The 56028-nt window shown below is 67.5% G+C and carries 52 protein-coding genes (2 of these 52 running past the window's edge); 9 read left to right on the forward strand and 43 right to left on the reverse strand.

The window, feature by feature from the left end; genetic code table 11:
• From ACX9GQ_RS16695 to ACX9GQ_RS16830, 28 genes are all read right to left on the reverse strand, one after another.
• A protein-coding gene (locus ACX9GQ_RS16695) for a hypothetical protein (protein ID WP_459630699.1) crosses the window boundary here: on the reverse strand, positions 1-995 show its 5' portion. It extends 49 nt beyond the left edge of the window; 995 of the gene's 1044 nt are visible here — the first part of the coding sequence; it begins with the start codon at positions 993-995; the stop codon falls past the left edge of the window.
• A gap of 8 nt (positions 996-1003) precedes the next feature.
• Positions 1004-2449: a lipopolysaccharide biosynthesis protein gene (locus ACX9GQ_RS16700; RefSeq protein WP_459630700.1), complete on the reverse strand. Its 1446-nt coding sequence runs from the start codon at positions 2447-2449 to the stop codon at positions 1004-1006.
• Complete coding sequence (locus ACX9GQ_RS16705; protein WP_459630701.1) at positions 2446-3381, reverse strand: NAD-dependent epimerase/dehydratase family protein; 936 nt, start codon at positions 3379-3381, stop codon at positions 2446-2448. Before ACX9GQ_RS16705 ends, ACX9GQ_RS16700 begins: the two co-directional genes overlap by 4 nt.
• A gap of 22 nt (positions 3382-3403) precedes the next feature.
• On the reverse strand, positions 3404-4339 hold the full coding sequence (locus tag ACX9GQ_RS16710) for an NAD-dependent epimerase/dehydratase family protein (RefSeq protein WP_459630702.1): 936 nt from the start codon (positions 4337-4339) through the stop codon (positions 3404-3406).
• 34 nt (positions 4340-4373) lie between these two features.
• Complete coding sequence (asnB, locus tag ACX9GQ_RS16715; protein ID WP_459630703.1) at positions 4374-6287, reverse strand: asparagine synthase (glutamine-hydrolyzing); 1914 nt, start codon at positions 6285-6287, stop codon at positions 4374-4376.
• 27 nt (positions 6288-6314) lie between these two features.
• Complete coding sequence (locus ACX9GQ_RS16720) at positions 6315-7643, reverse strand: hypothetical protein (protein WP_459630704.1); 1329 nt, start codon at positions 7641-7643, stop codon at positions 6315-6317.
• 115 nt (positions 7644-7758) lie between these two features.
• Positions 7759-9075, reverse strand: a complete 1317-nt coding sequence (locus tag ACX9GQ_RS16725; RefSeq protein ID WP_459630705.1) for a glycosyltransferase — start codon at positions 9073-9075, stop codon at positions 7759-7761.
• A gap of 5 nt (positions 9076-9080) precedes the next feature.
• Positions 9081-9884, reverse strand: a complete 804-nt coding sequence (locus ACX9GQ_RS16730; protein WP_459630706.1) for an AglZ/HisF2 family acetamidino modification protein — start codon at positions 9882-9884, stop codon at positions 9081-9083.
• On the reverse strand, positions 9881-10495 hold the full coding sequence (gene hisH / locus ACX9GQ_RS16735; RefSeq protein WP_459630707.1) for an imidazole glycerol phosphate synthase subunit HisH: 615 nt from the start codon (positions 10493-10495) through the stop codon (positions 9881-9883). The genes ACX9GQ_RS16730 and hisH (ACX9GQ_RS16735) overlap by 4 nt, the downstream gene beginning before the upstream one ends.
• Positions 10492-11709: an N-acetyl sugar amidotransferase gene (locus ACX9GQ_RS16740; RefSeq protein WP_459630708.1), complete on the reverse strand. Its 1218-nt coding sequence runs from the start codon at positions 11707-11709 to the stop codon at positions 10492-10494. The genes hisH (ACX9GQ_RS16735) and ACX9GQ_RS16740 overlap by 4 nt, the downstream gene beginning before the upstream one ends.
• A complete protein-coding gene (locus tag ACX9GQ_RS16745; protein ID WP_459630709.1) occupies positions 11702-13108 on the reverse strand; it encodes a hypothetical protein in 1407 nt (468 codons plus the stop codon). The genes ACX9GQ_RS16740 and ACX9GQ_RS16745 overlap by 8 nt, the downstream gene beginning before the upstream one ends.
• Positions 13105-14379 (reverse strand): ABC transporter ATP-binding protein, encoded by a 1275-nt coding sequence (locus ACX9GQ_RS16750; protein WP_459630710.1) that lies wholly within the window; start codon positions 14377-14379, stop codon positions 13105-13107. Before ACX9GQ_RS16750 ends, ACX9GQ_RS16745 begins: the two co-directional genes overlap by 4 nt.
• Positions 14380-14398: 19 nt before the next feature.
• Positions 14399-15274 (reverse strand): ABC transporter permease, encoded by an 876-nt coding sequence (locus tag ACX9GQ_RS16755; RefSeq protein WP_459630711.1) that lies wholly within the window; start codon positions 15272-15274, stop codon positions 14399-14401.
• Positions 15271-16350: a pseudaminic acid synthase gene (gene pseI, locus ACX9GQ_RS16760; RefSeq protein ID WP_459630712.1), complete on the reverse strand. Its 1080-nt coding sequence runs from the start codon at positions 16348-16350 to the stop codon at positions 15271-15273. Before pseI ends, ACX9GQ_RS16755 begins: the two co-directional genes overlap by 4 nt.
• Positions 16347-17798 carry a UDP-2,4-diacetamido-2,4,6-trideoxy-beta-L-altropyranose hydrolase gene (gene pseG, locus ACX9GQ_RS16765; RefSeq protein WP_459630713.1) on the reverse strand — a complete coding sequence of 484 codons (1452 nt, stop codon included), beginning with the start codon at positions 17796-17798 and terminating at the stop codon, positions 16347-16349. Before pseG ends, pseI begins: the two co-directional genes overlap by 4 nt.
• Entirely contained in the window at positions 17777-18403 is a 627-nt protein-coding gene (locus ACX9GQ_RS16770; RefSeq protein ID WP_459630714.1) for a pseudaminic acid biosynthesis-associated methylase, read from the reverse strand. Before ACX9GQ_RS16770 ends, pseG begins: the two co-directional genes overlap by 22 nt.
• Positions 18400-19146, reverse strand: a complete 747-nt coding sequence (locus tag ACX9GQ_RS16775) for a hypothetical protein (protein ID WP_459630715.1) — start codon at positions 19144-19146, stop codon at positions 18400-18402. Before ACX9GQ_RS16775 ends, ACX9GQ_RS16770 begins: the two co-directional genes overlap by 4 nt.
• A complete protein-coding gene (locus tag ACX9GQ_RS16780) occupies positions 19147-19917 on the reverse strand; it encodes a cytidylyltransferase domain-containing protein (RefSeq protein ID WP_459630716.1) in 771 nt (256 codons plus the stop codon).
• A complete protein-coding gene (locus ACX9GQ_RS16785; protein ID WP_459630717.1) occupies positions 19914-20906 on the reverse strand; it encodes an N-acetylneuraminate synthase family protein in 993 nt (330 codons plus the stop codon). Before ACX9GQ_RS16785 ends, ACX9GQ_RS16780 begins: the two co-directional genes overlap by 4 nt.
• A 35-nt stretch (positions 20907-20941) precedes the next feature.
• Entirely contained in the window at positions 20942-21697 is a 756-nt protein-coding gene (gene hisF, locus ACX9GQ_RS16790) for an imidazole glycerol phosphate synthase subunit HisF (protein ID WP_459630718.1), read from the reverse strand.
• 64 nt (positions 21698-21761) lie between these two features.
• Positions 21762-22385 (reverse strand): imidazole glycerol phosphate synthase subunit HisH, encoded by a 624-nt coding sequence (gene hisH / locus ACX9GQ_RS16795; protein ID WP_459630719.1) that lies wholly within the window; start codon positions 22383-22385, stop codon positions 21762-21764.
• Complete coding sequence (locus ACX9GQ_RS16800; RefSeq protein ID WP_459630720.1) at positions 22385-23533, reverse strand: N-acetyl sugar amidotransferase; 1149 nt, start codon at positions 23531-23533, stop codon at positions 22385-22387. The genes hisH (ACX9GQ_RS16795) and ACX9GQ_RS16800 overlap by 1 nt, the downstream gene beginning before the upstream one ends.
• A gap of 17 nt (positions 23534-23550) precedes the next feature.
• A complete protein-coding gene (gene pseC / locus ACX9GQ_RS16805) occupies positions 23551-24732 on the reverse strand; it encodes a UDP-4-amino-4,6-dideoxy-N-acetyl-beta-L-altrosamine transaminase (protein WP_459630721.1) in 1182 nt (393 codons plus the stop codon).
• Positions 24729-25772, reverse strand: coding sequence for a UDP-N-acetylglucosamine 4,6-dehydratase (inverting) (gene pseB, locus ACX9GQ_RS16810; protein WP_459630722.1), 1044 nt, complete (start codon positions 25770-25772; stop codon positions 24729-24731). The genes pseC and pseB overlap by 4 nt, the downstream gene beginning before the upstream one ends.
• A gap of 9 nt (positions 25773-25781) precedes the next feature.
• A complete protein-coding gene (locus ACX9GQ_RS16815) occupies positions 25782-26381 on the reverse strand; it encodes an acyltransferase (protein WP_459630723.1) in 600 nt (199 codons plus the stop codon).
• A gap of 52 nt (positions 26382-26433) precedes the next feature.
• Positions 26434-27375: a Gfo/Idh/MocA family oxidoreductase gene (locus tag ACX9GQ_RS16820; RefSeq protein WP_459630724.1), complete on the reverse strand. Its 942-nt coding sequence runs from the start codon at positions 27373-27375 to the stop codon at positions 26434-26436.
• A 132-nt stretch (positions 27376-27507) separates the two neighbouring features.
• Complete coding sequence (gene nusG, locus ACX9GQ_RS16825; RefSeq protein WP_459630725.1) at positions 27508-28026, reverse strand: transcription termination/antitermination protein NusG; 519 nt, start codon at positions 28024-28026, stop codon at positions 27508-27510.
• Complete coding sequence (locus tag ACX9GQ_RS16830; RefSeq protein ID WP_459630726.1) at positions 28019-28612, reverse strand: winged helix-turn-helix transcriptional regulator; 594 nt, start codon at positions 28610-28612, stop codon at positions 28019-28021. Before ACX9GQ_RS16830 ends, nusG begins: the two co-directional genes overlap by 8 nt.
• A gap of 246 nt (positions 28613-28858) precedes the next feature.
• Here ACX9GQ_RS16830 and asnB (ACX9GQ_RS16835) point away from each other — a divergent pair, with 246 nt between their 5' ends.
• Positions 28859-30793 (forward strand): asparagine synthase (glutamine-hydrolyzing), encoded by a 1935-nt coding sequence (gene asnB / locus ACX9GQ_RS16835; protein ID WP_459630727.1) that lies wholly within the window; start codon positions 28859-28861, stop codon positions 30791-30793.
• 64 nt (positions 30794-30857) lie between these two features.
• On the opposite strand, the gene rfbF is transcribed toward asnB (ACX9GQ_RS16835), so the two are convergent.
• Both rfbF and ACX9GQ_RS16845 read right to left on the reverse strand, forming a co-directional pair.
• Complete coding sequence (gene rfbF, locus ACX9GQ_RS16840; protein WP_459630728.1) at positions 30858-31628, reverse strand: glucose-1-phosphate cytidylyltransferase; 771 nt, start codon at positions 31626-31628, stop codon at positions 30858-30860.
• Positions 31629-31733: 105 nt separating this feature from the next.
• On the reverse strand, positions 31734-32969 hold the full coding sequence (locus tag ACX9GQ_RS16845) for a class I SAM-dependent methyltransferase (RefSeq protein WP_459630729.1): 1236 nt from the start codon (positions 32967-32969) through the stop codon (positions 31734-31736).
• 151 nt (positions 32970-33120) lie between these two features.
• On the opposite strand from ACX9GQ_RS16845, the gene ACX9GQ_RS16850 reads away from it, so the two are divergent.
• Together ACX9GQ_RS16850 and ACX9GQ_RS16855 are read left to right on the forward strand one after the other, a co-directional pair.
• A complete protein-coding gene (locus ACX9GQ_RS16850; protein WP_459630730.1) occupies positions 33121-34266 on the forward strand; it encodes a glycosyltransferase family 4 protein in 1146 nt (381 codons plus the stop codon).
• A 24-nt stretch (positions 34267-34290) separates the two neighbouring features.
• A complete protein-coding gene (locus ACX9GQ_RS16855) occupies positions 34291-35574 on the forward strand; it encodes a nucleotide sugar dehydrogenase (RefSeq protein ID WP_459630731.1) in 1284 nt (427 codons plus the stop codon).
• Here the strand turns inward: ACX9GQ_RS16855 and ACX9GQ_RS16860 are convergent.
• Together ACX9GQ_RS16860 and ACX9GQ_RS16865 are read right to left on the reverse strand one after the other, a co-directional pair.
• Complete coding sequence (locus ACX9GQ_RS16860) at positions 35555-36775, reverse strand: O-antigen ligase family protein (RefSeq protein WP_459630732.1); 1221 nt, start codon at positions 36773-36775, stop codon at positions 35555-35557. The two genes, ACX9GQ_RS16855 and ACX9GQ_RS16860, sit on opposite strands and share 20 nt — an antisense overlap.
• 37 nt (positions 36776-36812) lie before the next feature.
• Positions 36813-37547: an MBL fold metallo-hydrolase gene (locus ACX9GQ_RS16865; RefSeq protein ID WP_459630733.1), complete on the reverse strand. Its 735-nt coding sequence runs from the start codon at positions 37545-37547 to the stop codon at positions 36813-36815.
• A 68-nt stretch (positions 37548-37615) separates the two neighbouring features.
• Here ACX9GQ_RS16865 and ACX9GQ_RS16870 point away from each other — a divergent pair, with 68 nt between their 5' ends.
• Positions 37616-38746, forward strand: coding sequence for a D-alanine--D-alanine ligase family protein (locus ACX9GQ_RS16870; protein ID WP_459630734.1), 1131 nt, complete (start codon positions 37616-37618; stop codon positions 38744-38746).
• Between the two features lie 133 nt (positions 38747-38879).
• Positions 38880-39602, forward strand: coding sequence for a gamma-glutamylcyclotransferase (locus tag ACX9GQ_RS16875; protein ID WP_459630735.1), 723 nt, complete (start codon positions 38880-38882; stop codon positions 39600-39602).
• 82 nt (positions 39603-39684) lie between these two features.
• On the opposite strand, the gene ACX9GQ_RS16880 is transcribed toward ACX9GQ_RS16875, so the two are convergent.
• The 8 genes from ACX9GQ_RS16880 to ACX9GQ_RS16915 form a co-directional block, all read right to left on the reverse strand.
• On the reverse strand, positions 39685-40215 hold the full coding sequence (locus ACX9GQ_RS16880) for an ureidoglycolate lyase (protein ID WP_459630736.1): 531 nt from the start codon (positions 40213-40215) through the stop codon (positions 39685-39687).
• Positions 40202-40417: a DNA gyrase inhibitor YacG gene (locus ACX9GQ_RS16885; RefSeq protein WP_459630737.1), complete on the reverse strand. Its 216-nt coding sequence runs from the start codon at positions 40415-40417 to the stop codon at positions 40202-40204. Before ACX9GQ_RS16885 ends, ACX9GQ_RS16880 begins: the two co-directional genes overlap by 14 nt.
• 119 nt (positions 40418-40536) lie before the next feature.
• Positions 40537-41862 (reverse strand): porin, encoded by a 1326-nt coding sequence (locus tag ACX9GQ_RS16890; protein ID WP_459630738.1) that lies wholly within the window; start codon positions 41860-41862, stop codon positions 40537-40539.
• A 483-nt stretch (positions 41863-42345) separates the two neighbouring features.
• Entirely contained in the window at positions 42346-44166 is a 1821-nt protein-coding gene (locus tag ACX9GQ_RS16895) for a glycoside hydrolase family 15 protein (RefSeq protein ID WP_459630739.1), read from the reverse strand.
• Between the two features lie 10 nt (positions 44167-44176).
• Complete coding sequence (gene otsB / locus ACX9GQ_RS16900) at positions 44177-44929, reverse strand: trehalose-phosphatase (protein WP_459630740.1); 753 nt, start codon at positions 44927-44929, stop codon at positions 44177-44179.
• Between the two features lie 21 nt (positions 44930-44950).
• Positions 44951-47203, reverse strand: a complete 2253-nt coding sequence (locus tag ACX9GQ_RS16905; protein ID WP_459630741.1) for an alpha,alpha-trehalose-phosphate synthase (UDP-forming) — start codon at positions 47201-47203, stop codon at positions 44951-44953.
• 159 nt (positions 47204-47362) lie between these two features.
• Positions 47363-48076, reverse strand: coding sequence for a LuxR C-terminal-related transcriptional regulator (locus ACX9GQ_RS16910; RefSeq protein WP_459630742.1), 714 nt, complete (start codon positions 48074-48076; stop codon positions 47363-47365).
• A 17-nt stretch (positions 48077-48093) separates the two neighbouring features.
• Positions 48094-49074 (reverse strand): helix-turn-helix domain-containing protein, encoded by a 981-nt coding sequence (locus ACX9GQ_RS16915; protein WP_459630743.1) that lies wholly within the window; start codon positions 49072-49074, stop codon positions 48094-48096.
• 132 nt (positions 49075-49206) lie between these two features.
• On the opposite strand from ACX9GQ_RS16915, the gene pobA reads away from it, so the two are divergent.
• Entirely contained in the window at positions 49207-50385 is a 1179-nt protein-coding gene (gene pobA, locus ACX9GQ_RS16920) for a 4-hydroxybenzoate 3-monooxygenase (protein WP_459630744.1), read from the forward strand.
• A gap of 88 nt (positions 50386-50473) precedes the next feature.
• Positions 50474-51112, forward strand: a complete 639-nt coding sequence (locus ACX9GQ_RS16925; protein ID WP_459630745.1) for a Crp/Fnr family transcriptional regulator — start codon at positions 50474-50476, stop codon at positions 51110-51112.
• A 3-nt stretch (positions 51113-51115) separates the two neighbouring features.
• Here the strand turns inward: ACX9GQ_RS16925 and ACX9GQ_RS16930 are convergent, their stop codons facing one another.
• Positions 51116-53638: a heavy metal translocating P-type ATPase gene (locus tag ACX9GQ_RS16930; protein WP_459630746.1), complete on the reverse strand. Its 2523-nt coding sequence runs from the start codon at positions 53636-53638 to the stop codon at positions 51116-51118.
• A gap of 149 nt (positions 53639-53787) precedes the next feature.
• Here ACX9GQ_RS16930 and cueR point away from each other — a divergent pair, with 149 nt between their 5' ends.
• Entirely contained in the window at positions 53788-54177 is a 390-nt protein-coding gene (gene cueR, locus ACX9GQ_RS16935) for a Cu(I)-responsive transcriptional regulator (RefSeq protein WP_459630747.1), read from the forward strand.
• A gap of 103 nt (positions 54178-54280) precedes the next feature.
• Positions 54281-54778, forward strand: coding sequence for a hypothetical protein (locus ACX9GQ_RS16940; RefSeq protein WP_459630748.1), 498 nt, complete (start codon positions 54281-54283; stop codon positions 54776-54778).
• A gap of 41 nt (positions 54779-54819) precedes the next feature.
• Here ACX9GQ_RS16940 and rpe read toward each other — a convergent pair whose 3' ends face one another.
• Entirely contained in the window at positions 54820-55491 is a 672-nt protein-coding gene (gene rpe, locus ACX9GQ_RS16945) for a ribulose-phosphate 3-epimerase (RefSeq protein WP_459630749.1), read from the reverse strand.
• A gap of 136 nt (positions 55492-55627) precedes the next feature.
• On the reverse strand, positions 55628-56028 hold the 3' portion of the coding sequence (locus tag ACX9GQ_RS16950; protein ID WP_459630750.1) for an EF-hand domain-containing protein. It continues 268 nt past the right edge of the window; only the last 401 of its 669 coding nucleotides appear in the window; the start codon falls outside the window, past its right edge — the gene reads right to left on this strand; the stop codon is at positions 55628-55630.

Consider the following 56028-nt stretch of genomic DNA (forward strand, 5'->3'; position numbering starts at 1 on the left):
CCCGCGATCGCGGCGGAGAAGGCCGCATTGTAGTGGACGTTGTCAACATAGAGGTTGCCGGTGGCCTCCTTCTGCAACCCGGCGAGCCACAGGACATCATCGCCGAGCTCGCCGGCCGCACGCCGCCGTGCCATCGCGTCATAGCCCGCTGCCGTGGGACAGAAGGGACCGAAGCCCTCCAGGGTCTTGATGAAGCCGTGGTGTCGCAGATCATACGCGTGGAGCGGGACGGGCTGCCAGACGAACAGGGGTTTCGTCCCGGTGACCGACGCCACGACCTCGATGAAGCGACGGTTGCGCATCCATCGATCGATGACACGATCGGCGACATCCTCGCGCGGCGCCGCTGCCGACGCCATGGCATCCGCCGCCGGCCTCACGCCGGCGCGCCGCTTCACCGTCCGGACGAACCATCGAAGCATCGACACGAGGCCCCTGGCCGGATCGACCATGGCCTGGTGTCGCGTGCTCACCATGTTGCGCAGGGCACCCGTCCACTGCGGCTCGTCGTCGGGGTAGACGAACTCGTTCAACCCGTCGAAGAAGATCGCGATATGCGGCACGCGGCCGTGCAGCAGGTGCTGCTCGAAGAGGACGCGCTCCTGCGTCGCGTAGAAGTAGCTGCGGCCGAAATTGTAGACGGCGACCCGCCCATCCACCCGGCGCAGCAGTTCCTGAAGCCGCGAGGGAATGGTCTCGCCATCGGGCAGCCCCGAGCCGAGGGCGTTCGAGCCTCCATAGAAGAAGATGTTGATGGCCTCCGGGCGTGGCGGCCATGGAGCCTGGTCGGCGCCATGCCGGAAGCCCGCCGGGTGGATCGTCACGAACCGCCCCGCCCGCGCCCGGATCCGCAGCTGGGAGAAGGCCTCGAAGTCGTAGATCCAGCTCGATTCCTCGAGCAGCTGGCGGAGATCGTCCTCCGACCAACCGGAATAGGCCGCGCGCAGGGCTTCCCAGCCTCGCTCCCGCACGACGGTAGGCTCACGACGAAACATGGAACGCGTCACTTTCTCCAGCGTGCTCCAAGGGCAACGCTCGCGAGGATCAGAAGGCCCAGGGCGAGGACGGTGCCTGCGGAAAACGCCACGACGGGGGCGGCCGTTGCGGCAACGGCCCGCGCGGCGAACGCAGCGATCAGCGCGGCCACCGCAAGTGTGCCGTGGGACAGGTCTGCGAAGGTCCCGGCCGCAGTTCCGATCCGTCGGTTCACGATCAGTTGCGCGACTGTCATCACGCCTGCGCCCACGACGCCGCCGAGCGCGGCGACCCCCGCTCCGACCATGCCGACGAGGACCGGTGTCGAAGCGACGGTCGCCACGGCACCGAGGCCCTGGACAGCGCTCGCGATCCAGATCCTGTCCCTGAAATACAGCACCGGCACGAGCACGCCCCAGATCCCGATCATGGCCTGCAGCAGCGCGACATCGCCGACGTAGCTGACGGCGCCCGCATACCGAGGGTCATCGATGACGAGAAAGGCGAGTGGCGCCGCTGCGTAGAACAGGACGGCCGCCGCGCCGAATGCGCCGATGCAGGCCGTGAGAATCTTCGAGAAGGCTGGACCTGCCTCGTCCGGCCGCGAGGCATAGGACTGGAAATAGGGAAACCACGCCGATGCGAAGCCCGTCGTCGCCAGCGACATGATCATCCCGAGACCATAGCCTGCGTTGAAGACGCCGGCCGTCTCGATCCCCGCCATTCGGGCAAGCACGAACGGGGCGGCCCCCTGGATGACCGCCATGAAGGCCGCCCCCGGCACGAAAGGCCAGCCCAGGCGGACGAGCCGGGCGGCGACGTCCTTGTTCCACGCCACAGACCGCTTGCCTGCGACGATCGCTGACAGAATGACCCCAAGGACGCCCGCGACGACCCCGGCCTCGAGCCAGCCAAGGACGCCACGACCTGCGACCGCCACCATCCCCAGGGTCAAGCCGACGCCGGCGACAGCGCTCGCCGCCGTGACCATGAGGTGGGCCAAGGGGCGCCGATCGAACTGCAGCGCCATCGTGTAGGGCTGCGCGAGCAATTGCAGGGCAACCCCCGCGAAGGCCAGCAGGGCCAGTCGCGGAGACGCGTCCGGGGCAATGGCGGAGACGAGGGGCGCGGCTGCCGCGCAGAGCAGCAGACCCGCAGCGGACCCGGCGGCGATGATCAGCGCCGTGACGCCGATGACGGCATCGCGTTCGGCCTCCGGCACCTGGAAGTAGACGGCGCCAGCCGACGTGGTGAGGCCGAGACCGAGGACGGTCCGGCCGATCAGTGCCGCGAAGGTGAGGAGGGCGACCGTCCCCATCTCGGCCGGCGCGATCCATGCCGCGAGAACGGGCGGCATGGCGTAGGACACCGCGCGGCTGAGCCCGTTTCCCAGGGCGAACAGCGCGCTGGCGCCGATGAGGCTGCGATGCGAGGGAGGCCTGTCCTGCGGCGACAGAGCGGCGGGGCCGCTCATCCCGTCTTGGGCGCCGTCAGGTGGCTGTAGACGTCACTGACGCCATGAGCGTCGTACCAGGCCAGCATCCGCCGCATCGCCTCGGCGAAGGGCACGCGGGCCTTCCAGCCGAGAACGCGCGTCGTTTCGCTCGGGTCGGGCACCACCGCCGGGACGTCGTCGTCGCCGACGGGGACCACCCGGACATCCGAATCCGGCGCGAGGCCGAGGTGCGAACGCACCGCGTCGTAGACGTCGCGGATCGTCCGTCCCTCCCCGCTCGACACGTTGAACACCCCCGACGGCGCATCATCGGCCATGACGAGATCCATGGCCGAGAAGAAGTCCTCCATGTCGAGGAAATCGCGGGTCGCGTCGGAACAGAAGCAGCCCTGGCCCGCCTTCAGCCGCTTGTAGAAGGTCGGGATGGGACCGATCGCAAGGCGCGGCCCGACGACCGAGGCGAGGCGCAGCGAGGCGAAGGGCAGCCCGCTCATGGCGAGGTACTGCTCCCCGGCCACCTTCGAGATGCCGTAGCTGGTGAAGGGCCGCAGGGGATGGCTGACCGGAATCGGCACGCTATCGGGACGGCCGTAGCACAGCACCGTCTGGAAGTTCACGATGCGCCGGACGCCGGCCGCACGCGCCGCCTCGACCACGTGAACCGTGCCCATGACGTTCGTGGCCACGTCCTCGCGCCAGTCGTTCGGGTCCTTGTAGGCCGCCGCGCTGTGCACGACATGCGTGGGGGCGAAGTCGGCGAAGGCCCGGTCGACCAGGGCCTTGTCGGCAACAGAGCCCTCGATGACGGACAGACCGGGGACCGGCGGGACGACCTCCCGCTTCCCCGTGGCGAAGTTGTCGATCACGAGAATCCGGTGGCCCTGCGGCAGCCAGCGCTCGATGAGATTGGAGCCGAGGCAGCCGGCCCCGCCGGTGATGAGGATGCGCATGGCGGATTTCCTCGCGGAGCCGTCAGCCCCGGGCGTCCTTGAGGTGCGTGTAGCCGCCCTGCACGCCCTCCTGCTGCCAGCGCGTGACGGCGAGTTCGGCGATGCGCGTCAGCGGCGTGAACTCGACGTTGCCGAAGTCGCCGAACGTCCGGGACGGATCGAGCAGGATCGAGGCGGCGTCATCCGGCCCGAGCGGCCGGACCTCCGGCTCCGGATAGTCGTTGAGCTTCATGGCCGCGACGACCGCGTCGTAGAGTTCGCGGATGGCCACGTCCTTGCCCGACGAGAAGTGGTAGGTGCCCCTGCCCTCGCCGTTGGCGGCCCGGACCACCACCTTCGCCAGGTCGCCGGCGTAGCAGAAGTCACGACGGGCTGGCGTGACGAAGCACTTCTTTCCCTGCGACAGCCGCTCGTAGAAGATCGGCAGCGGGCCCGACACGTTGCGCTCGCCGATGACGTTGGCGAGGCGGAAGGTCACCCAGTCCACGCCCGAGAACTGCACGTAGTGCTCGCCGGCCGTCTTGGAGATGGCGTAGCTCGAGTTGACCGGGTTGATCGGGTGGTCGAGCTGGATCGGCGACTGGAGAGGCTTCGTGCCGTAGCACAGGGCCGTCTGGAAATAGACGAGGCGGGAGACGCCGTGCGTCTTGGAAACCTTGGCGATGTTGGCCGTTCCCACGGCGTTGACGAGCGCGTCGGTCCCCCAGTCCTCCGGGTCCTTGTAGGAAGCCGCGGTGTGGACGACGACCTCGGGCTTGAAGTCGGAGAAGAGGCCGTCGACGACCTTCGCGTCCGCGATCGTGTCCTCGACGAGGGTGAGGCGATCGTGGGCCTTGAGGTTGTCGCGCCGGCCCGTCGCGAAGTTGTCGATGGCCACCACGGTGTCGCCGCGCTCGAGCAGCATGTCGATCACGGTCGAGCCCACCTGGCCCGCCCCGCCCGTCACGAAAACCTTCATCTCGTCACCCTTGCTGGTTTCGGCGCCGCCTTTATCACGCCTTGGCCATGGCGCGATACTCCGCCGCCCGGTCATGGAAGCGCTGGTGCCACAGTTCGAGGCTCAGCAGTCCCCACGTCTTGCGCGAGAAACGCGAGGCCTGGCCGAAGCTCGACAGGATCACGTCGGCGTTGAGGTAGGGCCGATGCTTGTGTCGCTGCTCGGCAAAAATGTCGACGACGAAGCTCTTGAGCGGTCCCTCGAACCATTCCTTCAGGGGGACAGGGAAGCCCATCTTGTCGCGCCGCTCGACGATCGAGGACGGGAGCACGTCCTTGTAGACGGTCTTCATCAGCTGCTTCATCTGGCCGCCCTTGAACTTCACGTCCGCGGGGACCGTCGCCAGGAACTCGACGAGCGGGTGATCGAGGAAGGGGACGCGGCTCTCGAGGCCATGGGCCATGCTCATGCGGTCCTCGACATGCAGCAGCGCCGGCAGGAGGCACTTGAAGTCGAAGTGGGTCATCTTGTCGAAGTAGGCTTCCTTGCGCACGTTGTCCCGGTTGTTGAAGATCGTGCGGAAAGCCTCGAACACACGCGCCTTGTCGAGCGCGGCCCAGTCCACTTCACCGACCATGTCCGTGGAGCGGTCGACGAGGCGGAAGTAGCGCCTGTCGAGTTCGTCGAAGAGGCCCTCCCGCCAGAACTCCTTGATCATGGGCTTGTATTCGCGCAGCAGGCCCAGGTTCGGCACCACCGACTCGATGGTGACGAGGAAGTTCCCGCTCTTGTATGTGCCGTCGATCGCCGCCTTGATGCTTTGCTCGAAGTACGCGACGAGATAGCGGGCATAGCCGCCGAGCAACTCGTCGCCCCCCTGCCCTCCCAGCACCACCTTGAGGTGCCTGGCAGCGAGGGCCGAGACCATGAACTGGGGGAAGGACCCCGGACCGGCGACGGGGAAGTCGAGGTGGTAGATGACGTCGGCTGCGTGACGGCGGAAGTCCTCGGCCGTGATGTCGGCCACATGGAGATCCATCCCCGCCTTGTCCGCGGCCGTCCGGGCGTGAGCGCTTTCGTCATAGCCCGGGTATTCGAGAAAGCGCCCGTGGAACGCGTGGCGGTTCGCGCTGTCCGCCTGCGCGGCGAGGATGGCGACGAGGCTCGAGTCGAGGCCACCCGACACATAGCCGCCGATCGGCACATCGGCTCGAAGATGCATGGCCATGCTGTCGGCGACGAGTTCGCGGAAGCGTTTCTCGAAGTACCGCGGGCTGTGGTCCCAGTCGACCTCGTACTGGACGTCCCAGTACCGCTGGATGGCGAGGGATCCATTCTCGACGACGAGCAGATGCCCCGGCAGAAGACCGTGGATCCCCTTGAAGAGGGTCTTCTCGCCGATCGTGTACTGGAACGTCAGGTACTCGGCGAGCGCGTCCTCGTCCGTCGAGATGTCGGGCAGGAACGGCAGCAGCGCCTTCGCCTCGGAGGCGAAATAGAGGACGCCCTCGGTTTCGGCCCAGTAGAAGGGCTTGATGCCGAACCGGTCCCGTGCCGCAAGGAGCCGCCGGCGACGCCCGTCCCACAAGGCGAAGGCGAACATGCCGCGCAGGTGGCTGACGCAGTCGTCGCCCCACTTCTCGTACGCGGCGAGGATGACCTCGGTGTCGGAGGATGACCGGAAGTGCCAGGAACCTTCCAGGTCCTGCCGCAACTCCAGATAGTTGTAGATCTCGCCATTGAAGCTGATGACCGTGCCGTTTCCGCCCTGCATCGGCTGCGCGCCGCCGGGCGAAAGGTCGATGATCGCGAGCCGGCGATGGGCAAGGCCAACACCCCCGTCGTCGGACACCCACGTGCCCGCGCCGTCCGGTCCACGGTGGGCGATGAGGTTCGACATGACGTTCAGGACGCGCGTTCCAGAAGTCGGTCGCCCCGCGAGGCCATGGTATCCGGCGATGCCACACATGTTCGGATGTCCCGGTTTCTTGTTCGATCAGGCGCGCAGTCGCCGCCGGACCACCTGGAGGGGATAGATCAGCTTCCGGATCCACCATTGCACGCGTTCACGTGTCTCCGGAGACGCTCCCCCGAGAAGGTCCCTGTAGAGGAAGCGATGCGCATTCTCGATCAGGCGCCGCGTGACGAGACGACGCCGCGTGCGCCAACTGGGATTGGACACGGCGGCGAAGGTCCGATCGTCGAGAGGTGCCCTCGATGCTGCCATGGCGGGTTGGAATTCCTCGCTGAGCACTGCGTCGAACTCAGCCACGAATGCCCGAAAGGTGTTGGCAGGATTGCAGGCCACCTCTTCATAGGCCTGCCGGATGATCAGTTCGGCGCGCTCGACGTCCTTGATCGCCGCAACCACCTCGGCATGGTTCGAATGGTCCTTCCGAAGCGGCACGTAGTGGCGCCATGCAACGAGGCGCCCGGAGTAGTCCCCCTCGTACATGACCATCAGCGTGCGAAGCGCGGCCGACTCGAAACAGCGCGGCGAAATCTGGTTCAGACGGATCCGCCCTTCTTCCTCGGCGAAGTAAAGGGACTTCAGCGTCTCGTAGTCCACCGTTGGATCGCGGCGCACGTGGCCATCCACATCGGCCTGGATCCTCCCGGTGAAGTCGAAGACGGACGCGCCGCTCTCCACGCCCAGCATGGCCTTGCAGCGGGTCACGAAGGTGATCCAGTCGTCGCCGTAAAGCCGGTCCTCTTCCCGGTACGAGACGTCGAGGGCCAGGCCGTCCCCTCGTGCGTCGTCGGCAAAACGCAAGCCGATCCGGTACTTCTCCTGGCCCAGGTCGCCCAGCCAGGCCGGAACCTTCCGGGCCCGGTATCCCACGTCGATCGATCGATCGGCATAGGCTGGAACGGATTTCCCCAGCAGATGCTCGGGGACGTAGCCCGTGAGGACGTTGACCATCTTCACGCCCGGCAGGCGTTCCGGCGAATAGACCTTGTGGATCTCCTCGGTGGGAACGCACGTGAAGAGGACGTGGATGCCGATCTGACGCATGGCATCGATCGACGCATCGACGAAGCGGTACTCGTCCTGGATGAAGATGGCCTTCAGACCGGCAAATTGACCGAGACGCTGCCGCGAGGCTTCGCTGAGATAGGTGTTGTGGCAGGCAACCAGCGAATAGTGGACGACAATGGCATCGAAACAATCAAGCTCAAGATTGGGGGGCAGATCGCCGAGAATCGAGAGCTTCCTGACGTGATGCCGCGACATGCCACAAAGCGCATCGATATGTTCGCGGACTGTGGCGGCAATGTCCGTCCGATAATCGCAAAGCAGAAGTACTTCCAATTTACGGTCCATCTCGAGGATCCAATAGCTCCCAGAAACCCGCGGGCTCGTCCTGCTCCAGGAGATCGGACCGACAAGCCTTGCGCTTGCTGCGATACGCGACTCGAGGATGTCTGGACATCCTGGCCTACGCTCCCCTTGCTGGCCGGGAAGCCTTGCCTAACGCCTGCTCGGCAATGTCGAGCAGTTTTCCTTCCTCCGACTGCCAGGAGAGTGCTTTGGCGGCACGGGCAAGGCCTTCGCGGAGCGCCGGGGATCCGGCTTCCTGACCGAGCCGCGAAAGGCCCGCGAGCAGCGATTGCGAACTGAGGGGATCGAACTCCACGCCGAAGTTGAAAGCCGTTGCGATCTCCCGAAGTCGCGGGAGGGGAGGATAGAGAAGAGGCAATCTGGCACTGATCGACTGAAAGAATCGATTTGGCAGTGCCTGCTCGTAATTTTCCGTCTCTGCAAAATACAAGACAACGGCCATATCCGCGGATTCGACGAATGGAACGACCTCGTCCGCAGGGATTCTGCCGCAGAAGTGCACACGAGATTCAACGCCGAGCGCCGCAACGAGGGGGGCGAATTCGCCGAACCCGCCTCCGACAAACGCCACGTGCGTGCTGGCGGGCAGGTGACTCATGCACCGGATGAGCCCTTCGATCGCCGCCCCTCGCTTGGCGTTGCCGATCGCAACCACGAGGGTATCGCCCGGCGGGATGGAGCATCGCTCGCGGACCGTCTGAGGAAGGGGCCGGCGGTCGAGCCGCTCGTCGTGAACGTTTCGAAGGACCATCGGGCGACGACCGGACCATCGTTCATAGAGATCGGCCACGCCGTCCGAGACGGTCAGGAAGGCGGAGGCCGCCTTGATCGCCCGGCGATCCATGAAGGCATAGAAGGGAACCAACCAACCGCGCTCGAACGGCGTGAGCTTCGCCGTCGCATCCATGTCGGAATAAAAGTCATGTGCGTCGTAAATGATGGGTGCGCCATGGCGCCACTTCGCGACGACAGCGGCAGGAAGAAAGTGGAACGAATGTAATATGATCAGGTCTGCCGGAGGCATCATTCGATAGGCTGGCCACCATTGCTTCGTGAGCAGCGCCCACAATGTGATGGCAAATACAACGGGGTGCTTCAGCCAGTCTGGCAGGCGGCGAGAATTCTTGGGGGCCGATGCGCTGACATTGGCCGGCCCCGCCGACGCACCCGCGCTCCCTTCCGAGCCGATCGAACGGACCTCCAAGCCCAATCGGCCGAAGTCCTGGCCACTGGGACGGCCCTCGATCACGACGGACCGGGCGCCGAGCCGCGCGAAGGTGACGGCCTGCTTCAGGGTGCGGCTGTCGGACGTCAGGGAGTTGGGGGTCAAGGAGACGACGGTTCGCCCGGTCCAGCGCGAAGCCGGTTGCTCTCTGTCCTTTGCGGAGCGGGTCGGAGCGGCCTGGGCGTCCACGAATGTCACACGATCGCCGGCTGTGCCGCCCGAAGCCGGGCCGTGAATTCGTCCTGGCTGGGCGGATTGATCAGGACGGCCCGGTGCGGACCGTAGAAGACGAAGAGGGCTCCCGCCGCCGCGGCCGACACACCGTCCTCTGCGACCGCGCGGACGAGGTCGTCGAGGTCCCTCGCACCACCGCACGCGACGAGTGGCACGCCCACGGCTGATGCGACGGACTTCAGCAGGTCGTGGTCGTAGCCCGCCATCGTCCCGTCGCGGTCTACGTCCTGCAGCATGATTTCACCGGCCCCCGCTTCGACGAGGCGACGGGCCCACGCCTCGGGAGACGCCGTCTGCTTCCGGCGTGCGCTCCGGGAGACGACGTGGCGCTTGCCGAAGGGGGATCGACGGACGTCGATGGACGCGCACACGGCCTGCGATCCGAAGAGGTCGGCCACCTCATGCACGAGTTCCACACGCTCGTGCAGCGCTGAATTGATGATGACCTTGTCAGCCCCGCTTCGCAGAAGCCGAGCAGCGTGCTCACGGTTGGTGATCCCGCCGCCGTAGGAGACCGGCATGAAGGCCTCCTCGCAGATCGCCGCGATCAGGTCGAAGTCCGGTCCACGGCCGGCCGGAGTGGCCGATATGTCGAGGATCGTGATCTCGTCCACGGCCTTCGCATTGAAGATCCTGACGGCGTTGATGGGGTCGCCCAGATAGACGGGATTGCGAAACCGCGTGGTCTTCACGAGGCGGCCGTCCGCGATCAGCAGGACCGGGACGAGCCGCGCGTTCGCCTGATCCGTCTCGGACCGCGTCATGTCCGGGCGAACCGCTGGAACAAATCGACGCCGAAGAGATGGCTCTTCTCGGGATGGAACTGGACCCCGGTGATCGCCCCCCTGCCGATCACGGCCGCAAAGTCCTGCCCGTGGCGCGAGGTGGCCACCACGTCGTCCTGGAACTCCGGCTCCAGGCGATAGCTGTGCATGAAATAGAAGCGCAGCTTCGCATGGCGTTCGAAGAGATCATGGTCCCGAAGCGGAACGACCTCCCTCCAGCCTACGTTCGGAACTTTCAGATTCGCGCTCTCCTGAAGCCGAACGACGCGACCGGGGATGAGCGCGAGCCCCTCCGCTTCGCCTTCCTCTCCCCACGACAGGAGCATCTGGGCTCCGACGCACAGCCCCAGCAGCGGGCGACCTCGCGCGATCACGGCCTCCTTGAGAGGCTCCTCGAGGCCTGCGGCGCGGAAACGCTCGACGGCACGGCCGAAATGACCGACGCCCGGAAGGATGAGCCTCGCAGCTCCCGCGACGACGGCATGGTCGCCGGAGATGTCCGCGCGCATGCCGACGTGCTCGGCCATCTTCTGGATCGACCGCAGGTTGCCGACGCCATAGTCCACGATGACCACGGAGGGCAACGTCACGATGCCGTCCTCGCCGGCCGCTTCAGGCGGTCAAGCCGCTTCCTGACGACCCTCGCCACGGTGGCTGGCGTCATCTCGCGCACCAGCATCGCCATCTTCATGGAACGGGCGATCCGACGCTCGCCGGTCGGATAGTCGGTGTGCGGATGGGTGGGACCGTTCATGATCGCGTCCCACTCGACCGTGCTCAGCCTCAACTTCCGCCGCACGAACTCGATGTCCCGGTCGATCCGCTCCTCATCGAAGGGAGGCTTCTGAAGCTCGCGCAAGGCCTGGTCGCGACTGACCGCGCCGGCCAAGACGAGGCTGGCGAGATGCGCTCGCCGCTTGTCGAAACCAAATCGACGAGGGAGGTAGTAGCTCTGGAAGAACTTCGTCCAGTGCGACTCCCAGTGCTTCTCTCCGTAGTCCCTCCACCCGAAGTTTTCAGCCAGCACGACACGCGCCTGTTTCGGATCGTACTCCATGAAGTTGAGGAGATCGACGATCTCGATGCGTGGACGCGTGGGAATTCCTGCAAAGTAGTCGACATACTCGGCAGTCGACATCACGCGATAATGCTTGAGTGGACGTGTCCCGAACCGTGCGTGGATCGCGCGGAGGTGAACGCCGTCCATGGCCGAGTAACCCCATGCCTTGGGCAGGACCGACTCGCTGGCGTAGTTCCGTCCCTGAAGCTGGAAGTTGATCTTCCATTTCCGGGCTTCGCCATACAGGAACGAGAAGAAGCTGTGATCCTGGGGAATGTCCTGGTTGGGAACGCCGGCCTTCAGGAAGGCAACCTGCAGGTCCCGCATCTCGTCCCAGTCGACGACCTTGGTGACGAGGTCCATGTCGAGCGTGCGGAGCAGTCTTTCGATGTTGCCGACGGCGATTTCCGAGTTCCAGCCGGCATCGACATGGACAGCGAGACACCGCAATCCGAGCTCCTTTGCCTTCACGGCGAGGTAAGAGCTGTCGACGCCGCCGCTCAGGCCGATGATGCAATCGTAGCGCTGCCCGGCCTGTACTCGCTTGATGCGATCGACCCATTGCCGGATGTGGCGCGCTCCCTCCTCGCCCGTCATCCACTGCCCTCGACGCTTCACGTCGTCGAGGTTGTGGCAGTGGTTGCATACGCCGGCTTCATCGAAGGTGATGAGCGGGTCGCTGCTGTCCATGACGCAGCGCGTGCAGATCCTGTAGCGCAGCGATGTGGAGCCGATGTCAGGCATGTTCGGACAGGAACGACTCGAACGCCGTTCCACAGCGATCGAACAGAGGTGAAGCAGGACGCGGAGCCGGTGCAGCTGCTACCGCATTCCCCAGCTGCGCGAGGTCGTTGCAGACGATCGCGTCACCGGCCTCGACCACGGGTCCCATGGTCGTGCTCATACCCGCCAGAAAAGCCACCGTCGGAAGCCCCAGCGCCGTGCTCTCGGCGACGGCTGTCGAGGCCGCACCCAGGGCGGCCGTACAACCGGCAAGAAACTCGTGGATGCTTTCGATGCGGGGGTCCGTGACGACCGCATCACGAAGACCGGCCTCCGCGATGGCCCTCGCATAGGGAAACGGATCAGTCGGATGTGGCCGGACGGCAATTTCGGCGTCAGGGTTGGCGCGGCGCAGGTCGGACAGAACAGGGGGGACCCGGTCCCCGAAAAGCTGGTCCCCGGTCAGGACCGCAAGCCGCGGCCGGTCCGGAATTCGATGCGATCGCTTCTCCAACGCATCCTCGAGCGCGCGATATCCGCAGGCTCGCCGCTGCATGCCGAGCGGGTAGTTGACCCGGTCTCGCCACCACTCGCCGAAGGTGAGGAAGACGTCAGGCACATGGTCGAGCCTGACGGGGACGGGATAATGGTAGGCGAGGTGGGCATCGTAGACGAGGCCATGCTGTAGTTCGGCGACCGTCGCGCCGACACCCTTGGCAGCCGCGATCAGTCCCTCGAACCCATAGCTCTGCGTTCCCATGATCACCAGACGGGGTCGCCGCAGCGCAAAGACCGGGGCCCAGAGTCTCCTTTGGCGATCATATTCCGCCTTGGCCGCAAGGGCGTCGGGCACAAGGGACAATCGACCGGGGAAGAGCCTCGCAAAGTCCGACTCGGCTTCCGCCAACCGGCGTGCCACCTCCTCTGGAACACCTGCGGGCTTCTTCCAGATGCGCCCCGCAACGCGGCCCCACGTCAAGGTCAGCGGCTCGGCACGCGCCGTGCGGTCGTCGAGTGGCAGGTCACCGGAAACGGCATCCGGAGAGAGATCGATCAACTGCGCGCCGGCCTGCTTCAGCGCCGGTGACAACGGGTCCGTGTAGAGGTCGAAGCGTGCCCCGCCCCGCCGGGTACCCCGCCCCCAGCGAAACACCATGACCGGCGAGCGGCCAAGGCCAAGGAGAGGATTTCTGTCGATCAGCGACGGTCGCACGCCCGGCAATGCCGGCTGCGATGCGACCTGATACGAGAAGACGCCGATGTCGGTCAGAATCCGAAGAAAGCATCTGAGCCGCATGAGCGACCAGATCTGCACGCCGTCCCAGCCCAGTTCAAAAAGCCGGTGTGACACCTCGACATCATTGAAGGCGCGCAATGCGGCGCCTGCCGCATCCGGGCTGATGTCGGAGGTGCCGGTCACGCTTCGGACGAGGTCCAATCTTGGTCGACCAGGACCATGCCCCCCGGGACCTGAAGGACCAGGTCGGCGTAGTAAGGCGCCGGCACCACGCTGAAGTCGACGATACCCGCGATCTGGTCGACCAGGCGCCCCTCGGCCCGGATGACGGCGTCGATCCAGTAGTGCCCGGGGGTCAACTGGCACCGTGGCAGGGTGACCTCCACCCGGGTGGGACTCGTTACGGCCCGCAAGGCATACCCGACGGGCATGTTGGCCAGCACCGTGACCGTGCTTCGCGCGAGGTCCTTCACCCACAATTCGACGCTGACATCCCTCACCCTGTCGTGCATCGGCGCGAGGACGACTGAAATGCTCGCGGGCTGTCCCACCAGCACGACGGACTGCGTGCCGGTGGTCGGTTCCGTTGCGTCGAGTCGAGCCTCTACCGTCGCCGCGACGACCTGCAACTCGCCCGTTCCTTCCCGATCCGAACGCGAGATGAGGGAAAGGCTCCCGCCCTGCTGGGCGGCCGTGCTGAGATAACCGTCGATGACGTCCCGCGTCGTGCCGTCCTGGACCAGCCGTCCATCCTCCAGGCGTATCGCGCGGGTGCAGACGCCCAGCACCGCCTCCACGCTGTGGCTGATGAACAGAACCACCCTGCCCTCGTTGCGAGCGACGTCACGCATCTTGTTGATGCACCGGCGCTGGAAGGCCGCGTCGCCGACTGCCAGGATCTCGTCGACGATCAGGATTTCCGGTTCGAGATGCGCGGCCACAGCGAAACCGAGCCGGGTCACCATCCCGCTGGAGTAGCGCTTCACGGGCGTGTCGAGAAACTCCTCGACCCCGGAGAACGCGACGATCTCGTCAAACTTCGCGTCGATCTCCGGGCGCCTCATCCCCAGGGTGAGGCCGTTCAGATAGATGTTCTCCCGGCCTGACAACTCGTAGTTGAAGCCAGTCCCGACCTCCAGGAGAGCGCCCACCCTCCCGCGGATGCGCGCGGAGCCGTCGCTCGGGGCCGTGATCCGGCACAGCACCTTGAGCAGCGTGCTCTTGCCGGCGCCGTTGGGACCCATCACCCCCAGAACTTCCCCGGGGCCGACCGAGAACGACACATCATCGAGGGCCTTGAGCACATCCCCGACGATACGCTCCGTCGATGTGGTCGCCCGTCGTGCCTGCTGGGGCAAGCTCGCGAACATCCGTTCCGAAAGAAAGCGGCCGAGACCGCCGCCTCCGGATCGACCGATGCGGTAGTACTTCGAGAGGCCGTGGGCCTCGATCATCGCCCCCATTCCGCGCCCCTCACAACCGGTCGACCATGGTGAGGCTCGTCCGCTGGAAGAAGACGAGGCCGGAGCCGAGGATCAGCGCGACAACCGCCACGGAGAGTGCGAGGTCCTCCAGGTGGGGGGGCGCTCCACCCAACAGCGACCACCGGGCCCCTTCGACGATGGCCGCCATGGGATTCAGGTAGACCAGGGTCCGCCACGGTTCGCCGAGCACGCTGGGGGAATAGACGATCGGGGTCACGAAGAACCCCAACTGGAGCAATGACGGCAAAGCAACCTGGACGTCCCGCACATAGACGTTCAGCGGAGCAAGCCAGACGGCGACGGCAAGTGCCGACAGGGCAGTAAGAAAAACAAACAAAGGCAGGAATGCCACGTTTCCCGACGGAATGAATCCGTAGTATAAACAAATCAGTGAGAATATGACGGCCGAGAAAATCAGCTCGACCATTGCCGTTGCTATGGGATAAACGACTACGATCAACCTTGGAAAGTACACCTTGGCCACGAGCTGCGCATTGGACGCCAGACTTGGGACGGCCAGACCGACTGCCTTGTGAAAGAACTGCCAGATGAGAAAGCCCGCGAAAAAGAAGAGTGCGTAAGGCTTGCCGTCGGACGCAAAAGCGCCGATCCGCCCAAAGATCACGGTGAAGACCAACATCGCCATCAAGGGCTGAAGGAGGTTCCATGCGAACCCCATCAGGGTCTGGCGATAGCGCGCGCGGATGTCGCCGGCGACCAGCGCGACGATCAGGCTTCGGGCCGACCAGAGCTCCAGAAGATCGGGCATCGACCAGCCCGAGGGGCGCCGCAGCAGAGTTTCCGGCAGGTCGCGCGACGACGCGCCCCCAAGCCCTGCGTCTTCGCCGGGTCGTTCCAAGGTCATGAGGACTTGCCGGCTTCCTGCGAGGAGAGACCTTCCACGTCTCCCGCCTGCAGGGGATCGCCTCGGCGCAGGTCCCTGCCGGCTTTTCGCCCAAGGACCGCCGGCAGATACACGGGAGGCAAGCCCAGGCTGGGCCTGATGGACCTGACGTTTTCCTTCGTGAACAACTCCCCGGCAGCCACGTCCCTGACGACGTAGAGGGAGCGCCGAAACTGGGTGTTGGCCGCTTCGCTGGACTTGATCCGGCGTGTTGCCGAGCCCAGGGCGGAGAATGCAGTCCGGACCCCCTGAACGAGGCGCGACATCTCGTGCGGCTCGAGCGAGAACTCCGCGTCCGGCCCGCCGTCGCTGCGCGCGAGCGTCATGTGCTTCTCGATGATGCACGCCCCGAGTGCGACGGCCACGGTGGCCACGTCAGTTCCCAGCGTGTGATCCGACAAGCCGATCGGACAATCGTACCGGCGAGCGAGATCCGGTATCTGGAGGCAGTTCGCCTCGTCGGCAGGCGTCGGATACCCCGAAACGCAGTGCAGGAGCGCAACCCCACCCGCCCCAGCGGCCCGCGCCTCTCGCAACGCCACTTCGATCTCCTCGAAGGTGGCCATTCCGGTCGAGATGATGAGAGGGCGCCCCGTTGCGGCGGCGGCCCGGATCAGGGGGATGTCGACGATCTCGAAGGAAGCGATCTTGTAGGCCGGCGCATCGAGCGTCCCGAGGTAGTGCACGGCGGTTTCGTCGAAGGGCGACGAGAAACAGTGAAGTCCGCGCTCGCGGGCCCGTGCGAAGAGCTGCGGATGCCACTCCCAAGGCGTGTGCGCCTCCTTATAGAGGTCGTAGAGCTTGCGTCCGCCCCATGGACCACCGGCAATCACGAACCCCGGACCGTCATGGTCGATGGTGATCGTGTCGGCAGTGTAAGTCTGCAGCTTCACGGCATCGGCACCCGCTTCTGCCGCCGCGTCAACGAGGCGCAAGGCGCGTTCAAGCTCGCCGTTGTGGTTCCCGGACAGTTCCGCAATCACATAGGGAGGGTGGGATGGCCCGATAGGCCGCCCCGCGATGCTGAATGCGCTCATGTGCCTATGCTCTCGTACCAGCGTCCGCCGTCCGCCTGCCTGATGAACCGATATCCCGACGCTTCGAAAAGCTTGCGCGAGGGCGCATTCTCTTCGAGCACGAAGGCCTGAAGGCGAAGGCCACTCAAGCCGCGCAAGACGGACAACGCTGCCCCCGCGACACCCCGCCGGTGCCAGGCCGCATCGATCGCGATGCTGACCTCGGCCTGCTCCTCGCCGAGAACATCGAGACGAACATAGCCGACGGCGATGCCCGAAAGCTCGACCACGAACAGCATGCGATGCCGCGCCGCCAGCAGAGACTTCACCCAGGCGTCGTGCTCATCGGCCGTCGGAGGCTCGGGTCGCCGCGCGTACCGCCTCGTCTCGGGTCGTGACTGGAGCCAGAGAAGCCAGTCGCTGTCCGAGGGCTCGAACAGCCTGAGGACCAAACGATCCTCCCCGAGTTCGGCAGGCCTCGTCATCGCAGCGGTGATCCGCTGAACGCCCCGACCATCGACAGCGCGGAGTCCGGCGTCAGATTGCCTGCCCCGGAGATGGGGGTCGTGCAGGAGCGCCAGGACCGCCGCCTGCAAGGCCCGTGGATCGTTCCACTCATGGCGATCGAGGACCGTTGCGGCGCCGAGCCGCCTGAGGCCCTTCGCGAGGCCGACCTGATTCTCCGCGAGCACGCAGGCGACCTGAGGAACGCCGAGACAGGCGCGCTCGAGGGCGGACGAGCCCGCCGCCCCGATCACCAGCCCGGCATGCAGCAGCAACTGCTCCAGATCGGCAGGATCCACGAGGATCTCGGCGCGATCCGAAAAGGACGCACGAACGGAAGGCAGGTGCGGAGCCGAAGGCCCAAGGACAACCTGGATGCGCCGGGTGCCAGCCGCCTGTCCCAAGGCCTCCAGCACCGTGGCCGTCACGTTGGCTGGATCCGACGCACCCATCATGACGACCAATGCCCCATCGGGGTCAGGCCGACGCTCGCGCGGTCGGGCCGACATGAGGGTTGATCGGATGGGCACGTAGGAGAGCCCCGTAAGGACCCTGCACGAAGCGGGGACCTTACCTGCGTAGTCCGAAGCGTCCCGCAAGGGTCCCGTATCGACGAGCACGTCCACGTCATGGTGCCGGTCGGCGAGGTCGTCGAAGGCCATCAAGACATCCGCCTGGCGGCGCCACGGATGCTCCACGGCTGCATCGATCGAATAGCCGTCGAAGACGGCGCGCTCGAATCGTGCGGCGGAGGCAACCCCTGCCCGGGCCTGGTTGAACGCAGCCGTTGCCTTTGGAAGAACGTCTCCATGCTCGCCGTGATAGCGCAGGTCGCTCCTCGTCCCGATCATCGACCAGAATTCAGCGAGGGCCGCACACCGGGCGAGATGCCCTCCGCCGACCGCCGGACTGGCCTCGACCACGAAGCAGGCCGACGGCGACGTCACTTGCGGAACAGCCACCACGTCAGGTTGTCCAGTCCCGTGGTGCGTTTCCACGCGAAGCCCCACTTGACGGGCTCGAGGTCCGGATAGAGGTCGAGCCAGAACCCGCCGAAGTCCCGCTTGAACAACAGATCGTCGTGGCCGCGGTAGTGGATCGACTCTGCCTTGTCCGAGAAGTACTCGATGCAGACGATGTAACGCCGCGCGCACCGGTAGATCTCACGGCAGGACCGCTCAAGGTCAGCCGGCGGCACATGGATCAAGACACCGCTCGTGAAGGCGAGATCGGCGGTTTCATCGGGAAAGTCGATGGCCGTGGCAACGCCAGGTCGCACCCTGTCCTTCCCCACCACGCCGTCGGCCACGAGCTTCTCTCGGGCCTTGTCATTGGGTTCCACGGCGAAGAACTCGGCCGCGGTCAGGTTCCTGAGCGCCCGAAGGTTGATCCCGATGTTGGCGCCCACCTCGAGGATCGACTGGGGCTGTGCGGCCCCCAGACCGGACAGGATCTCAGCCCACAATTGCGTCCGCGCCCTCAGGGCCGCGTCCGTTGCAGCGTTGCGTTCGATGTAGCGGTCACCGAACTCACCGCGCCACATTCCTATCTGATGGCCCGTCTGGTTCATCTGCCTTCCCCGATCAACGTTCTCTTCGCATGGATGAGCCTGCTCAACACGCGACCCAGCACCTCATGACCCGCTGCACTCAGATGGTGCCCGTCGGACTGCGCCACGTAGCGCTCCATCCTCCCGGCACGCCGGCGGATCGCATCCGAGAGCCGCAGGCGAACGACGTTCTCCGCGCGCCCTCGCACGGCCTGGTCGATCAAGCGGTCGAAGGCGTCGGCGCTGTCGGCAAACCCCGGTGAGTGCCGGTTGATCGCCGCGGTCACGGGGAGAATCCCCACCACGATCACCAGCCTGTAGCGCGACGAGGCGTGCTCGACCCAATCTCCGAGGACTTTCAGATAGTGCTCGGGATCGGTCAGTCGCCACGACAGCCCGGAATCGAGAAGGTGTCGGCGGTTCTTGTGCAGGAGCGTCACGATCGGCGTGCGGAGTGAGGTCGGAAGACGCGACACCATGTTCCGCAACCCGGACGGCAGCGGCCTTGGCGCGCAATCGACGATACCGCTCTGGATGATCACGACGCCCTTGTCTTCCGGCGCGAGATACGATTCGTCGTTGCGGTAGATCTGGCTGAGATCGCCGATGCTGACGGCCGGACGCGATCGATTGAACACAAGGACTTCCCGGCCGCTTTGCCCAACGAGTTGGCGACGCGCCGTCTCGCCATAGGTGTTCCGGTACGAAATGCCCTCCGACACACGCGGCATCGCGAGGGAGTCGCCGTAGATCGATATCAGCATCTAGTTGACGGATGACCAGTCCAGGACCGGCGCCCCATCCCAGAACAGAACCGATCGGGGAAGCTCGGCCATCAATGCGGCCAGGCGCGGCGTGGCGTCGTAAGCCCGGATGACTTCGGCGAGATCGATACGCCCCGTGGAGCGACCTAACGCTTCAAAGAGATCCCGGCAAACGATGAGATCCTCGGGAAAATCCACGGTGAGCCGGATATCGCGACGTCGAAGCGGCTCGTCGGGCCAGATCGCCTCGACCTGGAATTCCTCGAGATGTTCCCGCGCGTACAGCGAACACAGCTCGCTACGGTGGCGCTCGGTGCCGTTTTCGTGCGAGCGGGCAAGCGCTGCCAAGGTGTAGATCTCGAAGTGCGAACCGATCGGCAGGCTGTCGGTGACGGTGATGTCATTGGCTCGCGCAACGTGCCGATCCCAGAGAGCCTCGATGGGGTCGTGCCACTGGAACGGTGACTCCGTCGTGACCCTGAAGACGTCTGTGGCGCCGACCAGCCGGCCGCCTCGGATCAACCTGGACAGGACGTCGCGTTCGTCACCCATGCAGTAGGCGAGACCGTGGCGCCGCGCATAGTCGCGAAAGCATTCGTTCTCGATCCCTTCGGAGATCGCGAGGACGATGTCCCCGATCGCCTTCTTGGACCTCAGGGTCTCGACGATCTGGTCGAGGATCGTGACACCGGGAGCCAGGTTCTGGAGCGGCTTGCAATAGAGTCTGCTGCTTCCAGAGCGGCATGCGAGAACGGCCGCGAGGCGCCTCATTCGAAGCACTCCCCAAGCACGGCATCCCCCGCCTTCACGCTCCTGACGAGACGGCGTCCGACGACCTCGGCGGGGTTGTGGAACCCCTCTCCTGCCCCGATGCGTCCGGTCCGCTTCAGCGTCATCGCACCGGGCTCGATCAGGCTGCCCTGGACTAGATCGCGCGTGAAGATGAGCTTCTTGATGTACTTGTCACGATAGACCAGTTCTTCGGGAAGAAGCTCGTACTTGTATGAACCGTTGACCGTCTCAGCCCTGCGCATCTGCTCGACGTAGGCGGCGAACTCGGACGGCGTCAGAGCGGAGACGAAACTGTCGAACTTCATGAAACGATCGATGGTCAGGTGTTTCTCGACGTAGTCGACGTCCAGCGCGATGGCCATTGCCGACACGATCGAGGAGTCGGGCCCATCGCCGCGTGTGTGATCCATGAAGCCCACCCGCGCCTCGGGCGCGAGCGCACGCAGCGCGACGAGGCGTCCAAGCGACGTCTTCTCGATGGGGGTCGGTTCAGCCTGATACCCGCAGAACAGGATCGTCCGCGCCAGGAGATCCCTCTTCCGCAGCCACTCGATCTTGTCCTGAAGCTCGTCCAGCAGAATGCCCGCCGATGAAAGGATGACGAGCGGAGCCGCCTCGTAGGCGGACTGGATCAACTCATCGTTGAAAAAATCAGCGGCGTGCAGTTTGACAGCATGAACATCGAGGCGACGAACGATCCGGGCACCCGTGGATCCGAATACATCCATGATCAGCTTGATTCCCAGGCTCTTCGCAGCCCCGGACAAGCCGATCCACTGATCTTCCGTGAACTCGACCTTCTTGTACCACGGATAGTATTCGTAATCCGGCTCGGCAAGATCGTCAGCGATGACCAGCTGGAACTTGACCGCATCGGCGCCAGCCTGTGCTGCGGCCTTGATCAGGTGAAGCGCATAGGTCTCGTTGCCTTCATGCCCTTGCGCCGCTTCCGCGATGATGAATGTCATGAGATGCTCCAAACGCGCCTTTCGGCGACCGCCCTCTATCCGCCTCGAACACTCAGTCCAGCGAGCCGCATGGCATCCCGCATCTGGGCCGGCGTCTGCTCCGTGAACTGGAACAGGGCGCCCGCGGCGACGCCCGAGGCTCCAGCTTTCACGGCATCGATGAAGTCGTTCGCCGAGCAGGCGCCACCAGCGCCGATCAGGGGGACAGGAACGGCGGCAGCCACGCGGCCGATCAGCCCGATGTCGAGTCCGGACAGTGTTCCGTCGCGCCCGACGTGGGTGAGAAGGATCTCGCCCGCGCCCAGGGCGGAGCAATGGCGGGCCCACTCCAGGGGGTCCCTCCCGCTGTCCACCGTCCCACACCGTCCGACCACCGTATGGCGGCCGCCGATCTCCGCAACGTCGATGGAGACGACGATGCACTGGGCACCGAACTCCACGGAGGCAGCCCTCACGATTTCGGGATTCTCGAGGGCCGCTGAATTGATGGCGACCTTGTCGGCGCCCACGGCGAGCAGCGACCGTACGTCGTCGACCGACTTGACGCCGCCACCCACCGTGAGCGGCATGAAGCAGTTGTCGGCAAGTTCGTCGATCTGCTGGAAGTCCGGCGAGCGGCCTTCCGGCGTGGCGGCGATATCCAGGAAGACGAGTTCGTCGACGTCCCGCATGTTCATGACACGCACGGCCTGCATCGGCGTTCCGACGCGCCTCCAGGAACTGAAGCCCTGTCCCTTCACGAGGCTCGTCCCGTTGAAGAGGAGACTGGGGATCACCCTTGACTTCAGCATGATCCTGACCGGTCGCGCCTTGGGGCGGGCGTCATGGCTGGCAAGCCTGATGGCAGCGGCGCCGTCAGGACGCGAGGAAGTTGCGGAGCACCCTGAAGCCGTTCTTCTGGCTCTTCTCAGGGTGGAACTGCGTTCCGAAGATCGGTGCGGCGGGAGAGGCGATGGCCGAGACGAACGAGCCCGAATAAGGCGTCGTCCCAGCCACCCACGCCTGGTCGTCGGGAACGAGGTGATAGGAGTGAACGAAGTAGAAGTCGGGCCGTGCTGCAAGCCCGGCGAAGAGGGAGGAAGAAGAGCAGTCTTCAACTTCATTCCAGCCCATGTGCGGAATGCGTTCCCCTTGGACCGGCGAAAGACTCGTCACTGTCGCCTCGAGGAGTCCGAGCCCGTCGCATGCTCCGTGCTCGGTCCCTTTCGTCGCCATCAATTGCATTCCCAGGCAGATCCCCAGAAAGGGAACTGCCCCGTCGGCGACCCTCACCCGGATTGCGTCCACGAGGCCCCACTCGGCGAGGTTCGCCATGGCGCGAGGGAAGGATCCGACTCCCGGAAGGACGAGCCTGTCCGCCGCTTCCACGACCCGGGGGTCACGCGTCACCGACACCGATGCACCACACTCGTCCAGCGCGCGGGCGATGGAGTCGATGTTGCAGAGCGCGTAGTCGACGACGACGACCGAAGGTCTCATCAGCCCGGCTCGAACAGCGGGATCAAGCGCCCATCGGCGCCCTTGACCGGCTTTCCGCGGTTGTCGGTTCGAAACAGCTTCTTGTTGGTGAAGCGATCACAGACGGCGTCGAACTCCTCACGCGGCATGGAGATCTCGCCGAGGATGTCGTCGAGCGGCTTGCCGAGGCACGTGGCCGGATAGGCCCCGTCATGGCGGCGGATGAGGTCGACCGCGTCGCGTCGGGTGAGACGTCCGCGCCTGATGTGGTTGTTCGCGATGTCGGTGGCACGACCGAACCCGAACTTCAGATATTTGAAGTAGTCGTGGATCCCGGTCTGGTGGTTGTCGAGGTTCTCGTAGTTCGCCAGCGATCCCTCAACGAGCACCGGGGACGTCTCGAAACCGAAGCCCTGCGCGATGAGGGCGTTCTGGTAGCCATCCCATGGGAAGAAATAGCCGAGGAAGATGCCCGTCACTCCTGCGGCGCGGAGTTCTTCGTCCGTCGGATATGTGAACTGGATCAGGTCACGCTTCCCGATCCCCTCCTGCCCGACGAGATCGGCCACCCTGAGGCCCAGCAGTCCCCCGAACTCCTCCAGCCATCGGCGCGTGAGCACGCTGTCTGACTGCGCAGTGGCCGGCCCGCCATACTCGTGCTGGGGGTTCTCGCCCCACACGATCAGCGGAATGCGCATCTGGACCGCGATGCGGACCGGGATCGTGAAGATCGTCACATGCTCGGGCCACGAGATGTCTCCGATCTCGGCCAGGCAGATCCGGTTCATCGTGCGACGCACCACCCTGTTGGTGGTGACCTCGACATGATCGACGCCAAGACGGGAGATGTTCTCCAGGTTGCGCCGACCGATCGCGGAAAGGCTGTCGGTCGTGGACGTGACGCACAGCGGGTTCAGGCCATGCTGAAGCAGCTTGATGACCTGATAGGTCGAGTCCTTGCCGCCCGATACCGGGACGATGCAATCGTAATTCGAACCATCCTCGCAGCGGTACCGGTCCGTGATGGACTTGAACTGCTGCTCCCGCGAAGCCCAGTCCACGGCCGGGCGATTGCGGAATGCGATGCAGGCGCTGCAGGTCCCGGCGTCGTCGAACCAAAGGTCCGGCTTCGTCTCGGGATAGAGGCAGGACGTGCAATAGCGGAGCATCGGCGGTCCCCGATCGGTCAGTGAACGAGAGAACTCAACGCCGCGACGACCCGCTTCTGATCCTGGTCGGTCAGCGCCGGATAGAAGGGAATCGAGAGGCATCGGGAGAAGTAGGCCTCGGCACCGGGCAGCCGAGGGGTCGGGCTCGCCTCCCGGTAATAGGGCTGGAGGTGCACCGGCAGGTAATGGACCTGCGTGCCGATGCCAGCGGCCCTCAGCTGCTCCATCACGACCCGTCGGGACTTCCCGAGTGCCGTGAAGTCGACGAGCACCGGATAGAGATGCCAGCCGTCCGGTCCCTCGCCACGGGGCACGGGCCGTACGATCGGAGCAAGGGAGGCGAGCGCGCGGTCGTACTGCGCCGCCAGCGTGCGGCGACGCGCCATGAAGTCGTGCAGACGCATCAGCTGCGAACGTCCCAGCGCGCACAGCACATCCGGCAGCCGGTAGTTCCAGCCGACCTGATGCATCTCGTAGTGCCAGGGATTCGGCTGCCCGTCGTCGAACGCGACGTCACCCAGCATGAAGCGTGACGGGTCGCGGACCATGCCATGCGACCGGAAGTTTGCCATCGCTTCGGCCAGCGCCGCGTCGTTGGTGACGGTGAAGCCCCCCTCACCCGTGGCGATGGTCTTGACCGGGTGGGTCGAGAAGCACGCGATCCGGGATGGGCTGGCGGCATCCCATCTGTAGGACGCGCCGAGCGCATGGGCGGCGTCCTCGATGAGGTCGATCTTCCGGTCGGCGAGAAGCCCGGCGAGCGACGGGAGATCACAGAACTGGCCGTTGAGATGCACGGCGAAGGCTGCCTTGACCCGCCGCCCCGACGGGACGCGCCCGAGCGCCTCGAGCATAGACTTCTCGGTCACGAGACCCGTATCGGGGTCGACGTCGGCGAAGATGACGTCGGCTCCGCACATCCGGACCACGTTGGCCGTCGCAAGAAAGGTCAGCGTCGGAACGATGACGGCGTCGCCGGGACCGATTCCAACAGCCAGCATGGCGAGGTGAAGCGCCGCCGTGCCCGAGTTGCAGACGACCACATGCCGGGCGCCCGTGATGGCCGCCAGTTCGCCTTCCAGCTTGGACACTTCGGGTCCGGTCGTCAGGTAGTCCGACCGGAGGGCCGCCGCCACGGCCGCCACGTCGCTGTCGTCGATGGACTGCCGACCGTAGGGAAGAAGCGTCGGCTGGCTCATGAGAGAAGGGCCCTGAACGATTCCGCGTCGAACCATTCCGGATTGGTGTTGGACGCGTAGCGGAACGATTCGTCGACGGACCGGACGGGACCCAAGGGCGCCAGATGATCCGCGGACCATGCCTGGAGCGGTGGGCAGATGACGTAGCGGTCGGCGAGTTCGAGGGTGTTCCTCGCGTCGTCTTCCGTAATCATCACCTCGTGCAGTTTCTCGCCGGGGCGAATGCCGACGGTCCTGTGCGGCAGGCCCGGCGCCATGAGAGACGCGAGATCCGTGATCTTCATGGACGGGATCTTGGGCACGAAGATCTCTCCGCCGCGGGCAATGGCGGCGGAGGAGAGAACGAAATTGACCCCCTGCTCCAGCGAAATCCAGAAGCGGGTCATGCGCGGGTCCGTGATGGGGATCTCCGTCGCCCCCTTCAGGACGAGGTCCCTGAAGAACGGGACCACCGATCCTCGCGAGCCGACCACGTTGCCGTATCGGACGACCGAGAAGAGGGTCCCGCCCAGGCCCGACAGATTGTTGGCGGCAACGAAGATCTTGTCCGATGCAAGCTTGGAGGCCCCGTAGAGGTTGACCGGGTTCGCGGCCTTGTCCGTGGACAACGCGATGACCTTGCGCACTCCGGCGCGCAGCGAGGCCTTCACGACGTTTTCCGCGCCGTTCACGTTCGTGAGGATGCATTCGAACGGGTTGTATTCCGCCGCCGGGACGATCTTCATCGCCGCCGCATGGACCACGAGATGGATGCCGCGGAACGCGAGCTCCAGCCGGTCGAGGTCGCGGACATCGCCGATGAAGAAGCGGACACGCTCGAGAGCCCCGGGAAAGAGCTCCGCGATCTCCCGGGCCATGACCTCCTGCTTCTGCTCGTCCCGCGAGAACACGACCAGACGTGCCGGCCGCACGGCCGCGCCGAGCAGATGCTTGACGAAGGCCCGTCCGAAGGACCCGGTCCCCCCCGTGACGAGGATCGACATCGAGGCAACGTCGAGCGGCGGAGTGTCGAAGCGCCGGGAGGCGGAAAGCGACGGCATCAAGAGGTCCTAACCGAGAAACGACAGCGTCTGTGGCGCATGAGCGGGAACGGCATACTTCTCCCCCGTTCGGGGGCATACCAGGTCGGGGCCTAGCTTTTCCCCGGCCCGGCTCATCCAGCCGACTCGCCGGGCCGGATTGCCGACCATCAGGGCGAAGGCAGGGACGTCCTTCGTCACGACGGCGCCGGCGCCGATGAAGCAGTACTCGCCCAGCACATGGCCGCAGACGATCGTGGCGTTGGCGCCGATGGAAGCGCCTCGGCCCACCGGCGTGCGGCGGAACTCGTCCTTGCGGCTCAAATGGGCGCGGGGGTTGTTGACGTTGGTGAACACGCAGCTCGGGCCGCAGAACACGTCGTCGGCGAGTTCGACGCCGTCGTAGAGCGCCACGTTGTTCTGGATCTTGCAGCCGTTGCCGACCGTGACGCGAGGGCCGATCATGACGTTCTGGCCGATCGAGCAGTCCTCGCCGATCACCGTGCCGGGCAGGATGTGGCTGAAGTGCCAGATCTTCGTGCCGCGCCCGATCCTGGCGCCCTCGTCGACGTAGCTCGACACGTGGATCAGCGCGCCGGGAAAGCGCGGGTCTTCCCGCATCTCGCTCATGAAGCTGGCCGTCCCTTCTTGTCGCCAGGGGTCCGGGCGGGGGCGGGGCGCATCAGGATGCCGAGACCTTGGCCACGTAGGGGTGCACGGGCGCGCTGCCCTTCCCCACGGGACGATTGCGGAACGTCGAGACGATGTCGATCGAGGTCCGCACCTCGTCGAGGCCGAAGCCCCGGCCCGCGATGATCTCCTCGTAGCTGCGCGTGTGGAGATCGGTGAAGCCCTCGGAGAACTCCACCTCCTCGCCGTCGACCGTGATCGAGCGGAAGGTCGTCTTCTGGCCCTTGACGCTCTCGGGGAGGTCGTTGCGGTCGACCGACAGGAACCAGCTCACGTCGGCGCGGGCGCATTCCAGGAAGCCCGCCGCCCGCGAGGGCTCGCGCAGGTGCGCCTCGTTGCGGCTCACGGGCCCGAAGACGAAGCTCAGCATGTCGAAGAAGTGGACGCCGATGTTCGTCGCGACGCCGCCCGACTTGGCGTCCTCGCCCTTCCACGAGGCGTGGTACCAGCGGCCCCGCGAGGTGCAGTAGGTCAGCTCGACCTTGTGGCGCTTGTTCGACGTCGCGAACTTCTCGCGCAGCGCGATGATGGCCGGGTGCAGGCGCAGTTGCAGGATCGTGGAGATCCTGCGGCCGGTGTCCTGCTCGATTTCCGCCAGCCCGTCGATGTTCCACGGGTTCAGCACCAGAGGCTTCTCGCAGATCGCGTCGGCCCCGGCGCGGAGGGCGAAGCGGCAATGGGCGTCGTGGAGATAGTTCGGCGAGCAGATGGCGACATAGTCGATCTTCTCCCCGCGGCGGCGCAGCTTGTCGATGTGCCGGTCGAACCGCTCGAACTCGACGAAGAAATGGGCGTCGGGAAAATGGCTGTCGATCACGCCGACCGAGTCGTTGGGATCGTAGGCCACGACCAGCTGGCCGCCGGTGTCCTTCATGGCCTTCATGTGCCGCGGTGCGATGTAACCGGCGGCGCCGATCAGAGCGAATGACGTCACGTGGTCGTTCCTTTGTTCTGGCCCGGCGCAAGGCCCGGACCGAGCCTGGACACGCTACCGCACTTCGGGTGAGCGCAGGCTCAACCGTTCCGGCAGACGCACAGGCGCGTCCGCAGCCGGGGGCGTGCCGCGTCAGGCGGCCTCGATCGCTCCGGCGTCGAGCACGACGCGAACCTTTCGACCCAGGAGGTCGAGCAGGATCGCGACACGCTCATGGTCCGTCAGGACCTGGAAGAGGCCCTGACAGGATTCGAAGGCTCCCGCCACAACGCGGATGGCGTCGCCCCTGGCGAAACGGGCCGCCGGCGGGTCGAGCCTGATCAGCCCGCTGTCATCCTCGCGGCCGCGGATGGCGTCGACGACGCCGGCCATGACGGGAAGGGGTTGCAGGCCATCGGAGATGATGCGGGTGACGCCGACGGTCGAATTGATGGAACGCCAGCGCTGCTGCGACACGTCGAGCCGGACGAACAGGTACCGCGGGAAGAACGGAGCCCGCACGGTCTCGATCCGGCGGGCGTGACGCCGTCTCTTGAGGATCGTCGGGACATAGGGCTCGAAACCCTGCCGCTGCAGATGGCGCGCAGCCAGGAACTCGGCGTTCGGCTGGCTGTGGACCGCGTACCAGGCCATATCGGACGCCTCAGCCATGGCCGGCCTCGCTTCGACGGGGCGACAGGAGGTTCGGAACGAGGACGCGGTTCCGACCGAACTCCGCTTCAGTATCCGCGATTCGGGCCGCCGTCTCCCTGATCGAGCAGACCACCGCGCCGTCCGCCCGGTCCGACAGGCCGCCCACGGTGTCGACGACCGGCACGCCGAGAAACCGCGGAGTATCGGCGGCGGGGTCCACCACGGCGACGATGGTGACCTCGGCGTCGATGGCGCAGAGCGCGGCGACTTCGGCGACTTCGGAGCGTCCCACGAGGACCACGCGCGACCAGCCGCGGGCCCGGGCAGTGCCGAAGAGCTCGGCGCAATCGGTGCGAGCCTGCCGGAAGAAGGAGAAGGAGTAGGACAGGTACTCCGCCGCCAGCCGGGACTTTTCGGCGAAGCCCTGGGGTGTCAGGTAGTAGCTGTAGCGCCGCGCGGGGATCTCCGAGACCTTCATCAGGCCCTTCCGGACGCACCGCTTCACATAGGCGTTGGCGAGGCCGAGCGCGATGCCGAGTTCGGCCGCAAGGTGGCGCTGCGAGCGCAGGCGCCCCGTTTCCACGGCCTCCAGCACGCCCAGCATGATCCGCGCATCCTCGGGGTCCACGGCCTTTGCGGCGGATGACGGCGTCGTCGACATGGCAGGCGTGTACAGCGTTCACGACATGAACGTCAACTGCCAAGGCAATGGTCGCCGCCCTGTCCCACCGCCGTCGTGCCGGGCGCTCCGGCTCCTGCCGTGGCTGTTGATGGTTCGATGCCTTCTCGCTACGAGGTTTCGTGGCAGCGATCGCAGCAGATGCGGTCGGCCTGATGGCGAAGGTGCAGGATGTGCGGGATTGCCGGCCGCTGGGACCGGGACGGGACAGCGGGGTACGCACTGCGGAATGGCCTTTCCGCCATGGTGGCCGCGATCCATCACCGTGGCCCCGACGGCGACGGGACCTGGCTGGACGAAGCCGCCGGTCTCGGCCTGGGGCATGTGCGCCTGGCGATCCAGGATCTCTCGCCGCTCGGCGCCCAGCCCATGCACAGCGCCAGCGGACGCTATGTCATCACGTACAATGGCGAGATCTACAACGTCGCCGAACTGCGCGCCGACTTGTCGGCGGCGGGCTGCGTCTTCCAGGGCAGCTCCGACACCGAGGTGTTCCTGGCGGGCGTGGAGAGATGGGGCCTCGAGCCGGCACTTCGCCGCTGCGCCGGCATGTTCGCCATGGCGCTCTGGGATCGGCAGGACCGGGTCCTGACCCTGATCCGCGACCGACTCGGAAAGAAGCCGCTCTACGTGCTCGAGCAGGGCGGAGCCTTGCGGTTCGCTTCGGAACTCAAGGGCTTCATGGCGGATCCGGCCTTCCGGCGGCGGGTCGACCCGGCCTCTCTGGCCTCCTATTTCCGCTTCGGCAACGTGCCGGGAACGGCTGCGATCTTCGAGGGTGTCCGCAAGGTGGCGCCCGGGGGACTGGAGCGGCACTTCGCCGACGGACGCAGGGAATTCACGACCTACTGGGATCTCGCGGGCGTTGCCCGCTGGGGAACCGCCTCTCCCGCGTCCGGATCACACCGGGAGCTGGCGGACCGGGCCGAGGCCGTGATCGATCGGGCGGTGCGCGACCGCCTCGTGTCCGACGTGCCGGTCGGTGCCTTCCTGTCGGGCGGCATCGACTCGTCCCTGGTGGTCGCGCTGATGAACCGGCACGTTCCCGGCGGTGCAAGGACGTTCTCCATCGCGTTCGACGATCCGCGTTTCAATGAAGCGCCCTACGCCGCAAGCATCGCGCGTCACCTGGGCACGCGCCACAGCGAACTGCATGTGACCGGCAGCGACGCCCTGAACGTGATCCCGGGCCTGCCGGAAATGTTCGACGAACCGTTCGCCGACTCCTCGCAGATCCCGACCTTCCTCGTGGCCAAGCTCGCGCGGGCCGAGGTCACCGTCGCGCTGACCGGCGACGGCGGGGACGAGATCGCGGGGGGCTACCGGCGGCACGTCGAGATCACCGGCAGGTGGAAGACTCTGGCGCGCGTACCGCGCCCCCTCCGCCGGGCCGTCGCCGCGCTCGGGCAGATGGCGCCAGCCGGGCTCGTCGAGGGTCTGTTCGGCCTTCTCGGCCAAGGCCGCGCGCCGGCCAACCCGGTCGAATGGGTGCGCAAGGCCAGCGCGATCCTCGCGGCGGATGACGCCCGCGCCGTCTACAGAGGGCTCGTGTCGCTCTGGCCCGACGGCATGTCGCCGACGGGACGGGCAGCACCGCCGTCGCTCGTCGACGATCCCGGTGCGGCCGGCGGGCTGAGCCTGCTCGGCGAGCTCCGCTACCTCGACATGGCCACCTATCTTCCGGACGACGTGCTGACCAAGGTGGACCGGGCGACCATGGCCGTGGCGCTGGAGGCGCGTTCGCCGCTCCTTGATCACCGCGTCGTCGAGTTCTTCTGGTCGCTGCCCGATGACGTCCTCGTCCGCGACGGGACGGGCAAGGTCATCCTGCGGGACATCCTCGCGCGGCACGTGCCCCCTTCCCTCTTCGACCGGCCGAAGACGGGCTTCGGCGTGCCGCTCGCCGAATGGCTCAAGGGGCCGCTGCGCGATTGGGGTCGCGCCCTTCTGGAGGACGAGCGCAGGAGCGGCACGCCGCTGGATCTCGTGACCGTCGACAGGGCGATGGACGACCTGATGCGGGGCCAGGGCAACCACCAGCATCGGCTGTGGGCCGTCTTCATGTTCCTGGCCTGGAAGAGGCGCTGGCAGGTCGGATGGGCCTAGCCCGATCCCCCTGAGACGCCTCGCCGCGACGGCCCAGGGCGTGTCACGGCACGCCGGCCGAAACTCACCACACCTTCCACGGCGCGCGACCGGAGGCCCACAACTCCTCGAGGAGGTTCTTCTCGCGCAGCGTGTCCATGGGCTGCCAGAAGCCCCGGTGGACATAGGCCTCCAGCTGGCCGTCGGCGGCGAGGCGGGAGAGAGGCTCGTTCTCCCAGACGGTCGAATCGCCGGGAATGAGGTCGATGCAGCGCGGCGAGAGCACGAAGAAGCCGCCATTGATGCTGCCGCCGTCGCCCTGCGGCTTCTCCATGAAGCCCTCGACGCTCGTTCCCGCGATGCGCAGCGCGCCGTAGCGGCCCGGAGGCTGGACCGCGGTGATGGTCGCGAGCTTGCCGTGCGCCCGATGGAAGGCGACGGAGGCAGAGACGTCGATGTCCGAGACCCCGTCGCCGTAGGTGAAGCAGAACGCCTCCTGATCGCGCACGTAATCGGCGACGCGGCGCAGGCGCCCACCCGTCATGGTGGCATCGCCGGTGTCGACGAGCGTCACGCGCCAAGGCTCGGCGTGGCGGTGATGGACGTCCATGGTGTTGGAGCGCATGTCGAAGGTCACGTCCGACATGTGCAGGAAGTAGTTGGCGAAATACTCCTTGATCACATAGCCGCGGTAGCCGCAGCAGATGACGAAGTCGTTGATGCCATGGGCGGAATAGATCTTGAGGATGTGCCATAGGATCGGCCGTCCGCCGATCTCCACCATGGGCTTGGGACGGACCGTGGTCTCCTCGGAGATCCGCGTGCCGAGCCCGCCCGCCAGAATCACAGCCTTCATGATCAGCGTCCTGCTGTCCCGCGGCCGACCGCGCCGTCGGCCCGTCACGGCCCTCCGGCCGCAGAACCTGATACCGCGATGGGCGATGACAAGCCCTTAACGGCGTCAGTCGACCGACAGTCCCGGGATCGCCGTAGCGAACCGGCCACCCCATTGGCGGATGAAGGCCAGTTGCTCCGTGATCTCGTCCCTGAGGTTCCAGGGCAGGATGAACACCACGTCCGGTCGCATCCGCTCGATCGTGTCCACCGGAAGGACGGGAATGCGGCTTCCGGGCAGCAGGCGGTCGAGCTTGGCGGGGTTGCGATCCACGACGTAGGCCATGTGCTGGCGGCCGATGCCGCAGTAGTTGATGAGCGTGTTGCCCTTGGCCGCGGCGCCATATCCCACCACCGACCGGCCCGCCCGCCGCTCGGCGGCGAGGAAGGCCATCACGTCCTCCTTGATGGCGCAGACGCGGCCGGCAAAGGCGTCGAGCCCGCCGGGCGTCTCAAGCCCCGCCGCCCGCTCTTCCTCCCGCACGGCGGCGACGGCCGGGGTCGGCGCATGGGCGGCGGCGTCGTGGCAGACGAACAGGCGGAGCGAGCCACCATGGGTCGGCAGAGCCTCGACGTCGAAGATCCTGAGGCCGTGCCGGGCAAAGACGCGATGGAGGGGCGAAAGGCTGAGGTAGGAGAAGTGCTCGTGGTAGATCGTGTCGAACTGGTTGAACCGGATCTGGTTCAACAGATGCGGGAACTCGAAGGTCGCCACGCCCTCCGGCTTCAGGATTTCGCGGAAGCCGCCGACGAAGTCGTCGAGGTCCGGCACGTGGGCGAGCACGTTGTTGGCAGCGACGAGGTCGGCGGCGCCTCGGGCGGCGCGGATCGCGCGGGCACTGTCGATGCCGAAGAACACCGTCTCCGAGTGCACGCCAACGGCGCGCGCCGCCTCGGCGCACGCGGTGGCGGGCTCGATGCCGGTCACCGTCATGCCGAGCGGCACGAAGTTGCGCAGCAGGTAGCCGTCGTTGCTGGCCACCTCGGCCACGTGCGAAGCCGGCGTCAGCCCGAAGCGGGCGACCATGGCCTGCGCATAGCGGCGGGCGTGCTCGAGCCAGCTGGTCGAGTAGGAGGAGAAATAGACGTAGTCGGCGTTGAAGATGTCCTCCCGCCTCGCGAGTTCCGGCAATTGCACGAGGAAACATGCGTCGCAGACACGAACGTGCAGCGGATAGACGGTCTCGCCTTCCTCCGCGCGGTCCAGCGGGATCAGGGCGTTCGACAGGGGCTGCACGCCGAAATCGATCACGGTGCGATGCAGGGGGGCGCCGCAGGCCCGGCAGCCAATCTTTCGTGCCATGCGTCCGTCCTGGTTTGTCCCCGGGCGCGGGGTGTCCTTGCCTGTCCTGTCGACGCGGTCGCTTGAGCGCCGGGGCCGAAGCGTCCTACAGGACGGTAAAGGGATCGTCCACGAACCGCCTGCGGGCGGCCCCACCGGAGACCAAGCGCGCATGGCGCCCCCGCGGCTGCTCTACCTCGTCACCGAGGACTGGTACTTCGCCTCGCACCGGCTGCCGATGGCACGGGCGGCGAAAGCGGCCGGATTCGACGTGCACGTCGCGTGCCGCATCGACCGGCACGCCGAGGCGATTGCCGCGGAGGGTTTCACCGCGCACCCGCTCCCCTGGTCGCGAATGAACCGGAAGGCCGGCGATCTTCTGCGCGAAATTGCATCCATCCGCGCGCTCTACAAAGATCTGCGCCCGTCGCTGGTGCATCAGGTGGCGATGAAGCCCGTGATCCTCGGCTCGCTGGCGTCCTCCGGGCTCGGCCTGCCGACGGTGAACTCCGTTGCCGGCCTCGGCTGGGGGTTCATCGCCAAGGGTCCGAAGGCGGCCGTGGTGAGGGCCGGGCTCGGCACGGCGCTGCGGATCCTCCTGAACAGGCCTCACGCGACGACGATCGTCCAGAACCCGGACGACCGCGAGGCACTGGAACGCATCGGCGTCCGTCCGGAGCGTCTGACGCTCATTCCCGGATCGGGTGTGGAGACGGATGTCCTCCAGCCTCTTCCGGAGCCGGAAGGGCCCTTCACGGTGGGCTTCGCCGGCCGGCTGCTCGCCGACAAGGGCGTGAAACCGCTGGTGGAGGCGCAGGCGCTCCTTCGCGCCTCGGGTGAGGACGTTCGACTCCTCGTGGCCGGCACGCCAGACCCCACGAACCCCGCGACGCATGGCGAGGACGAGCTCGACTCCTGGCGGCGGCAGGAGGGCGTCGCGTTGCTCGGCCACGTGGCCGACATCCGCACCCTGTGGGCGCGCTGCCACGTCGCCGCCCTCCCCTCCCGCCGCGAGGGCCTGCCGAAGGCGCTGATGGAGGCTGCCGCCTGCGGGCGTGCCCTGATCGCGACCGATGTTCCCGGCTGCCGCGAGGTGGCCCGCGCGGGCGTCAACGGACTCCTCGTGCCGGTGGACGACCCGGCCGCCCTCGCGCAGGCGATCCTTGCGCTCAAGCGCGATCCGGCCCGGCGCGCCGGCTATGCCGCCGCCGGCCGCCGCCTCGTGGAGGACCTGTTCTCGGCGCGCGCCATCGGGGCGCAGACCGTGGACGTGTACCGGGCCGCCGTCGGGATTGCCCCGCCGGCCGCCAGCGGCTAAGGGACGCGCGAAGAGGAACAGCGCATGAGCCACGGACGCCGCATCGCGATCATCGGTCTCGGTTACGTCGGCCTGCCGGTCGCGGTGGCCTTCGCCGAGGCGGGGCTGCCCGTCATCGGCTTCGACATCGACCGCAGCCGCATCGACGAGCTCACGGCGGGCCGGGACCGCACCCGCGAGGTCGAGCCCGACCGCCTCTCGTCCCCGCACCTGCGCTTCACCGACCGCCCGGACGTGCTGCGGGAAGCCGATTTCTTCATCGTCACGGTGCCCACCCCCATCGACGAGGCCCGCCGGCCCGACCTCGGCGCGGTGCTCAAGGCGTCCGAGACGGTCGGGCGCGCGCTGAAAAAGGGCGACATCGTGGTCTACGAGTCGACCGTCTATCCCGGCGCAACCGAGGAGGACTGCGTGCCCGTGCTGGAGCGCGTGTCCGGGCTCGCCTGCGGACGCGACTTCACGGTCGGCTACTCGCCCGAGCGCATCAACCCCGGCGACCTGCAGCACCGTTTCGAGACGATCCTCAAGGTGGTCTCGGGACAGGATGCGGCGACGCTGGAGACGGTGGCGGCCGTCTACGGGTCCGTCGTGAAGGCCGGCATCCACAAGGCGCCCTCGATCAAGGTGGCCGAGGCAGCCAAGGTCATCGAGAACACGCAGCGCGACCTGAACATCGCCTTCATGAACGAGCTGTCGATCATTTTCCGGCGGCTCGGGATCGACACGGGCGACGTGCTCGCGGCGGCGCGCACGAAGTGGAATTTCCTGCCCTTCACGCCAGGACTCGTGGGCGGCCACTGCATCGGCGTCGACCCGTATTACCTGACGCACCGGGCGGAGATGGCCGGCTACCATCCCGAGGTCATCCTCGCCGGACGGCGCGTGAACGACGGCATGGGCGCCCTGATCGCGCGGGAGTGCGTCCGGTTGCTGCTCTCGTCGGGCCGGGCGCAGCCGACGGTGACCGTGCTGGGCCTCACCTTCAAGGAGAACGTGCCGGACACCCGCAACTCAAAGGTGGTCGACATCGTCTCCGAGTTGCAGAGCTTCGGCGTGACGGTGCAGGTGCACGATCCGCTGGCCGATCCTGCGGAGGCGAAGCACGAGTACGGCCTCACACTCACGGCGGAGGCCGATCTGGGCCCCGCCGACGCGGTGATCCTCGCCGTGTCGCACGTCGACTACGCGTCGGGCGGTTGGAACCTCGTGCGGCACCGCCTGCGCGACGGCAAGGGCGTCGTCATGGACGTAAAGGGCGTGCTCGACCGCGCGAACGTGCCTTTCGGCGTCACGCTCTGGCGGCTTTGACGGCCTTCTCGGCCAGGATCAGCCACACCGGGAGCATGCCGAGCGCGCTGAGCCACCAGGCCTGCCACGCGCCATAGCCCACCGCCGCCACCACGACGGCGGTGACGATGGCCGCCGCTGCCGCCGGCACCACCGCCGGATCGAGGCGGCCCGCCGCGCGCACCATCCGGCCCAGTGCCACGGCCACCAGAAACGCTCCCATCAGGCCGAGTTCCACCCAGACCTGCAGCCCCATGTTGTGGGGATGACTGTCACGGATGCCATCGCGCAGCGCTTCCGGGACACGCTGCAGAAGGGGGCCCGCGCCGATCTCGCCCGAGCTGTCGAAGCCAAACCCGGTCATCGGCTGCAGCGCAGTGGCGGCGGAAAAGGCCCGCCAGATCAACAGTCTCTCGCGGGCATGCCCCTCCTTCATGGCATCGAGCGCCGCCGCCGGCAGGACCTCGTCCACGATCGCGGGAATGAAGGGCTGCACCAGCATGAACAGCGCCACGGCGACGGCGAGCGCCGGGATCAGCCAGCGCCAGCCCGTCATGAAGAGCACGAAGGCGGCGGCGCCGCAGACGAGAGCGAGCTTTGCCGTCTCGCTCTCGCTCATGAACACCGCGACGCCGACCAGCAGGGTGAGCGCGGCGGTCCCGTTGCGGCCGACCGTGGCGCGGGCCAGCACGAGGGTCGGCCACAGCCACAGGGCCATGACCACCGCCGACTGGTTCATCTTGCTGGGGTTCAGGTTGGCGCGGAAGAGGCGGTGCAGGAGGAGGCCCGTGCGCAACTCGACGATGAGGAGCACGGCCGCCAGGGCGAGGCCGCAGACGAGGACGAGGGCCGCCTTCCGCGGCGCGGGCGGCGGATCGGCCGAGGCGAGCACCAGGGCCACGGCGATCGGAAGCGCGGCATGGGCGAGGAGCACCTCGATCGCCTCGCGCGGGACCGGCGTGTGTTCGATGGAGAGGCCAGCCACCAGCAGGAGCAGGACCAGCGCCGCGACCATCACGAGGTCACGCGGTCGACGCAGGGCCCCGGCCATCGCCCAGGCGGCGAGAAGGCACGCGGCAGCAAGGCCGCAGACCAGCGGCAGGGAGCGGAACGTCATTACCGCCAGCGGCAGTGCGGCGGCGAGGAGACCGAACCCCGCCAGCAGGACGCGCTCCTGCCAGAGGCGGCGATCGCCGATGCTGTCCGATCCCGTCGCGCTCATGCTTTCCGTTCCGAGCCCCGGCGGGGCGCCCTGCTGCCTAGACCGTCTGTCCGGCGCCATCAAGTGCAGCCAGCCGGCGCGCGACGAGGGCCTGCGCCTTCGTGCCACCCAGGCTGGCAAAGTGTCCGGGATGAACGATCCTGGGCTGCAGTGCCGCGATCTGCTTGAGGCTGCGGGCGGCCGCGCCCCGGTCGCCGCCCGGCAGATCGAGGATCATCGGCCCGTCATAGAGGGCGTCACTGGAAAAGAGTGTTCCGGTCGCCGCCTCGAACAGGCCGAGCAGGCCCGGCGAGTGGCCGGGCAGGTGCACGATCTCCAGCGGTCGCGCCCCGACGTCGATGATGTCGCCGCCGGCGACGAGACGGGTCGGCGGCGCAGGGGCGACTTCGTGGCGGGCCGCGTCGAAGCCCGGCTGCGGCAGCTGGAGGAAACTGGCCGGCCCGAGCCAGCCCTCCGCCAGCGTGCGGATGCGGCCGCCCTCGCCAAGGATGTCCGCCTCGGCCGGGTGGGCCCACCGCTCGCCGAACTCGTGCGCGGCGCCCATGTGATCGTAGTGCGCGTGGGTGACGAGCAGGACCGGCTCACGCCCCGTGAGCCCGAGCACCAGCGGGCGCAGCGGGAAGACGCCCGTGCCCGCGTCGACGAGCAGGTCCCGGTCGCGACCACGGATGAGCCACATCAGGCCCGCGTGGAGCGGCGCAGCATGGCGCTCCTCGATCCGCAGGATGCCATCGCCGACATCCGTCACGGCATACCAGTGCGCTGCATCCATGCCGTCGATCCCCGCGACCATTCTGTGACGGCCTTGCCAGTGGCTGCAACGGGGGCGAGGCTGTCGGCATGATCGTCGACACGCGCCTGCCCTTCCGCCTCGCCATCGTCGCCGAGAGCGAAAACGCGTGCTGCAACCGGTTGCATGGCGCCGGGTTCGATCGCGACAGGGCCTCCGAGATTGCCGTCTACCTGGGACAGGCGACGGACCTGCCGGGGTTCCTGCCCGGAATCGCCGCTGCGCTGGCGCCTGCCGGCGTGGCGGTGGAGGCCGTGGACGTGGACCATGCGTCGGCGCGGCTCGCTTCGTGGCTAGCATCGCCTACCGTCGTCTGGGTGATGACCGATGGCCTCGCGTACTACCGCGGAAGCCCGGTCACCGCGCTCGCGAGGCTGGTGGGCCTGCCCGTCTACGGTTCCGGCGCGCAGGCCCAGCATCTGTGCCAGGACAAGTTCGCGAGCGGCATGCTCGCCCGGTCCGCCGGGCTCCGGACACCGCCGACGGCCCTTTACGAGGGGAGCCGGTTCCTCGCGGGCGACCGGCTCCAGGCCACGGCGGGACCGTTCTTCGTCAAGCCGAACAGGCTCGGCGCCAAGATCGGCATCTTCGCCGACAGCCTCGCCCCAGACTTCACCGCCGCCATGGAGCTGTGCCGACGGATCGAGGCGCGCTACTGCGACAGGGCCGTGGTGCAGCCGTTCGTGCCCGGTTCGGATGTCCGCGTCAGTTTCATGGACCTCGGCGGCCCCCTGCCGCCGCAGCTGGGCATTGCGCGGCTCGCCAGGGACCCGCGCAGCGAAACAGGCGGCGCCTTCATGACGATGAGGGACAACGAGACATTGTCCTCTGCCAGGGACACCGAGGGCGGCACCGGCGGATTCAGTGCCGGACGGACCCTCGCCTTCACGCCGCGGATGGACGACCTTCGGCGATCGACCTCGGGGGCGGATGCGGCACTGGTGGCGGAGATCGAGGCGATGGCCGACGCCCTCGCCCGTCTTGTCGGACTGCGCGACTATTTCTCGATGGACATCCGGGTGGACGAGGACGGGGTTCCCTGGTTCCTCGAGTTCGAGACGTGCCCCGCGGTCACGATCTACGATTTCCAGACCTATCTGCGCGAGCGTTCGGGCCTCTCGCTCGGGGAGGCTCTCCTCGCCTCGCTTCGGCGCGTCCCAGAGCGGAAAGACGAGATTTAGGAAGCGCTTTGCTCCATGGACTGCGGTTCGGATTCATCTTGCGCCCTTTCCGGAACGCCGACTTTCGCGAGTCGAAACAGCCGCTTGTCCGGCCATGCTCGGACTTTGATTCCGCAGTGAGGGCGATCCGGCGATGACGTCTTCCTTTTCGAGTACGCGCCGTCCCACGGGACCGAGGCTGACCCGCGCGCATGTCGACCGCGTGCACCGGGAGGTGGCGGATCTGGGCCCCCCACCCGGCATCGCGCAACTCGGCGACGAGGACTACGCCGGACTGGCCCGGGACCTGCTGGCGTCCTATCGCGGCGGGCCCGTCCTGGTCTTCGCCTACGGCTCCCTCATCTGGAAGCCGAGCGGAGAGTATGGACCGCCCATGGCGGGGACCGTCCACGGCTGGCATCGTTCCTTCTGCCTTCGGGTCCTGCGCTTTCGCGGAACGCCGGATTCCCCGGGCCTGATGATGGCGCTCGACCGTGGCGGCTCCTGCCGGGGTCTGGTCTACCCCCTGCTTGGCGTAGATCCCGGCCGCGAGGTCGAGGCGCTCCTGCGGCGGGAGATGACGAACAAGCCGCCCACCAACGTGCCCCGCTGGGTGACGGCGATCACTGAAGCGGGACCTGTTCAGGCGATTGCGTTCACGATCAACCGGCGGAGCTGGGCCTATTGGCCGGAGACCTCACCGGCCGAGACGGCGCGCGTGCTGGCGACGGCGTGCGGCCACTGGGGGTCCGGCGCGGACTACCTCTTCAACGCTGTCACCCATCTCGCGGCGAGCGGTATCAGGGATCGCAACCTCTGGCGGCTGCAGTCCCTCGTGGCCGAGGAGATCGAGCGGAACACCCCGTCCGACGGGTGAGACGCATGCTCATGAATTGATTCAAGCAGGCCATGCCAAGGATCTGATGTCCCTTGGGTTTTTCCGAAGCCTTCCTCCGGTTTCAGGCCGCTCGAACGAGCAGGATTCCGGCCGGGACCGTCACGACCTCGAAGTCCGCATCAGCGCCGCATTCCCACATCTGCATGAGGAAACGCCCCTCCCGGTCGAGAGCGACGAGCGGCAGGTGCCACAGGCCCCGAGGATAGACCAGCACCTGGCCGGGACTGCCGACGAAGGCCTCGGCCCGGTTGACGTCTGGCCGGCCCTCGGGGGTCGCGGGCGCGACGACGACGAGCGATCTCGCATCGCCGAGGGGCAGGAAAAGCTGATCGGACAGCGGGTGTCGCTCGAAACAGTGCACCTGGAACGGCAAAGCCGACGGCCAAAGGTCGTACAGCGCGGTCACAGGCCGGGACGCCGGCGCTTCATGGCCGAGATCAGCCGGGAGATCGGTCCGCAGGCCCCGGCCCTCGTTCACCGGCCGGCCCGGCATGGCCTCGACGGACAGCACACGACCGAATTGCCGGAACGTCGTCCGAGACAGGGGCCGGGGTAGAAGAACCCTCGGCGGAATGGCGTCACCGCCCGTCATCTTCGTCCTCGTCGGTTTCCCTGGCCGGGACCGCATAGACGCCGTTGAGCCAGCGCGAAAGATCGAGGTCGGCGCACCGCTTGGAGCAGAAGGGGCGGTAGAGCTTCAGCGCCGGCTTGCCGCACAACGGGCAGGCGCGGCCGGACGGATCGAGTTCCTGTGCGGCGCCGGTGACGGGACGGTTGTCGTTCGTGGGGGTCATGCCCCCGATATGGACCGTTCGATCCCCGATGGCCAGCCTCGCCGGGCTTCCCGCCCCCCGAAAAACGAAGACCCCGGTGCTTTCGCACCGGGGTCCCGTCGATCAACCGCGAGGTTGGATCAGAAGTCGCGCTGGAAGCGCAGACGACCGAACCACTGCGAGTCGTTCTGGCCGAGGAACGGGTTGTTGACCGTGTTCTGGACGAGCGCGATGTAGTTCGGCTTGTCCACGAACGTCTGCCAACCCACTTCCGCGCCGATGTCGAGGCCGCGAACCGGCGTCCAGATCAGCTGCGTAGCGACGGTGTAGGCAGCGGCGTCGTACCACGGGCCGTAGTGGTCAACCGCGCCGTAGGCCATCGTCAGGCCCGAACGCAGGGTCGGCATCCAGTAGTGCAGGAAGCCGCCGGTGACCGACCAGGAGTTGGTCAGGTGGCCGTTGCCGGTCGGATCGTAGATCACGTCAGCAGACGGGATCGACACGGTGCCGAAGCCAGCCGTGCCCCAGCCGGTGTAGCTGTTCGCGCCGGTGGCGTAAGCCGCCTGCAGGAACAGGGCATCGCCGGGGGCGATCATCGGCAGGTTGACCTTCACGCCCGCCTGGATGGCGTAGCCGTACTCGGTGTCGCCGATCAGGCCGTTGTAGACGTTGCCGGTCGTGACCGCGCCGCCAGGAGCAACGCCAGCGCCGACGCGGGTCTGGTGCACCGCACCAGCGAGCATCGCAGCGCCCCACGAGCCGGTGTAGTCGAGGCGAGCCACGACGTCAGGCATCGCATGGCCACCGAACGACGGCTGGCCGTTGACCGGACCAGCGAGCGTGCCGATCGTGGTCGTGGTGAAGCCCGTGCCGACGTTGTTGATGCCGACGCGACGCTCCGAGCCGTCCTCGAGGGCGAGGGTGGCCGAGAAGCCGCCACCGAACGAGGCGGTGTAGGCGAGGGCGTTGATGGCGCCGTAGTCCGAGCCGCGGCCGTTCGCGCCACCGCCGAGGTACGAAATACCGCCGAACGGAGCGAATTCGAAGAACGACGTGGCGACGCGACCAGCGGTGATGCCGGCGAACTGGATGTAGGCCCAGTCAAGCGTCGTCGTGGCGGCCGAGCCCGAGTCCTTCGTCACGTAGACGCGGGTCGTGGCGCGGACCGGACCCCAATCGGTCGCGGTGTAGGAGTCGAGGGCGAGGTAGCCGCGAGCGCGGGTCGCCGTCGTGTTGTTGTTGCGCGAGAAGGGCTCGGCATAGATGTAGTCAGCGCGGACGCGGCCCGAAACCTTCAGGCAGGTGTCCGAACCGGGGATGTAGAAGAAGCCGGCGCCGAACTGCGAGCAGACGCGCACGTACTCGACCGGCGCGGCCTTCTTGGACGGAAGGTCGGCGGCCTGAGCCCCGGCCACCGCGGCGAAGCCAGCGGCGGTACCGAGGAAGAGGCTCTTCATGAGCTTCATTTGGTAACCTCCAAAAGACGTTTTCGAGACCCATCGGGAGCGGGCTTGGTCTTCATCCGATCTGGCCCCCGAAGGCCCTCTCAGCGAAGAGTCCCTTACCCCTGTCCGCCGGACCGCAGGTGCCTCCACCAGGCGATCCGAAGGCGCGACAGGGAATCCCCTGCCACGACGCAACCTTAGCGTGTGCCTTGGGGCGATCAACCAAACAGCGAGCGCGGGACGGCCTTTCCGGGGCGTTTTCAAGGCCGTGTTGCACAATAGCCACGACCAGAGGTTGCACCCCGTCTGTCTGTTAACACTCGATTAATCAGCGGGTTGGCTGGAGGTGCTGATTTAAGCGAATGACAGGGTTAACGCTGTCTCTACCGCAGGCTGTGACTGCCCAAACGCGACGCTTGCGCACCGCAAGTTGTGCGACGCACCGCAGGCGGCCCTGCCCACGGCTTCAGCAATCTGCCTGTTTCAACCACAGATCGTCACGGTTCAGATCGTGTCGTCCCACCCGCGCGACAGCTTCACGGCAGCGTTGATGAGGCCCACCATCGAGTAGGTCTGCGGGATGTTGCCCCACAGCTCGCCGGTGTCGAGGTCGGCATCCTCTGACAACAGGCCGAAGCTGTTGCGGCGCTTCAGGATGCGCTCGAACAGGGCCCTCGCCTCGCCGCGCCGGCCGATGGAGGCGAGGGCATCGACGTACCAGAAGCCGCAGATGAGGAATCCGGTCCTCATGTGCCCGAAGTCGTCCTCCACCGCGTAGCGCAGCAGCAGGTCGCCCCGGCGCAGCGCGGCCCCCACGGCTTCCACCGTCGCGACGAATCGCGGATCTGTCGCCTCGATGAAGCCGAGTTCGGCCAGAAGCAACAGTGTCGCGTCGAGATCGTGGCCGCCGAAGGTCGAGACGAACGTGCCGAGTTCCGCATTGAAGGCCTGCTGCTCGATGATCCGCCGCATGGAATCCGCCTCGCGGCGCCACTCCTGGGCCCTGTCGGGCTTGCCGAGTTCGAGACCGATTCGGGCCAGCCGGTCGCAGGCCGCCCAGCACATCACGCTCGAGAAGGTATGCACGGCGGCCTTGGTGCGAAGCTCCCACGGCCCGGCGTCGGGCTGGTCGAACACCCGGACCGCCCGGCGGCCCAGCTTCTCCAGGTGGGCGAACAGTTCGTCGTTCCCCGGCCGGATCATGCGCCGGTCCATGAAGGCGTGCGTCGAGGCCAGGACCACGCTGCCGTAGACGTCGTTCTGGATCTGCGAGGCGGCGGCATTGCCGACACGGACCGGCCCCATGCCGCGATAGCCCTGCAGGGCGGGCGCCTGGCGTTCCTCGAGGTCGGGCGAGCGGGTGATCCCGAACAGCGGGGGCAGATCCTCGGGGCGGCCGGGCTCCTCGGCGTCGTCGACGATGTTGGTGATGAAGCCGAGGAAGTCCTCCATCGTCCTCGTCGTTCCCAGCCGGTTGAGCGCCTGGATGACGAAGTAGGCGTCTCGGAGCCAGCAGAACCGGTAGTCCCAGTTGCGGCCGCTGTCCGGCGCTTCGGGAATCGAGGTCGTCAGCGCCGCCACGATCGCGCCCGTCTCCTCGAACTGGCACAGCTTCAGGGTGATCGCGGCCCGGATCACCTCGCGCTGCCACTCATAGGGGATCGAGAGCGACCGGACCCAGTCGCGCCAGTGGTCGGTCGTCTTCTCGAGGAACTCGCGCGCCGTCTCGTCCACCTCGGTCCGCAACGGCTCGTCCGCGCCGAAGAAGAACGACAGGGGCCTGTCCAGCGAGAAGGGCGTACCCTCCGCCACGTACGAGATCGGCGCGTCGGTGGTGAGGCGCAGCGTCATCTGGGGGCCGACGAAGCGCACATGATGACTGCCGCGCGTCTCCTCGGGCGTGCGGGCGCCCCACTCGAACCGGGGGGCAAGGCGCACGCGCACGCGGGGCCGTCCGCGCAGGGGACGAATGCGACGAACCAGCTGCGGCGGCCGGAAGATCCGGCCGAGATGGCGGAACCGCGGTGCGAAGTCGGTGATCTCGACGATGTTTCCGCGCGCGTCCTCGATCTCGGAGACGAGGATGGCGGTGTTGTCCTCGTAGCGCTGGCGGCATTCCACCGCGCCGAGCATCTCGATGGCGAACTCACCGCCGCGCCCGCCTTCCTCACCGCCCAGCAGGCTGCAGAAGACGGGATCCCCGTCGAACCGCGGGAAGCAGGACCAGACGATGCGTGCCTGCCGGTCCACGAGCGCGGCCAGCATGCCGTTGCCGATCACGGCGAGATCGAGTGAAGGATGACGCGCCTGGTTCGGCTCCGGCATGGACGACTCCTCAGTCGGTGGCGGTCGAAGACGTTTCGAAGGGACAGGTTCCGGTCTCGGCCCACGCCAGGAGACGGGCGCGGAGCACGGCAGGCCCGGCGAGCCGCAGGGGTGCGAGGCTCTTCCCCTCGCCGATCCGGACGGCGAGGCCGCCACGGGCGAGGACCTCGGCAAAGCCGTGCTCGTCCGTATCGTCGTCGCCGACGAAGACCGGGATGCGTCCGCGGTAGGGCTCATGATCCAGCAAGGTGGCGATGGCCCTCCCCTTTCCCGCCTCGGCGGGGAGGATCTCGATCACCGACTTGCCCGTCTGCGCGCGCCAGCCCGACCCGAGCCGCGCGAGGGCCTGCGCAGCCAGGTTTTCGACATGGGGCCGAAGGTCGGGGACCGCCCGCCAGTGGAGCGCGACCGACGCGCCCTTGTCCTCGGCGATGAAGCCGAGTGCCCCCGCGGCGTCGCGAAGGCGCGCGACCTCCGCCCTGAAGGCCTCGGGGACGGCGGCGCAGCTGAGGGTTTCGCCGGCAAGGCGCAGTTCCGCACCGTGCAGTCCTGCCGCATCGAACCGGTGGGGCGACAGGAACCGGTCGAGCGCCTGCACCGGCCGGCCGCTGACGAGCGCCAGGGCACCGCCCATCCGCTCGGCGACGCGCGCCATCGCGTCGGAAAGCCCGGGCTCGACACGCACGGCGTCCGGACGCGGGGCGATGTCGACGAGGGTCCCGTCGAAGTCAAGGAACAGGGCGTGGCGGCACGGCACGGTCATGGCGGCGGCTGACCGATGGGATCACGCCTGAGCCGCGACGGCGGCCGGCGCATTGGGCGCGACGAGCTTGCTGATCCGCTCGCGCTTTCGCAGCCGGGAGGCGTCGAGGAGCATCTGCCCCGCCCAGCGGTACACGTTGCGGGCCCTCACCTGCTCGCGCATGAGGCGCATGCGCTCCTGCTGCTCGTGGTCCGGCATGGTCAGCGCGCGCAGGATCGCCTCGCCCATGGCGTGGGTGTGGTAGGGGTTGACGATGAGGGCCTCCCCAAGCTCGCGCGAGGCGCCGGCGAAGGCCGAGAGCACGAGCACCCCGCGCTCGTCGTCGCGCGCAGCGACGAACTCCTTGGCGACGAGGTTCATGCCGTCGTGAAGGCTCGAGACGAGGCAGAGGTCGGCCGCGCGGAACAGCGTGAAGACGTCAGCCGGCTCGTGGTGCTCGGCCACCAGAAGGATCGGCCCGGGCGTGCCGTCCCCATGGCGGGCGTTGATCTCGGCCGCGAGCGCCTCGGCCTCCTCCTGGAGGGTGCGATAGCTCGCGAGCTTGCTGCGCGTAGGAGCCGCGATCTGCAGAAGCGCGAAGCGGCCCCTCCACTCGGGATGCTCCGTGAGGAAGCTGTCGACCGCGTGCATGCGGTCGACGATGCCCTTCGTATAGTCGAAGCGCTCGATGCCCACGCACAAACGGACGTCCGGCGCGAGGTCGTATTTCTCGCGAACGAGCAGACGGCAGTCCTCGATGCTCTTCTGCGTGGCGAGCGCGGCCGGCGGCCACTCGATGGAGATCGGATAGGGCCGCACGACCGTTTCGCGGCCGCCGAAGGCCACCGAAGCCGTCTCGCGGTTGATGCGGCACTCGAGGAAGCGGTCGACCGTGTCGAAGAAGTTGTTGCAGTGAAACTGCGTGTGGAATCCGAGGATCGAGGATCCCAGCAATCCCTCCACGATCTCCTCGCGGTAGGGGCAGATCCCGAAGGTCTCCGCGTTCGGCCAGGGGATATGCCAGAAGGTGACGATCGTGGCGTCCGGAAGCCGCTCGCGCAGCATCCGGGGCAACAGGGCGAAATGGTAGTCCTGGATCAGGATGATCGGGTCCGGCCGCTTCGCCTCGGCGGCGACGGCATCGGCGAACTTCTCGTTCACGGCCCGGTACATGGCCCAGTCGTCCTTGCGGAAGGTCGGACGAACGAAGGCGATGTGGCAGAGCGGCCAGAGGCCCTCGTTGGCGAAGCCGTAGTAGTAGCCGTCCTGCTCCTCGTCGCTCAGCCACACCCGCCGCAGGGTGTAGTTCGGCGCGTCCGGCGGCACGGCGACGCGGTCGGACCCGTCGACCGTCTCGCGGTCGGCGGAGCCGCTGCCATGGGCGACCCACGTGCCGCCGCAGGCCCGCATCACCGGCTCCAGGGCCGACACGAGGCCGCTCGCGGGGCGCTGCACGTGAATGCCGGACCGCCCCCGGTTGTGAATGTAGGGCTCGCGGTTCGACACGACGATCACCTCGGAACCCGGCAGCTCGTTGGCGAGCGCCACCGTGAGCGTCTCGGGCGTCCATTCGGTATGGGTCGCGTCGATGCGCCGGCGCACGAAATCGAGTTCGTCGAGCGCCTGCCGGATGTCCTGTCCCACGCCGAGGAGCGAGGGCGGCGCCGGGGGTGCCTTCCCTGCCCGGAGGTCGTCGATCGCCTGGCGCAACGATCCCATCCAGCTCCGGGCCAGGACGAGGCCTACGAACGCGACCAGCGCCGCCGCGATCAGAGCGGCGACGAGCAGCGACGCGAGAAGGCCGGCCCGGAACTGGCTCAGCCGTGCGGCGGTGAAGCCAAGATCATGGAGAATGACGACGCGGCCGAGGTCCGGCGTACCGCCCAGCGGGAACGCGTGGACGACCACCCGCCCCTCCATCTCGACGTCGATGCGCCCGGCGTCCGGCGTCCGCTGCAGCGCCGCGCAGGACAGGATGTCGGGCATGAGGCGGGAGCCGGCGAGCAGTCTCGAATCGGGGCCGCAGAGGCCGGCCGCCACGAGGCGCTGGTCGGTGGTGATGCGGTCGAACAGCGCATTGGCGCGCGTCATGTCCCCGGAGCGCGCGAAATCCGTGAGCTGGTCGCGGATCGATTCGAAGACGAGGCGCGCCCTCAGGTCCACGTCGCGCTGCGTCCAGCGGTCGAACATGCCGGTGGCGAGAGGCAACAGCGCCGCGGCCAGCATGGCGACTGCCGCCACGCCGGCGGCAATGATCCAGGGGACGTGCGACCACCGCGCCTTCACCAGCGTCATCGAGCTCAACCTCCGAAAGCCTCAGAACGCGCGAGCGCGCCAAAACGAAGCAGCAGAGGTCAAGGAAATCGGCGCCCGGTGGCCTCATCGCGCCAAAACGGTGTCATCCACGGTACACAACCATGGCGAGAATCCGCCGTCCGGCGGGGCACGAACGGCTCAGGCCGAGACGGTCGGGCGGACGAGGGTCTCGATATCGAGGGCCTGAGCCCAGGCGGGATCGCTGCCCAGCTCCAGCACGACCCGGGCCACGCCGTCGCGCGTTTTCACCCCGAGAAGGCGCAGCAGCGCGGCGACGTGGACCTTGGCCGTCGCCTCGGCGATGCCGAGCGTCATGGCGATGTCGCGGTTCGACATGCCGAGCACGAGGAGCTTCAGAACGTCCTTCTGCCGATCCGTGATCCGCGAGAGGTCCGCGCGCCGGGCCCGGTCGCCGAGGGGCATCGCGGCCTGAAGCGCGATCGGGATCCCCGCCACGGTCGCCGGCACGAACTCGCCCTGGTCGAGCATGAGCTGGACGGCGGTGACGAAGCGTTCGCGCGGGAGATCCTCGAGCAGGAAGCCGGCCAGCCCGGCCGCCGAGCAGTCCCGAAGATCCCTGCGCGTTCCCTGCTGCGCCACGATGGCGAAGCGGGCGCGTGCCTTGCGGCGACGGAACGGGAGCAGGAGGTCGATGGTCCGGCGCACGGTGCCCTGCATCTCGACGATGGCGAGACACTCCGTCGCCTCCCCGCAGACCTGCGCGTCAGCCTCCAGTAGCGTGGCTGCGGACACGGCGGGAACGTCCGGCACATCCTCGGCGAGGATCCGGCAGGCGGTCTCCCGCCAGTGCTCCCGGCTGTGGACGATCACCACGCGTCTCATGGACGGCATTCCCGCGCCTCCTACGCTTAACGTGCCATGAATGAGGGGAAAGAAACGGCGCGGTTGGTGTGCGTTTCGTCACCAGCCGCATGGCTGGCGTGCGTCGCTGCAGCGGGCCTTCGGCGGGCTCGGAAGGCTCCGGGCGGCACGCCCGTCCTGCCGGCAAAGAACCGGCTGAAATAGGCCGGATCGTCGAAGCCGAGCGAGATGGCGACCTCCGACACCGTCATGCCCGTGTAGAGCAGGTTGCGCTTGGCCTCCATCACGATCCGGTCGTGCAGGAGCGCGGTCGCGGAGGCCCCCGCCACCGCCCTGCAGGCGCGGTTGAGGCGCGAGGGCGTGACGCCGAGCGCGAGCGCGCAGTCATCCAGACGCGGATGTTCGCGGAATCGGTGCTCGACGAGTTCGCGCAACCGTCGCACGAGATCGCGGTCGCGGGCGGTGGCGCCCGTCACGGTCCCATCGTCCCGTTCGGCGACCGCCTCGCGCGCCCGCGCCACCGCGACGAGCAGCAGCCCGACACGGGCGTGGATGGCCGTCCTCCGACCTCGCGCGGCCCACACGAATTCACGCTCGATGCCGGCCATCAGCGAAGGCAGGGCGAGGTCGGGCAGCCTGTCCCCATCAAGACACAGCCCCTTCTCCAGGATCGAGGTCATGTCCGGATCCGCGCCGAGGATGCCGGCGACGACATGGCGCGAGACGGTGAGGACGTAGCCGTCCGATCCGGGCTCGAAGACGAAGCCATGGACCATGTCGGCCGGCACGACGACCAGTGCGGGCGGGACGACACGGCGGACGATGTCCTCGAGTCGAACCTCCGCGCCCCCCTCCAGCAGCAGTAGAAGCTGGTGCTGGTCCGGGTGGGAATGCGGCCGGATCGTCCAATCATGCACCCGGCTGCGGGTGGCGATCCGCTCGACGTGCAGGAAGTCGAATTCCACGTCCTGCAGGGGCTCGCCGTAAAGAAAATAGTGCGGGACGGGGTCCAGCGCTGGCACGGACATGGGCGTTCCTCGACGGCGACGGCTTCCTCTTTGTCAAAAAAGTGCAAGAAACCGCGCCGTTTGTCCATCGACGCCAGCCGCGTCATGGGGAGAAGTCGCCGCACCGTCGGTCCCTGTCCCCGGAGGTTCCGCATGTCCCAGAACACGGTCCAGGTCGTCATCGTCGGCGCCGGCCCGGCCGGGCTGCTGCTCGGCCAGTTGCTGCACGGGCACGGCATCGAGACGCTGATCCTCGAGCGGAAGTCGGCCGACTACGTGCTGTCGCGCATCAGGGCGGGCGTCCTCGAGCAGGGGACCGTGGACCTCCTCGCAAGCGCCGGGGTCGACGCCCGGCTGCACCGCGAAGGGCTGGTGCACGAGGGCTTCGCCGTCGGGTTCCACGGGCGCACGCTGCGGATCGACCTCAAGGCGCTCACCGGCCGTGGCGTGACCGTCTACGGCCAGACGGAAGTGACCCGGGACCTGATGGAGGCCCGCGCCGGTGCGGGCCTGCGGACCGTCTACGAGGCCGAGGACGTCACCCTGCATGGTTTCGACGGGACGCGGCCGCGCGTGACCTGGCGGGAGAATGGCACCCGACGCGAAGTCACCTGCGACATCATCGCCGGTTGCGACGGCTTCCACGGCGTCAGCCGCACGAGCGTGCCGGAGGCATCGCTGCGGACCTTCGAGCGGGTCTATCCGTTCGGCTGGCTCGGGATCCTCGCCGACGTCCCGCCCTGCTCGCACGAGCTCATCTATGCCGGCCACGAGCGGGGGTTCGCCCTGTGCTCCATGCGCTCGCCCACCCGCAGCCGCTACTACGTGCAGTGCAGCGCCGAGGAGGACCTCGCCGCGTGGAGCGACGACGCGTTCTGGGACGAGTTGCGCCGCCGCCTCGACCCCGCTGCCGCGGCGGCAGTCGTGACCGGACCGTCGATCGAGAAGTCGGTCGCGCCGCTGCGCAGCTTCGTCGCCGAGCCGTTGCGGTTCGGCCGGCTCCTGCTGGCCGGCGACGCGGGGCACATCGTGCCCCCGACGGGGGCGAAGGGCCTGAACCTCGCGGCGAGCGACGTCTTCTACATGACTGAGGCGCTCGCCGAATGGTTCGCGAGCCGGAACGACGCGGCGCTGGACCGCTACTCGGCGCGCGCCCTCGCGCGGATCTGGAAGGCAGAGCGCTTCTCGTGGTGGATGACGTCCCTCCTCCACCGGTTCGACCACCACAGCCCGTTCGACCGCAGGATGCAGGAGGCGGAGTTCCTCTATCTCGAGGGGTCGCTCGCGGCGCGGACCGCGCTGGCGGAGAACTACATCGGCCTGCCGTTCTGACGCGGGGCCTTCGCTCGCCGGTCCTTGGCCGCTGACAATGGCTACGAACGGGGCCATCCTGTCCGTGAATCGGGAAAAGGAACCGGGCATGGCATTCGAAGCGCCACGGGCGCAGGTGGTTCCGGAGGCCGTGGCCGCCCGCGGCACGCCGGTGCGGTTTCCGGCCGGGAGCGTCCTGTTCAGGCCGGGCGACAGCTGCAGCGGGCTGCTGCTGGTGAAGCATGGCAGCGTGCGCGTCCAACTGGTGTCGGAAACGGGCCGGCAGGTGACGCTCTACCGGGTGGTGGACGGCGTCGCCTGCGTTCTCTCGACCCAATGCCTGATGACGGGCAGCGCCTACCCCGCCGAGGGCGTGGCGGAGACCGACGTCGAGGGCATCTTCCTCGCCGCGGCGACAGTCGAGGCGCTGCTGCGGGACGATGCCTCCTTCCGCGCGTGGATGTTCGGCGTCTACGGGTCGCGGCTGGTCGAACTCGTCATGCTGGTCGAGGATCTGCTCGAGACCCGCATCGACCGGCGCCTCGCGCAACACCTGCTCTCGCAACCGGAGGGCGAACCGCTGGCGCAGACGCACCAGTCGATTGCGGCCGAACTCGGCACGGCGCGCGAGGTGGTGAGCCGGCACCTCAAGGACTTCGAGCGCCGCGGCCTGGTGACCCTCGGCCGCGGCCATCTCGGGATCGTCGACCGATCCGGTCTCGCGCGGCTGGCGAGCGAGACCCGCTGAGGATCAGCTTGCCGCCAGCCGCGGCCGGAAGCGCCGCAGCCGCAGAGCATTGGTGACGACGCTGACGCTGGAGAAGGCCATCGCGAGTCCCGACAGGATCGGCGACATCGAGATGCCGGCGACCGGAACGAACACGCCAGCGGCCAGCGGGATCAGCAGGATGTTGTAGCCGAAGGCCCAGGCAAGGTTCTGGCCGATGTTGCGAATCGTCGCCTGCGACAGGTCGATGGCGTTGGCGACATTGCGGAGGTCCCCCGACATCAGCACGACGTCGGCCGACTCGATGGCCACGTCCGTCCCCGTGCCGATGGCGATGCCGACGTCCGCCTGGGCCAGCGCCGGGGCGTCGTTGATGCCGTCGCCGACGAAAGCCACCTTCACCGTGCCGCCCTTCTGAAGCGAGGCGACGACGGCTGCCTTGTCGGTCGGCAGCACCTGCGCCACCACCTCGTCGATGCCGAGTTCGGCTGCGACGGCCCGGGCCGTGCGCTCCGTGTCGCCGGTGATCATCACGACGTGCCGGCCCATCGCCTTCAGGGCCGCAAGCGCGGCTGGCGTCGTGTCCTTGATGGCGTCGGAGACCGCGAGCACGGCCGCCAGCCGCCCATCGAGCGCCGCATAGAGCGGGGTCCGGCCGGCGTCGGCCAGGCGACCGGCGTCGGCCGACGCATCGCCGACGTCGATGGCCAGTTGCTGCATCAGGCGTTCTGTGCCGACCGCCACGCTCCGCCCGCCGACGCGCGCCGTGACGCCCCAGCCGGCAATGGCCTCGAAGGCCTCGGGCTCGACCAGCGCGAGGCCCCGCCCTGAGGCGTGCTCGACGATGGCGCGAGCCACCGGGTGCTCCGACCTCGCCTCGGCGGAAGCAACGGCAGCGAGCAGGTCGGCCTCGTCGACGCCCGGTTGGACGAGCAGGTCGGTGAGGTCAGGCCGGCCACGCGTCAGGGTGCCGGTCTTGTCGAGGGCGACGACGGTCGCGTCGCGCAGCGACTGCAGCGCCTCGCCCCTGCGGAAGAGGATGCCGAGTTCGGCGGCCTTCCCGGAGCCGACCATGATGGAGGTCGGCGTCGCAAGGCCCATCGCGCACGGGCAGGCGATGATCAGCACCGCGACGGCGTGGACGAGCGCAAGGCCCAGCGCGGGCTCGGGTCCAAGCCAAAGCCATCCCACGAATGTCGCGGCCGCGATGGCCATCACCACCGGCACGAACCAGAGCGTCACCCGGTCGACCGCCGCCTGGATCGGCAGCTTGGAGCCCTGCGCCGCTTCCACGGTGCGGACGATCTGGGCGAGCAGCGTGTCGGCGCCGACCCTGCGCGCGGAGAAGCGGAACGCGCCGGTACCGTTCACCGTGCCGCCGGTGACCGGAGACCCGGCCTCCTTGTGCGCGGGGATGGGCTCTCCCGTGATCATCGACTCGTCGACATAGGACCGGCCGTCGATGACGTCGCCATCGACCGGAATCCTCTCTCCGGGCCGCACGACGACGATGTCGCCGGGACGGACCTCGGCGACATCGACGTCCTGCTCATGCCCGTCCCGCTGCACGCGCGCGGTGCGCGCCTGCAGGGTCATCAACCGCCGGATGGCCTCGCCCGTGCGGCCCTTGGCCCGCGCCTCGAACCACCGACCGAGCAGGATCAGCGTCACGATGACCGCGGCGGCCTCGAAGTACGTGTCGTCCGTGCCCTCCGGAAGCAGGCCCGGGGCGAAGGTGGAGACCGAGGAGAAGGCCCACGCCGCGGTCGTGCCGAGCACGACCAGCGAGTTCATGTCCGGTGCGCCGCGCCACAGGGCCGGCCAGCCCTTGCGGTGGAAGCGCAGTCCGGGCCCGAAGAGCACGAGCGTGGCGAGAACGAACGAAATGACCCGCGCCGCCTGCATCCCGATGGTGGCGTGCACCACTTCGTGCACGGCATCGCTGAGGTGGCTGCCCATTTCCAGCACCACGAGCGGAACGGTGGCGACGACCGCGACGACCACGGAGCGCAGGAGCGACGCCTGCTCCGCCTCCCGGTTCGCCGCTTCGTCGGCGCGGGCGTCGTCGGCGGTGGCGGCCTCGGTCGCCTCGTACCCGGCCTTCGCGACGGCCGCGACAAGCGCCGGGAGGCGGGCCCGCCCGCCCAGCACCCGGACCGTGGCACGCTCGGTGGCGAGGTTGACGACGGCCTCGGCGACGCCCGGGACGGTCTTCAGCGCCTTCTCGACGCGAGCGACGCAGGAGGCGCAGGTCATGCCGGCCACGGCGAGGTCGAGGGTCTCGTCGGCGGGCTCGTAGCCGGCCTTGCGCACCGCGGCGGCCACCGCGGCCGGGTCGCCGCCGCGGCCAAGCACGACGTGCGCGCGCTCCGTCGCGAGGTTGACGTTGGCCTCCTGCACGCCGTCCACGCCGGCGATGGCCTTTTCGACGCGACGCACGCAGGCCGCGCAGGTCATGCCGCGCACGGGAATGTCGAACGTGAGCGGCGCCAGCGGCTCGGGGCCTGCTGTCGGCGGAGCGGGCTTCGTGATCGTCTCGGTGGTCATGTCTGACACTCCGTCCAGGGGAACCTGACGGGGTTTCTCCTCCCTCCCATCATGGGAAGGTCAACCGGAGATCGCAGGTCCTGGAGGGGGATTGACCTTCCCATCATGGCAAGGTCCATCGTGAGCGGGATCGACGGGTGGAGGTCACCATGAACATCGGCGCGGCATCCCGGGCATCCGGCGTCTCGGCCAAGATGATCCGCTACTACGAGGGCATCGGCCTGCTCGCCAAGGCGCCCCGGAAGGACAACAGCTACCGGGATTTCGACCATCGCGACGTCCATGACCTGCGCTTCATCCGCCGTGCGCGGACTCTGGGCTTCTCCATGCCGGAAATCCAGCGTCTGCTCGGCCTGTGGCGCGATACGTCCCGGTCGAGCCGCGAGGTCAAGGCGATCACGGGGGCCCACGTGGAGGATCTCGAGCGGCGCATCGCCGAGATGCAGGCCATGGTCGCCGCGCTGAAGCACCTCTCCGCCCATTGCCACGGCGACGACCGCCCCGACTGCCCGATCCTCGACGACCTCGCAGGCCGGTGAGGCGCGGCATCGCGGCGCGGCGCCGCCGAGCGCGATCTCCTGTCGTTGCGGCGGGAACCGCCGCGTGGGACATTCGGTTCCGCTCCCGGATTCGAGGCCATCCATGGACATCACGCCGCTCGTCACGGCCGCTGCGCTCTCATTGGCGTGGCAGGGCCCGGCCCTGCCGCCGATCCCCGTACAGGCGGGCGACGGCGCTCTCTCGGTGATGGCTGGCATCGGCGGGCGGTGCGAGCGCTTCACGGTCGGGGAGCGGTCGTTTCCCTGCAGCACCATGATCTACCAGCAATACGCGAACGGGCGCGTCGTCTTCCTCGTGCCGCTCGGCCCGGAAGGCGTCCTTGCCTTCTCCGGCGGCAGCGATGAACGCGTGTCCCCGACCGACTACCGGTTGCAGCTCGACGCGGTGCGGATGGCGGAGAAGGGCTCCAGCGTCGTCTCCCACGACGCGACCGGCGAGTGCCGCGTTCGCACCAACCGTGCGTCGGACCGGTTCGACAGCATCGTGTGCGAAGCCGCCGCGGGCCCGTTGGGCGATGTGCGGCTGTCCTTCACCGGCGACCGCAAGCGGGCCGACATCCAGACCTTTCCGAAGCGCTGATCCGAAGTGGGGTCGCAGGGCCTTCCGTTCGCCGGCCGGGCTCAGCGGGCCGCTTCAGCCGCGGCGCGGATGGCGGCGATGTTGGCTGCGTAGGCTTCCGCCCCGCCCTTGAAGACAGCCGAGCCGGCGACGAGCACGGTGGCGCCTGCCGCGGCGACGAGCGGCGCGGTCTGGGGCGTCACGCCTCCGTCGATCTCGATCACGATGGGCCGTGCGCCGATCATCGCCTTCACGCGCCGGACCTTCTCGACGACGTCCGGAATGAAGGCCTGCCCGCCGAAGCCCGGGTTCACGGTCATCAGCAGGATCAGGTCGACCGAGTCGAGCACGTATTCGAGCACGCCCTCCGGCGTCGCCGGGTTGATGCTGACGCCCGCCTTCTTGCCCAGCGCCCGGATGGCCTGCAGCGAGCGATGCAGGTGGGGGCCGGCCTCGGCATGCACCGTGATGATGTCGCAGCCCGCCTTGGCGAAGGCTTCGAGGTAGGGGTCGCACGGCGCGATCATCAGATGCGCGTCGAAGATCTTCGGCGAGTGCGGGCGGAGCGCCCGGATGACATCAGGGCCGAAGGTGATGTTGGGCACGAAGTGGCCGTCCATCACGTCGAGATGAATCCAGTCGGCGCCCGCGGCATCGACTGCGCGCACCTCCTCACCGAGGCGGCTGAAGTCGGAGGCGAGGATGGACGGGGCGATCAGGATCGGGGCGCTCATGCCCCGGCGATAGCACCGGCCCCGCGGCCGCACAATGCGGAAGCGGGGCCTATCAACGTTCCGGACCTGTGGATAGCGCGGGGTTCCGTCGTCAGCGTGCCGCCGACGCTTCTACGGCAGGCTTCCCCCTGCCCCCTCAGGCCGTCGGCGTGTTCGTGCCGGCGGTGTCGGTCACCGTGTTGGTCGACGTGCCGTCCGTCGTGGTCGGCGTGGTCGTGTCGGCCGGCGGCAGCGTCACGGCGGCACTCTTCTTCCGGTGGCCGTGCTCGGCGGTCATCGTCTGCAGGGCGGTCTTCAGCTCCTCGGCGGAAATCTTGCCGTCCCCGTCCTTGTCCATGCTGTTGAACAGCGCCTCGAGGCCGTCCTTCTTGGCTTCCTTCGACCGGCTCGACGGCATCCCCGCCAGGAACTCCTTGTCCGAGATCGAGCCGTCCTTGTCGGTGTCGAAGCGGGCGAGCGCCTTGTCCATCAGGTTGCTCTGCGACTTGCCCTTCTCGGACTGCTCCTGCGCGGCGAGAAGCGCGCCGAAGGTCTCGC

The organism is Alsobacter sp. R-9 (assembly GCF_054612375.1).

Excerpts from the sequence above, each read along its gene's own strand:
- pseC (WP_459630721.1), bottom strand. The coding sequence starts at position 24,732 with ATGAGCCAGCCGACGCTTCTTCCCTACGGTCGGCAGTCCATCGACGAC.
- ACX9GQ_RS16845 (WP_459630729.1), bottom strand. The coding sequence starts at position 32,969 with ATGGCACGAAAGATTGGCTGCCGGGCCTGCGGCGCCCCCCTGCATCGC.
- ACX9GQ_RS16860 (WP_459630732.1), bottom strand. The coding sequence starts at position 36,775 with ATGAGCGCGACGGGATCGGACAGCATCGGCGATCGCCGCCTCTGGCAG.
- pseI (WP_459630712.1), bottom strand. The coding sequence starts at position 16,350 with ATGAGCGCATTCAGCATCGCGGGGCGGCCTATCGGGCCATCCCACCCT.
- asnB (WP_459630703.1), bottom strand. The coding sequence starts at position 6,287 with ATGTGTGGCATCGCCGGATACCATGGCCTCGCGGGGCGACCGACTTCT.
- rfbF (WP_459630728.1), bottom strand. The coding sequence starts at position 31,628 with ATGAAGGCTGTGATTCTGGCGGGCGGGCTCGGCACGCGGATCTCCGAG.
- ACX9GQ_RS16830 (WP_459630726.1), bottom strand. The coding sequence starts at position 28,612 with ATGCTGGGCGTGCTGGAGGCCGTGGAAACGGGGCGCCTGCGCTCGCAG.
- ACX9GQ_RS16780 (WP_459630716.1), bottom strand. The coding sequence starts at position 19,917 with ATGAGGCGCCTCGCGGCCGTTCTCGCATGCCGCTCTGGAAGCAGCAGA.
- ACX9GQ_RS16850 (WP_459630730.1), top strand. The coding sequence starts at position 33,121 with ATGGCGCCCCCGCGGCTGCTCTACCTCGTCACCGAGGACTGGTACTTC.
- ACX9GQ_RS16800 (WP_459630720.1), bottom strand. The coding sequence starts at position 23,533 with ATGCTCCGCTATTGCACGTCCTGCCTCTATCCCGAGACGAAGCCGGAC.
- ACX9GQ_RS16865 (WP_459630733.1), bottom strand. The coding sequence starts at position 37,547 with ATGGATGCAGCGCACTGGTATGCCGTGACGGATGTCGGCGATGGCATC.
- ACX9GQ_RS16940 (WP_459630748.1), top strand. The coding sequence starts at position 54,281 with ATGGACATCACGCCGCTCGTCACGGCCGCTGCGCTCTCATTGGCGTGG.
- ACX9GQ_RS16870 (WP_459630734.1), top strand. The coding sequence starts at position 37,616 with ATGATCGTCGACACGCGCCTGCCCTTCCGCCTCGCCATCGTCGCCGAG.
- rpe (WP_459630749.1), bottom strand. The coding sequence starts at position 55,491 with ATGAGCGCCCCGATCCTGATCGCCCCGTCCATCCTCGCCTCCGACTTC.
- ACX9GQ_RS16815 (WP_459630723.1), bottom strand. The coding sequence starts at position 26,381 with ATGAGCGAGATGCGGGAAGACCCGCGCTTTCCCGGCGCGCTGATCCAC.
- cueR (WP_459630747.1), top strand. The coding sequence starts at position 53,788 with ATGAACATCGGCGCGGCATCCCGGGCATCCGGCGTCTCGGCCAAGATG.
- ACX9GQ_RS16755 (WP_459630711.1), bottom strand. The coding sequence starts at position 15,274 with ATGACCTTGGAACGACCCGGCGAAGACGCAGGGCTTGGGGGCGCGTCG.
- ACX9GQ_RS16915 (WP_459630743.1), bottom strand. The coding sequence starts at position 49,074 with ATGTCCGTGCCAGCGCTGGACCCCGTCCCGCACTATTTTCTTTACGGC.
- pobA (WP_459630744.1), top strand. The coding sequence starts at position 49,207 with ATGTCCCAGAACACGGTCCAGGTCGTCATCGTCGGCGCCGGCCCGGCC.
- ACX9GQ_RS16875 (WP_459630735.1), top strand. The coding sequence starts at position 38,880 with ATGACGTCTTCCTTTTCGAGTACGCGCCGTCCCACGGGACCGAGGCTG.
- ACX9GQ_RS16895 (WP_459630739.1), bottom strand. The coding sequence starts at position 44,166 with ATGCCGGAGCCGAACCAGGCGCGTCATCCTTCACTCGATCTCGCCGTG.
- ACX9GQ_RS16905 (WP_459630741.1), bottom strand. The coding sequence starts at position 47,203 with ATGACGCTGGTGAAGGCGCGGTGGTCGCACGTCCCCTGGATCATTGCC.
- ACX9GQ_RS16710 (WP_459630702.1), bottom strand. The coding sequence starts at position 4,339 with ATGAAGGTTTTCGTGACGGGCGGGGCGGGCCAGGTGGGCTCGACCGTG.
- ACX9GQ_RS16885 (WP_459630737.1), bottom strand. The coding sequence starts at position 40,417 with ATGACCCCCACGAACGACAACCGTCCCGTCACCGGCGCCGCACAGGAA.
- ACX9GQ_RS16775 (WP_459630715.1), bottom strand. The coding sequence starts at position 19,146 with ATGCTGATATCGATCTACGGCGACTCCCTCGCGATGCCGCGTGTGTCG.
- ACX9GQ_RS16740 (WP_459630708.1), bottom strand. The coding sequence starts at position 11,709 with ATGCCTGACATCGGCTCCACATCGCTGCGCTACAGGATCTGCACGCGC.
- hisH (WP_459630719.1), bottom strand. The coding sequence starts at position 22,385 with ATGAGACCTTCGGTCGTCGTCGTCGACTACGCGCTCTGCAACATCGAC.
- ACX9GQ_RS16855 (WP_459630731.1), top strand. The coding sequence starts at position 34,291 with ATGAGCCACGGACGCCGCATCGCGATCATCGGTCTCGGTTACGTCGGC.
- pseB (WP_459630722.1), bottom strand. The coding sequence starts at position 25,772 with ATGCCGTCGCTTTCCGCCTCCCGGCGCTTCGACACTCCGCCGCTCGAC.
- ACX9GQ_RS16700 (WP_459630700.1), bottom strand. The coding sequence starts at position 2,449 with ATGAGCGGCCCCGCCGCTCTGTCGCCGCAGGACAGGCCTCCCTCGCAT.
- ACX9GQ_RS16910 (WP_459630742.1), bottom strand. The coding sequence starts at position 48,076 with ATGCCGTCCATGAGACGCGTGGTGATCGTCCACAGCCGGGAGCACTGG.
- ACX9GQ_RS16750 (WP_459630710.1), bottom strand. The coding sequence starts at position 14,379 with ATGATCGAGGCCCACGGCCTCTCGAAGTACTACCGCATCGGTCGATCC.
- ACX9GQ_RS16730 (WP_459630706.1), bottom strand. The coding sequence starts at position 9,884 with ATGACGCGGTCCGAGACGGATCAGGCGAACGCGCGGCTCGTCCCGGTC.
- hisF (WP_459630718.1), bottom strand. The coding sequence starts at position 21,697 with ATGCTGAAGTCAAGGGTGATCCCCAGTCTCCTCTTCAACGGGACGAGC.
- otsB (WP_459630740.1), bottom strand. The coding sequence starts at position 44,929 with ATGACCGTGCCGTGCCGCCACGCCCTGTTCCTTGACTTCGACGGGACC.
- ACX9GQ_RS16880 (WP_459630736.1), bottom strand. The coding sequence starts at position 40,215 with ATGACGGGCGGTGACGCCATTCCGCCGAGGGTTCTTCTACCCCGGCCC.
- nusG (WP_459630725.1), bottom strand. The coding sequence starts at position 28,026 with ATGGCTGAGGCGTCCGATATGGCCTGGTACGCGGTCCACAGCCAGCCG.
- ACX9GQ_RS16785 (WP_459630717.1), bottom strand. The coding sequence starts at position 20,906 with ATGACATTCATCATCGCGGAAGCGGCGCAAGGGCATGAAGGCAACGAG.
- ACX9GQ_RS16930 (WP_459630746.1), bottom strand. The coding sequence starts at position 53,638 with ATGACCACCGAGACGATCACGAAGCCCGCTCCGCCGACAGCAGGCCCC.
- ACX9GQ_RS16705 (WP_459630701.1), bottom strand. The coding sequence starts at position 3,381 with ATGCGCATCCTCATCACCGGCGGGGCCGGCTGCCTCGGCTCCAATCTC.
- ACX9GQ_RS16720 (WP_459630704.1), bottom strand. The coding sequence starts at position 7,643 with ATGGACCGTAAATTGGAAGTACTTCTGCTTTGCGATTATCGGACGGAC.
- ACX9GQ_RS16925 (WP_459630745.1), top strand. The coding sequence starts at position 50,474 with ATGGCATTCGAAGCGCCACGGGCGCAGGTGGTTCCGGAGGCCGTGGCC.
- ACX9GQ_RS16890 (WP_459630738.1), bottom strand. The coding sequence starts at position 41,862 with ATGAAGCTCATGAAGAGCCTCTTCCTCGGTACCGCCGCTGGCTTCGCC.
- asnB (WP_459630727.1), top strand. The coding sequence starts at position 28,859 with ATGTGCGGGATTGCCGGCCGCTGGGACCGGGACGGGACAGCGGGGTAC.
- ACX9GQ_RS16770 (WP_459630714.1), bottom strand. The coding sequence starts at position 18,403 with ATGAACCAGACGGGCCATCAGATAGGAATGTGGCGCGGTGAGTTCGGT.